The 57128-nt window shown below is 63.3% G+C and carries 49 protein-coding genes (1 of these 49 running past the window's edge); 22 read left to right on the forward strand and 27 right to left on the reverse strand.

Annotation, left to right across the window (positions count from 1 at the left end; translation table 11 throughout):
* Positions 1 to 754: serine hydrolase (locus AX703_RS12345; protein WP_156452036.1), on the reverse strand; the 754-nt coding region annotated here is incomplete at its 3' end.
* A gap of 61 nt (positions 755 to 815) precedes the next feature.
* Positions 816 to 1565, reverse strand: a complete 750-nt coding sequence (locus AX703_RS12350; RefSeq protein WP_062344404.1) for an NYN domain-containing protein — start codon at positions 1563 to 1565, stop codon at positions 816 to 818.
* 225 nt (positions 1566 to 1790) lie between these two features.
* Between AX703_RS12350 and moaC the strand changes: the two genes are divergently transcribed.
* The 4 genes from moaC (at position 1791) to AX703_RS12370 (ending at position 5223) form a co-directional block, all read left to right on the forward strand.
* Positions 1791 to 2264: a cyclic pyranopterin monophosphate synthase MoaC gene (gene moaC / locus AX703_RS12355; protein ID WP_062344406.1), complete on the forward strand. Its 474-nt coding sequence runs from the start codon at positions 1791 to 1793 to the stop codon at positions 2262 to 2264.
* Complete coding sequence (locus AX703_RS12360) at positions 2261 to 3466, forward strand: molybdopterin molybdotransferase MoeA (RefSeq protein ID WP_062344408.1); 1206 nt, start codon at positions 2261 to 2263, stop codon at positions 3464 to 3466. Before moaC ends, AX703_RS12360 begins: the two co-directional genes overlap by 4 nt.
* Before the next feature lie 119 nt (positions 3467 to 3585).
* Positions 3586 to 4305, forward strand: a complete 720-nt coding sequence (lexA, locus tag AX703_RS12365) for a transcriptional repressor LexA (RefSeq protein ID WP_062344410.1) — start codon at positions 3586 to 3588, stop codon at positions 4303 to 4305.
* Between the two features lie 249 nt (positions 4306 to 4554).
* Positions 4555 to 5223: an energy transducer TonB gene (locus AX703_RS12370; protein WP_062344412.1), complete on the forward strand. Its 669-nt coding sequence runs from the start codon at positions 4555 to 4557 to the stop codon at positions 5221 to 5223.
* Positions 5224 to 5332: 109 nt separating this feature from the next.
* Here AX703_RS12370 and AX703_RS12375 read toward each other — a convergent pair whose 3' ends face one another.
* Entirely contained in the window at positions 5333 to 7633 is a 2301-nt protein-coding gene (locus AX703_RS12375; RefSeq protein ID WP_082734559.1) for a ComEC/Rec2 family competence protein, read from the reverse strand.
* A 29-nt stretch (positions 7634 to 7662) separates the two neighbouring features.
* Between AX703_RS12375 and gltX the strand changes: the two genes are divergently transcribed.
* The 3 genes from gltX (at position 7663) to AX703_RS12390 (ending at position 10794) form a co-directional block, all read left to right on the forward strand.
* Positions 7663 to 9126: a glutamate--tRNA ligase gene (gene gltX / locus AX703_RS12380; RefSeq protein ID WP_062344417.1), complete on the forward strand. Its 1464-nt coding sequence runs from the start codon at positions 7663 to 7665 to the stop codon at positions 9124 to 9126.
* Between the two features lie 46 nt (positions 9127 to 9172).
* The gene (locus AX703_RS12385; RefSeq protein ID WP_039331048.1) at positions 9173 to 10459 is read left to right on the forward strand and encodes a citrate synthase; all 1287 of its coding nucleotides are present in this window, start codon (positions 9173 to 9175) and stop codon (positions 10457 to 10459) included.
* A gap of 143 nt (positions 10460 to 10602) precedes the next feature.
* Positions 10603 to 10794, forward strand: coding sequence for a hypothetical protein (locus AX703_RS12390; protein WP_062344419.1), 192 nt, complete (start codon positions 10603 to 10605; stop codon positions 10792 to 10794).
* A 3-nt stretch (positions 10795 to 10797) separates the two neighbouring features.
* Here the strand turns inward: AX703_RS12390 and AX703_RS12395 are convergent, their stop codons facing one another.
* The 4 genes from AX703_RS12395 to AX703_RS12410 all read right to left on the reverse strand — a co-directional run bounded on the left by AX703_RS12395 (position 10798) and on the right by AX703_RS12410 (position 14851).
* Entirely contained in the window at positions 10798 to 12177 is a 1380-nt protein-coding gene (locus AX703_RS12395; protein ID WP_062344421.1) for a sensor histidine kinase KdpD, read from the reverse strand.
* 24 nt (positions 12178 to 12201) lie between these two features.
* Positions 12202 to 13176, reverse strand: coding sequence for a hypothetical protein (locus AX703_RS12400; RefSeq protein ID WP_062344423.1), 975 nt, complete (start codon positions 13174 to 13176; stop codon positions 12202 to 12204).
* 9 nt (positions 13177 to 13185) lie between these two features.
* Positions 13186 to 14472 carry a hypothetical protein gene (locus tag AX703_RS12405; RefSeq protein ID WP_062344425.1) on the reverse strand — a complete coding sequence of 429 codons (1287 nt, stop codon included), beginning with the start codon at positions 14470 to 14472 and terminating at the stop codon, positions 13186 to 13188.
* A 73-nt stretch (positions 14473 to 14545) separates the two neighbouring features.
* Positions 14546 to 14851: a hypothetical protein gene (locus AX703_RS12410; protein ID WP_039331057.1), complete on the reverse strand. Its 306-nt coding sequence runs from the start codon at positions 14849 to 14851 to the stop codon at positions 14546 to 14548.
* Between the two features lie 257 nt (positions 14852 to 15108).
* Here AX703_RS12410 and AX703_RS12415 point away from each other — a divergent pair, with 257 nt between their 5' ends.
* Positions 15109 to 17478 carry a hypothetical protein gene (locus AX703_RS12415; protein ID WP_062344427.1) on the forward strand — a complete coding sequence of 790 codons (2370 nt, stop codon included), beginning with the start codon at positions 15109 to 15111 and terminating at the stop codon, positions 17476 to 17478.
* A 10-nt stretch (positions 17479 to 17488) separates the two neighbouring features.
* Here the strand turns inward: AX703_RS12415 and AX703_RS12420 are convergent, their stop codons facing one another.
* From AX703_RS12420 to AX703_RS12430, 3 genes are read right to left on the reverse strand one after another with little or no spacing between them, the layout of a single operon-like run.
* Positions 17489 to 20905 carry an error-prone DNA polymerase gene (locus AX703_RS12420; protein WP_062344429.1) on the reverse strand — a complete coding sequence of 1139 codons (3417 nt, stop codon included), beginning with the start codon at positions 20903 to 20905 and terminating at the stop codon, positions 17489 to 17491.
* Between the two features lie 3 nt (positions 20906 to 20908).
* Positions 20909 to 22342 (reverse strand): UdgX family uracil-DNA binding protein, encoded by a 1434-nt coding sequence (locus tag AX703_RS12425; RefSeq protein WP_197423704.1) that lies wholly within the window; start codon positions 22340 to 22342, stop codon positions 20909 to 20911.
* Positions 22339 to 23586 carry a putative DNA modification/repair radical SAM protein gene (locus tag AX703_RS12430; protein ID WP_062344431.1) on the reverse strand — a complete coding sequence of 416 codons (1248 nt, stop codon included), beginning with the start codon at positions 23584 to 23586 and terminating at the stop codon, positions 22339 to 22341. Before AX703_RS12430 ends, AX703_RS12425 begins: the two co-directional genes overlap by 4 nt.
* 124 nt (positions 23587 to 23710) lie before the next feature.
* Here AX703_RS12430 and AX703_RS12435 point away from each other — a divergent pair, with 124 nt between their 5' ends.
* The gene (locus tag AX703_RS12435; RefSeq protein ID WP_062344433.1) at positions 23711 to 24607 is read left to right on the forward strand and encodes an alpha/beta fold hydrolase; all 897 of its coding nucleotides are present in this window, start codon (positions 23711 to 23713) and stop codon (positions 24605 to 24607) included.
* A gap of 4 nt (positions 24608 to 24611) precedes the next feature.
* Here the strand turns inward: AX703_RS12435 and AX703_RS12440 are convergent, their stop codons facing one another.
* Together AX703_RS12440 and AX703_RS26645 are read right to left on the reverse strand one after the other, a co-directional pair.
* A complete protein-coding gene (locus AX703_RS12440) occupies positions 24612 to 26189 on the reverse strand; it encodes a DUF6504 family protein (protein WP_062344435.1) in 1578 nt (525 codons plus the stop codon).
* Positions 26098 to 26853: a hypothetical protein gene (locus tag AX703_RS26645; protein ID WP_082734561.1), complete on the reverse strand. Its 756-nt coding sequence runs from the start codon at positions 26851 to 26853 to the stop codon at positions 26098 to 26100. The genes AX703_RS12440 and AX703_RS26645 overlap by 92 nt, the downstream gene beginning before the upstream one ends.
* 161 nt (positions 26854 to 27014) lie before the next feature.
* On the opposite strand from AX703_RS26645, the gene AX703_RS12450 reads away from it, so the two are divergent.
* Positions 27015 to 27497 (forward strand): pyridoxamine 5'-phosphate oxidase family protein, encoded by a 483-nt coding sequence (locus tag AX703_RS12450; protein ID WP_039331070.1) that lies wholly within the window; start codon positions 27015 to 27017, stop codon positions 27495 to 27497.
* A 70-nt stretch (positions 27498 to 27567) separates the two neighbouring features.
* Here the strand turns inward: AX703_RS12450 and AX703_RS12455 are convergent, their stop codons facing one another.
* Positions 27568 to 29106, reverse strand: coding sequence for an amino acid permease (locus AX703_RS12455; protein ID WP_062344437.1), 1539 nt, complete (start codon positions 29104 to 29106; stop codon positions 27568 to 27570).
* Between the two features lie 205 nt (positions 29107 to 29311).
* Between AX703_RS12455 and panB the strand changes: the two genes are divergently transcribed.
* Entirely contained in the window at positions 29312 to 30181 is an 870-nt protein-coding gene (gene panB, locus AX703_RS12460; protein ID WP_039331074.1) for a 3-methyl-2-oxobutanoate hydroxymethyltransferase, read from the forward strand.
* A 32-nt stretch (positions 30182 to 30213) separates the two neighbouring features.
* Positions 30214 to 31281, forward strand: a complete 1068-nt coding sequence (locus AX703_RS12465) for a DUF475 domain-containing protein (protein WP_062344439.1) — start codon at positions 30214 to 30216, stop codon at positions 31279 to 31281.
* A 4-nt stretch (positions 31282 to 31285) separates the two neighbouring features.
* Here AX703_RS12465 and AX703_RS12470 read toward each other — a convergent pair whose 3' ends face one another.
* The 6 genes from AX703_RS12470 to AX703_RS12495 all read right to left on the reverse strand — a co-directional run bounded on the left by AX703_RS12470 (position 31286) and on the right by AX703_RS12495 (position 39365).
* Entirely contained in the window at positions 31286 to 32347 is a 1062-nt protein-coding gene (locus AX703_RS12470; RefSeq protein WP_062344441.1) for a CaiB/BaiF CoA-transferase family protein, read from the reverse strand.
* A gap of 73 nt (positions 32348 to 32420) precedes the next feature.
* Positions 32421 to 34016 (reverse strand): tetratricopeptide repeat protein, encoded by a 1596-nt coding sequence (locus AX703_RS12475; RefSeq protein WP_062344442.1) that lies wholly within the window; start codon positions 34014 to 34016, stop codon positions 32421 to 32423.
* Entirely contained in the window at positions 33982 to 35358 is a 1377-nt protein-coding gene (prsR, locus tag AX703_RS12480; protein WP_062344444.1) for a PEP-CTERM-box response regulator transcription factor, read from the reverse strand. The genes AX703_RS12475 and prsR overlap by 35 nt, the downstream gene beginning before the upstream one ends.
* A complete protein-coding gene (prsK, locus tag AX703_RS12485) occupies positions 35358 to 37493 on the reverse strand; it encodes an XrtA/PEP-CTERM system histidine kinase PrsK (protein ID WP_062344446.1) in 2136 nt (711 codons plus the stop codon). The genes prsR and prsK overlap by 1 nt, the downstream gene beginning before the upstream one ends.
* A 12-nt stretch (positions 37494 to 37505) precedes the next feature.
* Positions 37506 to 38891 carry a TIGR03013 family XrtA/PEP-CTERM system glycosyltransferase gene (locus AX703_RS12490; protein ID WP_039331082.1) on the reverse strand — a complete coding sequence of 462 codons (1386 nt, stop codon included), beginning with the start codon at positions 38889 to 38891 and terminating at the stop codon, positions 37506 to 37508.
* A 201-nt stretch (positions 38892 to 39092) separates the two neighbouring features.
* On the reverse strand, positions 39093 to 39365 hold the full coding sequence (locus AX703_RS12495; RefSeq protein ID WP_062344448.1) for a hypothetical protein: 273 nt from the start codon (positions 39363 to 39365) through the stop codon (positions 39093 to 39095).
* A 128-nt stretch (positions 39366 to 39493) separates the two neighbouring features.
* Between AX703_RS12495 and AX703_RS12500 the strand changes: the two genes are divergently transcribed.
* A complete protein-coding gene (locus tag AX703_RS12500) occupies positions 39494 to 41803 on the forward strand; it encodes a patatin-like protein (RefSeq protein ID WP_062344451.1) in 2310 nt (769 codons plus the stop codon).
* A 98-nt stretch (positions 41804 to 41901) separates the two neighbouring features.
* On the opposite strand, the gene dnaJ is transcribed toward AX703_RS12500, so the two are convergent.
* Positions 41902 to 43008, reverse strand: a complete 1107-nt coding sequence (gene dnaJ / locus AX703_RS12505; protein WP_062344453.1) for a molecular chaperone DnaJ — start codon at positions 43006 to 43008, stop codon at positions 41902 to 41904.
* Between the two features lie 70 nt (positions 43009 to 43078).
* Positions 43079 to 44986 carry a molecular chaperone DnaK gene (dnaK, locus tag AX703_RS12510; RefSeq protein ID WP_062344477.1) on the reverse strand — a complete coding sequence of 636 codons (1908 nt, stop codon included), beginning with the start codon at positions 44984 to 44986 and terminating at the stop codon, positions 43079 to 43081.
* Positions 44987 to 45154: 168 nt separating this feature from the next.
* Between dnaK and AX703_RS12515 the strand changes: the two genes are divergently transcribed.
* Both AX703_RS12515 and AX703_RS12520 read left to right on the forward strand, forming a co-directional pair.
* The gene (locus tag AX703_RS12515; protein WP_062344455.1) at positions 45155 to 45706 is read left to right on the forward strand and encodes a copper chaperone PCu(A)C; all 552 of its coding nucleotides are present in this window, start codon (positions 45155 to 45157) and stop codon (positions 45704 to 45706) included.
* The gene (locus AX703_RS12520; RefSeq protein ID WP_062344458.1) at positions 45703 to 46197 is read left to right on the forward strand and encodes a hypothetical protein; all 495 of its coding nucleotides are present in this window, start codon (positions 45703 to 45705) and stop codon (positions 46195 to 46197) included. Before AX703_RS12515 ends, AX703_RS12520 begins: the two co-directional genes overlap by 4 nt.
* Here AX703_RS12520 and AX703_RS12525 read toward each other — a convergent pair whose 3' ends face one another.
* Complete coding sequence (locus AX703_RS12525; protein ID WP_039331092.1) at positions 46198 to 46458, reverse strand: YMGG-like glycine zipper-containing protein; 261 nt, start codon at positions 46456 to 46458, stop codon at positions 46198 to 46200.
* A gap of 165 nt (positions 46459 to 46623) precedes the next feature.
* On the opposite strand from AX703_RS12525, the gene AX703_RS12530 reads away from it, so the two are divergent.
* Positions 46624 to 47301: a cysteine hydrolase family protein gene (locus AX703_RS12530; RefSeq protein WP_062344460.1), complete on the forward strand. Its 678-nt coding sequence runs from the start codon at positions 46624 to 46626 to the stop codon at positions 47299 to 47301.
* 108 nt (positions 47302 to 47409) lie between these two features.
* Here AX703_RS12530 and grpE read toward each other — a convergent pair whose 3' ends face one another.
* Both grpE and hrcA read right to left on the reverse strand, forming a co-directional pair.
* Positions 47410 to 47985: a nucleotide exchange factor GrpE gene (gene grpE, locus AX703_RS12535; RefSeq protein WP_062344462.1), complete on the reverse strand. Its 576-nt coding sequence runs from the start codon at positions 47983 to 47985 to the stop codon at positions 47410 to 47412.
* Complete coding sequence (gene hrcA / locus AX703_RS12540) at positions 47982 to 49046, reverse strand: heat-inducible transcriptional repressor HrcA (protein ID WP_062344465.1); 1065 nt, start codon at positions 49044 to 49046, stop codon at positions 47982 to 47984. The genes grpE and hrcA overlap by 4 nt, the downstream gene beginning before the upstream one ends.
* Positions 49047 to 49123: 77 nt before the next feature.
* Between hrcA and rph the strand changes: the two genes are divergently transcribed.
* Genes rph through AX703_RS12560 form a run of 4 tightly spaced genes read left to right on the forward strand, consistent with a single transcriptional unit; the run spans position 49124 to position 52566 of the window.
* Positions 49124 to 49840 (forward strand): ribonuclease PH, encoded by a 717-nt coding sequence (gene rph, locus AX703_RS12545; protein WP_039331100.1) that lies wholly within the window; start codon positions 49124 to 49126, stop codon positions 49838 to 49840.
* Positions 49840 to 50514, forward strand: a complete 675-nt coding sequence (gene rdgB / locus AX703_RS12550) for an RdgB/HAM1 family non-canonical purine NTP pyrophosphatase (RefSeq protein ID WP_039331102.1) — start codon at positions 49840 to 49842, stop codon at positions 50512 to 50514. Before rph ends, rdgB begins: the two co-directional genes overlap by 1 nt.
* 10 nt (positions 50515 to 50524) lie before the next feature.
* Positions 50525 to 51676 (forward strand): radical SAM family heme chaperone HemW, encoded by a 1152-nt coding sequence (gene hemW, locus AX703_RS12555; protein WP_062344467.1) that lies wholly within the window; start codon positions 50525 to 50527, stop codon positions 51674 to 51676.
* Positions 51673 to 52566: a tyrosine recombinase XerC gene (locus AX703_RS12560; RefSeq protein ID WP_062344469.1), complete on the forward strand. Its 894-nt coding sequence runs from the start codon at positions 51673 to 51675 to the stop codon at positions 52564 to 52566. The genes hemW and AX703_RS12560 overlap by 4 nt, the downstream gene beginning before the upstream one ends.
* On the opposite strand, the gene AX703_RS12565 is transcribed toward AX703_RS12560, so the two are convergent.
* The 3 genes from AX703_RS12565 to AX703_RS12575 all read right to left on the reverse strand — a co-directional run bounded on the left by AX703_RS12565 (position 52567) and on the right by AX703_RS12575 (position 55067).
* The gene (locus AX703_RS12565) at positions 52567 to 53895 is read right to left on the reverse strand and encodes a sensor histidine kinase KdpD (protein ID WP_231735515.1); all 1329 of its coding nucleotides are present in this window, start codon (positions 53893 to 53895) and stop codon (positions 52567 to 52569) included.
* An 82-nt stretch (positions 53896 to 53977) separates the two neighbouring features.
* Positions 53978 to 54655, reverse strand: a complete 678-nt coding sequence (locus tag AX703_RS12570) for a response regulator transcription factor (RefSeq protein ID WP_039331476.1) — start codon at positions 54653 to 54655, stop codon at positions 53978 to 53980.
* Positions 54656 to 54770: 115 nt separating this feature from the next.
* Positions 54771 to 55067, reverse strand: coding sequence for a PepSY domain-containing protein (locus tag AX703_RS12575; RefSeq protein ID WP_062344478.1), 297 nt, complete (start codon positions 55065 to 55067; stop codon positions 54771 to 54773).
* A gap of 111 nt (positions 55068 to 55178) precedes the next feature.
* Between AX703_RS12575 and AX703_RS12580 the strand changes: the two genes are divergently transcribed.
* Together AX703_RS12580 and AX703_RS12585 are read left to right on the forward strand one after the other, a co-directional pair.
* The gene (locus AX703_RS12580; RefSeq protein ID WP_062344480.1) at positions 55179 to 56975 is read left to right on the forward strand and encodes an ABC-F family ATP-binding cassette domain-containing protein; all 1797 of its coding nucleotides are present in this window, start codon (positions 55179 to 55181) and stop codon (positions 56973 to 56975) included.
* A 97-nt stretch (positions 56976 to 57072) separates the two neighbouring features.
* Positions 57073 to 57128, forward strand: the 5' portion of a protein-coding gene (locus AX703_RS12585; protein ID WP_062344473.1) for a helix-turn-helix domain-containing protein. 517 nt of this gene lie beyond the right edge of the window; only the first 56 of its 573 coding nucleotides appear in the window; its start codon is at positions 57073 to 57075; the stop codon falls past the right edge of the window.

Raw genomic sequence — 57128 nt, forward strand, 5'->3', positions numbered from 1 at the left:
AACTATGATGGCCGCAATGCCTACGGAAGCAGCGTGCTACGAAATGCGCGCTTACGATCAGGTTGGTCTCGCCAGTGTTGTAATGCCACACCTCCCCGGGCGGATGGGCGCGCGGCAGCTTGCGCATATAGCTGACGGTGGCATCGAGGCCGTCCTCCGGCTGGGCCCGATTGAACTCGGCAACATCCGACTTCGGGTCTTCGTAATCCTCGTTCCAGCGTACGCCTGATGACATGGTCAGCAGCTGTCGCACGCTCACGTCATCGTAAGCGCTGCCCTTGAGGCCAGGAATATACTGGCTGACCTTGTCGTCCAGGCTCCTGATAGCGCCATCCTGCAAGGCTGCGCCGACAAGGGTCGAGGTGAATGACTTCGCCACCGAAAAGCTGGTCCAACGACCCTTGGCGTCGAAGTCCAGACCGTAGCGCTCCAATCGCACTTTGCCATCCTGCACGATCACCAACCCCGCCGTGCGCTGGCTTGCCATATATTCGTCCAGTCCCGGCACGGTCAGCGGCTTGCCTGCTGGAAGAGGCAAAGGTTCGGCCGCAGGCGCAATCCTGTTGGCCTTGGCCAGAAACGGCAACGTGTCCATCGCCCGGAAAGCCGCATCACGCTGCCCTTCCCGCCAAGACAGCACGTCGGCATTGGTCGGTAGCGCAAGAAGAATTCCCCGCGTTTCCTTGTCAAGCGAGGCAAACCCGGCACCTCCGGCCAGCACGACCGCTCCTAACAAAACCCACCGCTTCCGCATCCACCGCTCCCGTTATTGACACTTGGTGCAATAGCGAGCGCTGGCAGGGCGGCAAGTGACGTCAGGCCACCAACCGCACCTGCGATTGGGTGGAACCCGCAATCTTTTCAACGGCGAAGCGGCCGTCCTTCTTGAACACTTGCAGCCAGCTCCTTGATCCGAACGAGGCGGGTTGGAGCTTCGCCTTGCTCAGGACGGTAGCGAGCTCCGGCAATGCCACCCATTCCCGCTGGTTGGCCAACTCGTTCAAAGCTTCCCTGACTTTGGCCCAGTTGGCGGCTTCCGATTTGGACGGCTCTTGCGGGGGCTTGGCTTTGGTCGCAGCTGCCGTTGGTTTCTCGACTTTCTCAGAGGATGTTGCGGCAGCCTTCCTCGTGTTCAGAACGATATGGTATTTCGAGCAACTGTTTCGGAGTTTCAGGTCAGCGGCATCACCGCCGAAACCATGCACTTCGGCGCCCTCCCTGCGCAGAAATTCGACAAGTGGCTGAAAGTCACGGTCATTCGATGCAATGCAGACGCAATCAAACCCCTTGCGCAGGACGATTTCGACTGTCTCGACAGCCAAGGCGATGTCGGTGGTGTTCTTCTTGTTCTTTGAAGGTGTAACCTGTCTCACATCGAGCGGATGGTCTTTGGAATGGTCTATCCATTCGCCATTCGCCCCGTTTGCAAAGTTTCCATAGACACGGCGCAACTGCACGTCCCCCAACGACGTTGCGATCGCTTCAATCTTTGACATCGTGCTTGCGGGCACGTTCTCGCCATCAATCATGATGGCAACACGCTTCTTGTTCTGCACAGTATTCATCAATGTACTTATTGCGGCAGAAGGCTAACGAAATCCCAATATGTAGTCACTTCGGATTGGAAACGCTTTCCTACAGGGCAGGTTTTTGCCATGGTGCCGACTGTCAGCGAAGCACCTTGAAAGCCCCGGAAATCCGCGCCAAAACTGCGTTCCAACTCCCGTTCCGCAGTTCTCTCTGGACAGTGTAAACCCCGTAAACCCCCATTCAGCATTCCAGGGACAACGATGAACGACCTCACCCATCTCGATTCGACCGGCACCGCTCGCATGGTCGACGTCGGCGGCAAGACCGAGACGCACCGCGTCGCGATTGCACGTGGTATGATTCGCATGTCTGACGCCACGCTCGAGGCGATCAGGTCCGGCAATGCTCCGAAAGGCGATGTGCTTGGCCCAGCGCGGATTGCCGGGATCATGGCGGCGAAAAGGACAGGCGACCTCATCCCGCTCTGCCATCCGCTGGTGCTCGATGCGGTCAACGTCGATTTCGCCTTCGTCGCCGACGGCATCGAATGCACTGCCACCGCTTCGTTGACCGGTCGCACGGGCGTAGAGATGGAAGCGTTGACGGCGGTGAGCCTCGCCCTGCTGACGATCTACGACATGGCCAAGGCTCTCGACAAAGGCATGGTGATCGAAAGTGTCCGTCTGATCGAGAAGCGGGGCGGCAAGTCCGGAACCTGGCGCGCTCCGGAATGAAAGCGCCGCCCCTACCCCTTGCCGATGCGCAGAGCCGGTTGCTCGCGCTCGCGCCTTCGCTGCCCGTCGAGCATCGCTCGGTTGCCGAATGCCTTGGCCATTACCTCGCCGAGGACCTCCTTGCCCGGCGCACGCAGCCAGCTGCAGCCCTTTCGGCGATGGACGGCTATGCCATGCGCAGTGCCGATCTTCCGGGCCCGTGGCGCGTGATCGGTGAAAGCGCGGCCGGTCACCCCTTCGGCGGCGAGGTCGGCCCCGATGAAGCCACCCGCATCAGCACTGGCGCCATCCTGCCCAAAGGCGCGGACATGGTGCTGCTTCAGGAGGACAGCGCGCGCAACGGCAACGAGCTGAGCTTGACCGGCGAGCCACCGCAGCCCGCTTCGCGCCACGTTCGACCCGCAGGCATGGATTTCAGCTCTCGCGAAACGCTGATCTCTGCGGGTAGCCGCATTAGCCCTGCGCAAATCGCGCTCGCCATCGCCGGTGGCCACAGCCATCTCCCCGTGCGCCGGCGTGTCAGCCTGGCCGTCATCGACAGCGGCGACGAACTGGTTCCTCCCGGCCACCTGCCCGACCTGCACCAGCTTCCCGCCAGCAACGGGCCGATGCTCTGTGCGATGGCCGCCTCCCTGCCGGTCGATATCCGCCATGCCGGTCCTGTGGCGGACGAACTCGCAGAATTGGTCCGCGCGCTGGACGCGGCAAACAGCTCGGACATCATAGTCACAAGCGGCGGGGCGTCAGTCGGGGATCACGATCTCGTTCGCCCGGCGCTCGAGGCCGTTGGCGCCTCGATCGACTTCTGGCGCATCGGCATCAAGCCGGGCAAGCCGCTGCTGGTGGCAACGCGTGGATCCCAGATCATTCTCGGCCTGCCCGGCAATCCCGCCTCGGCCTTCGTCACGGCCTACCTGTTCATGCTCCCCCTGTTGAGAGCGATGCTCGGCGCGAGTGCGCCTTTGCCAAAAGCCATCCCAGCCCGGCTTGCAGAGCCACTGGCGCAGGGCGGGAGCCGAATGGAGTTCCTGCGCGCGATATGGGACGGAGCGTCGGTAAGGCTCGACCCGCTCCAGGATTCCGGAGCGCTCTCTCCACTTTCAAGGGCCAACGCGTTGGCCGTGCGGGAAGCAGGGGCCGAGGCCAAACCGGCCGGAACGGATGTTCCTATCTACCTCCTCGAAAATGGCGGAATTGCTTGACGAGTCGCAACAGGTTGCTTATCCGTTCCGCATTCGTTCGCCGGGATGGAACATTTACTCCCGGTCCATGAAAGACCAGCGGCTTTGCCTCGAAGCCGCGCATTGCGGAGTGGCCGCCGATGTTGACGCGCAAGCAGCACGAACTGCTCACCTTCATTCAGGTCCGGCTTGAAGAGTCGGGCATCTCCCCCTCGTTCGAGGAGATGAAGGAAGCGCTCGATCTGAAGTCCAAGTCGGGCGTCCACCGGCTGATCTCGGCGCTTGAAGAGCGTGGCTTCATCCGCCGCCTCCCCAACCGCGCACGGGCACTCGAAGTCCTCCGCCAGCCAGACAGCGCGGTGGGCAAGCAGAGCGCCGTTCGGCAGATTGCCAATGCAGATGGTGGAGCAACGGGCGGAAGCGTCACGGCGCTTCGTCCTGCACCAAAAGCGCCTCCCGTGCCTGTGGCGGCAAACGACGTGATCGAGCTGCCGCTGCACGGCAAGATTGCAGCCGGTGTGCCAATCGAAGCGCTTGAGACGACGGCGACCCTGCCGGTTCCTGCCGCGCTACTGGGCGCAGGAGAGCATTACGCACTCGAAGTGTCCGGTGACTCGATGGTTGAAGCCGGGATCTTCGATGGCGATTACGCGCTTGTCCGCAAGACAGATATGGCGCGCGATGGCGAGATCGTGGTTGCACTTGTGCGTGGGGAAGAGGCCACGCTCAAGTATCTCCATCACGAAAAGGGCATGGTTCGGCTGGATCCTGCCAATGCTGCCTATGATCCGCAGTTCTATCGCCCCGACGAGGTGACCGTGCAGGGCAAGCTTGCAGGCTTGCTCCGGCGTTACCACTGACGTTTGTTGCAACATAGCGCCCGGCCTTGGGCGTGCCTGATGGCAAAGGCCGCTGCGCAGGAAATGCGCGGCGGCTTTTTTTGCATCAGCATGTTATGGCAAATATCAATCGATTTGGTTGAGATTCTTCTGGATGTGATCCAGTGTGAAGTATAGTATCCACTGTTACCGAATGCCCCGCCATGGGGCGCCCCATTCCGGGACGGCCCGCCAGAACTTGGGGCGTCGGCAACGGAAGAGGTGTTGCCAATGGCTTATGCAATCGAGAATACGAGACGCAGGCAGACACAGACCTTCATCGCGGTCGGGCTGCTTCATGGAGTGGCGATCTGGGCGATCGCTTCAGGGTTCGCCAACAGCATGGTCACGATCCTGACGGACCGACTTCCTGCCAAGCAGTGGGAGGACGAGGAGGTGAAGGTAACGCCTGTCGTGCCGCCGCCGGACGTGAAACCTTCCCCACAGCCTGACAGCCGCTCGCTGGTGGCCCCCCGCCCCGACATCGCGATTACGCCGGTGGATCCTTCAAGCACAGTCCGGGATATCGACGTCACCCCGATCACACCAGTCGACCCTATCCCGAACGTCCTGCCCGACCCCCGCGCCTCTCCCTCGCCGAGCTTTGCCGTTCGCACAGCATCGCCGAAGGGATCGCCGGGCTCATGGGTCTCGGACCGCGACTATCCCTCGGCCGCAATCAGAGAAGAAAGAGAAGGGCTAACCCGCTTTCGCCTCTCGATAGGCGTGGATGGCCGCGTCACGGGATGCGAGATTACCGGATCGAGCGGGTCTCCTGACCTTGATGCAGCGACATGCACGAAAGTCAGCGCGCGGGCGCGGTTCACTCCTGCACTTGGCAGCGACGGTATGCCGACTGCGGGGAGCTATGTCGGTTCGGTGCGCTGGGTCCTTCCCTGATGAATTGGTCCGGGCGAACGTCAGGTTCGCCCGGCAAGCCTGGCGGAAGAGAGCGCTGCTTCGAGATCATCGCCCGCCGGACAAGGGAATGGACCGCCCTGGGTCGCATTCATCGCTTGGTGGCCACTGGCGCCGTTACCGGCACGGTTGCATCAGGCGCATCCGTCGCTCCAACTCCGACGTCGTTGAGTTGCGTCAGGCTGGGCGTCGGGCGGGGTTCCGGCCAGCGATACCAACCATGCTGGCCCTGCGTTTCCGCTACGGTGCGAATCCGGCCAGAGGCAAGATCGATGGATATGCCTCCCGTATTGGCGAGATAGGGTCGGTCTGCCTTCAGCATGCGCGGGCGGCACGATGCCGGAAGGCGTCGATCGGCGATGACGATGTCGGCCCGCTCGCAGGCCGCCACAAGCGCCATGTCGTCAATGTAGTTTCGGCTGCGGGCCATCAGGAGCGTAAAACGCCGTTCGCATCTGAGCACGATTGCAACGCAGAAGTCTTCATTGCAGCGAGCACCCGGCCATTCATCGAGGCGACGAAGGCTGCCTTCCATTCCGGCAAGTTCGAGCAAGTTGTCCCGCATGTAATCGCCCCTTCCCATGCGCAGGACGATCAGGTCCGATCCTTCGCCGGCTATGCCGGCATGATGGCCATCACCGGTGACGAGCACATCAGGCCGCGGCGTCAGGACCATGGCGGTGATGGCAAGACCGGCGGGTATGGTGCCAAGAAGGCGCACCTTGCCCACCCAGAGTGCCAGCCACAACATGCCGACGAGGAACAGCACGTAGCTCCATGTTTCGAAGGGCGGCATTGCAGTTACTGAGCCGGGTTGTGATGCCACGAGGTGTGCCAGCGCCAGCAGCAGATCGAGGGACTTGCCAACCAGCCACCAAACCGGTGCGCCAAGGCCTGCGAGATCAAACACCAGGGCCAAGCCGATCAGCGGCATGGTCACGAAAGTGGTCAGCGGAATGGCAATGACGTTTGCCAGCGAGCCATAAACGCCAGCGCGATGAAAATGGAACAGGCCGATTGGCATCAGTGCGAGTTCAATGACCATGCCGGTGGCCAGCAACATTACGAAGCTTCGCCCAGCCCGGACCAGGAGCCCATGGTGTTCACCGGTGAGGAACGAGCGGACCGGGCCCGCCGAGTGAAAGGCGATGATCGCAATCACGGCGGCGAAGCTCATCTGGAAGCTGGGGCCAAGGACGGCATCGGGCCAGAACAGCATGACGACAAAGCCGCCAACCGCGACCATTCGCATCGATAGTGGATCGCGTCCCAAGGCCAGCGCACCAAGGACAAGCAATGCCCCGATGCACGACCGGATGGTGGGCACTTCCGCTCCGGTCAGCAAGGTATAGCCAAATCCTGCCAGGGCGCCTGCCAGCGCAGCTGCAAGAGGCACGCGGATCCTGAGCGCAACCCAGGGAAAGAGCGCGAGCAAGCGCGCAACCAGCCAATAGACGGCCCCCACCAGCGCGCTGACATGCAAGCCGCTGATCGACAGGAGGTGGGTCAGTCCCGCATCGCGCATGGCGTCTTCATCGCTGGCAGCAATCGCCCCGCGATCCCCGCTGGCAAATGCGGCCGCAATTGTCCCCGCCGATCCGGTCAACCGTGAGCGGACATGCTCGGCCAGCGACTTCTGCAAGCTGCGAAGCGTGGTATCACGATCTGATCTTCCGACCACTCGCACATCGCCCAGCACCGTTCCCGTCGCTGCAAGGCCATCGAACCAGGCCCTGCGAGCAAAATCGTACGCGCCCGGAAGCACGGGAGCGGCCGGTGGCATGAGCCGGGCGCGCAGGGCGACCCGGGCACCTTCAGCCACGTCGCCCGGATCCTTGTCGTAAGGCAGGTTGACCCGCACGCGGACAGGACCGGCCATGCCATCCAGCATCACCCGCAATACGAGGCGCGCGCGCGCCTTTGCCGGCTCCTCCCGTCGTTCAAGAACTTCACCAGCAAGACCCGAAACCTGCGGCCTAGCTATGCCTGGTTGCCCCACCAGCGCGGAGCGCGTCCAGATGGTGACCTCGCCGGCAGCCACCATGATCGCCAGTCCTGCCACGGCGAGGCGCAGGTGAGGCCGCTTCTCGGCATTGATCGCCAGCAGGCCAAGGATGGCGATGGCCCCAAGCGCAAACAGTGCGGCAATCCAGTCGGCGCGGGAGGGAAGCGCCACCCACAGGACAATGCCTGCGGCAAAGGCCACCACCAGCCAGAGCCCCCGTTCGAACGGGTGTGCATCCAGGAAGCGTTCTGCAGCGTCGATCCGACCATCAAGCATGCTGGACAATCGCGCGCGGATGTCCCAATGCCGCGCGCGTTCGCCCGGTTCAGGGACCGGTTCGGCGGCGGGGTAGTCTGCCGCTGGCCGATCTGCAGCCGGAGACGCCATGACATTCAAAGCAAAGGAAAGCGCGGCCGATGGCAAGCGCCACTGACACCGTTTCTGCAGGATCGCCCGGCAATGCCCCGGTCGTCACCCGTTTCGCCCCTTCGCCCACTGGCTTCCTGCACATTGGCGGCGCGCGTACGGCGCTGTTCAACTGGCTCTATGCTCGCCACAACAGCGGCAAGTATCTGCTGCGCATCGAGGATACCGATCGTGCTCGCTCGACCGATGCAGCCATCGAAGCGATCTTCGACGGGCTGAACTGGCTGGGTCTGAGCGGAGACGAGGAGCCTGTGTTCCAGTTCGCCCGCTCGGAACGGCACGCTCATGTCGCGCACCAGATGCTGGAGGCCGGACACGCCTATCGCTGCTACCTGACGCAGGAAGAGCTCGCCGCTCGTCGCGAGAAAGCCCAGGCCGAGCGCAGACCCTTCCGCATCGATAGCGAGTGGCGCGATGCGACGCCAGATCAGTGGCCGACCGACCAGTCCTACGTGGTGCGCATGAAGGCGCCGCGCGACGGCGAAACGACGATTCCCGATCGCGTTCAGGGTTCCATCACGGTCCAGAACAGCGAGCTTGACGACTTCATCGTGCTGCGCTCGGACGGCACGCCGACATACATGCTCGCTGTCGTGGTCGACGATCATGACATGGGCGTCACCCATGTGATCCGCGGCGACGATCACATCAACAATGCGTTCCGTCAGCTGGTGATCGTCCGTGCGATGAACGAGATCGAAGGTGGTTGGCCCGATCCGATCTACGCGCACATCCCGCTGATCCACGGTGCTGATGGCGCCAAGCTTTCAAAGCGTCACGGTGCGCTGGGCGTCGACGCCTATCGCGACGAGATGGGGCTGCTGCCCGAAGCGGTGTTCAACTACCTGCTGCGCCTCGGCTGGGGCCATGGTGACGAGGAAATCATCAGCCGCGATCAGGCGGTTGAATGGTTCGATATCGCCAACGTCAACAAGGGCGCATCGCGCTTTGATCTCAAGAAGCTGCTGAACCTCAATGGCCACTACATTCGCGAGGCTGATGATGCCCGGCTTGCCGGGCTGGTCGCCCCGCGTCTGGCTGTGCTGGAGCCTGGCTTCGACGCCAAAGCGGGCATGGATCTGCTGACCAGAGCGATGCCGGTGCTGAAGGTGCGCGCTGCCGATCTCAACGAACTGGCGACCTCGTCGGTGTTCCTGTTCGCGCAGCGCCCCCTGCCCATGGCGGAAAAGGCGGCCGCACTGCTGACCGACGATTCGCGCGCGATACTGGCCAAAGTGGTGGCTGCGCTCGAGGCGGAAAACGGCTGGACAATCGAAGGGCTGGAGGCCACTTTGAAACAAATGGCCGAGGAGCTTGGGATAGGCTTGGGCAAAATTGCCCAACCGTTGCGCGCGAGCCTGACGGGACAGACTACCTCGCCGGGAATATTCGACGTATTGGCACTGCTCGGCAAGGACGAGTCGCTGGCGCGCATCCGCGATCAGTTGGCTTGAACCCGGGCATAAACTGTAAAGACAGAAGAAACAGGAGGGCTTAGGCGTGAGCGAAAACCAGGCTTCTTTGACCGCTGGCGGCAACAGCGTGGACATGCCGATCAAGAGCGGCACCATCGGGCCGGACGTCATCGACATCCGCAAGCTCTATGGCCAGACGGGCATGTTCACCTATGACCCGGGCTTCACTTCGACGGCAAGCTGCGACAGCGCACTGACCTACATCGACGGTGATGAGGGCGTGCTTCTGCACCGCGGTTACCCGATCGGCCAGTTGGCCGAGCATTCGTCGTTCATGGAAGTGAGCTACCTGCTGCTTAACGGCGAACTGCCGAGCCAGCAGGAACTTGCGGACTTCAGCCGCACGATCACCCGCCACACGATGCTGCACGAGCAGCTTGCCACATTCTATCGCGGCTTCCGTCGCGACGCGCACCCGATGGCGATCATGTGCGGCGTCGTCGGCGCGCTCTCGGCGTTCTACCACGACAGCACCGACATTGCTGACCCGACGCATCGCAAGATCAGCTCGCACCGCCTGATCGCCAAGATGCCGACGATCGCGGCGATGGCCTACAAGTATTCGGTCGGCCAGCCCTTTGTCTATCCGGACAACAAGCTGTCCTATACCGGCAACTTCCTGAAGATGACCTTCGGCGTTCCGGCCGAAGAGTACGAAGTGATCCCCGCTGTCGAGAAGGCAATGGATCGCATCTTCATCCTTCATGCCGATCACGAGCAGAACGCTTCGACCTCGACCGTCCGTCTGGCCGGTTCCTCGGGCGCCAATCCGTTTGCCTGCATCGCGGCAGGCATCGCCTGTCTGTGGGGCCCGGCGCACGGCGGCGCGAACGAAGCCGCGCTCAACATGCTCAAGGAGATCGGCACCCCCGATCGCATCCAGCACTACATCGACCGCGCCAAGGACAAGAACGATCCGTTCCGCCTGATGGGCTTCGGTCACCGCGTCTACAAGAACTACGATCCGCGTGCGACCGTTATGCAGCAGACCGTGCGCGAAGTGTTCGACGCGCTGAAGGTCAACGATCCGCTGTTCGAGACCGCCCTGCGCCTCGAGGAAATCGCGCTCAGCGATCCGTACTTCGCGGAGAAGAAGCTGTTCCCGAACGTGGACTTCTACTCGGGCATCATCCTTTCGGCGATTGGCTTCCCGACGACGATGTTCACCGTGCTCTTCGCCCTCGCCCGTACCGTGGGCTGGGTCGCACAGTGGAACGAAATGATCAGCGATCCTGGCCAGAAGATCGGGCGTCCGCGCCAGCTCTACACCGGCCCGACGCAGCGCGACTACGTGCCGCTGAGCGAACGCTGAGGCGTGAGAGGCGCGGCCGCACTTTTCGTGCCGGTTTCTCGAGAGAAACCGGATGGCCGCGCCGGCTCTACACTGGCCCGACGCAGCGCGACTGCGTGCCGCTGAGCGAACGCTGATCGATTGAGAAACAGGAAAGGGCGACGATGGCGACAGTACTCAGGATTTTCGGCATCGTCGCCCTTCTCATGGGCGGCTTGTGGATGGGGCAAGGGCTGGGCCTGATCATGTGGCCGGCATCGAGCTTCATGCTCGCCCAGACGCAATGGGCTTATATCGGCGCAGGCTTGATGCTGATCGGCGCGCTTGCAATCTGGCGCGCATCGCGGCGTCGCTGAGCGTCAACCCGCTGCGGTTGCCTGCGCGGCAGTGTCAGCCGGCAACAACAGCACGAATTTCGCGCCGCCATCTGGCGCCTGCTGAACAGTGAGATCGCCACCCATCGCGCGTGCCAGTCTGCGCGAGATATAGAGGCCCAGTCCGCTGCCGCCATCGCCACTGCGACCAAGGCGCTCAAATTTCTCGAAAACCTTTTCGGCGTGCTCCTGAGCAATGCCCTGCCCTTGGTCCTGTACGGTGATCCAGGCGAACTCCCCATCGATGCCGCAATCGACCTCGACCCGGGTATGTTCAGGCGAGTACCTCACGGCGTTGCCGATGAGATTGAGGAGAATTTGCAGCACGCGGCGGAATTCCGCGATGGCTGGCGCTGCCACATCGAGCGCGGGGAGCACGAACGCAATGCCCCGTTCCTGCGCCCGCACGCCGAGGATGCCTGCTGCGCGCCGTGCACAATCTACAAGATCGATGTGATCGGGTGCAGGCGCAAAGCCTTCATCTTCCACCGTCTCAAGATCGGCAAGGTCTTCGACCAGAGACAGCAGGTGCCGCCCCGCCTCTGCAATATCGCCGGCGTACCCTACGTACTGTTCTGCCAATGGACCGGCGAGGCGTGTCCGAATGGTTTCGGCATTGGCCACGATCCGGTTGATTGGCAAACGCAGTGCCGGCGCCAGCTTGCGCCCCAGCAATCCCTTCCAGTCTGGCTGTGGGAGGGGTTCGGGCGCAGCAGCGACAGCCTTGGCCGGGACACTGATCAACACAGTCTCTGCTACGAGGAGCAGTTCGAAACCCCCGGCGCGCAAGGGAAGAATGCGCGTCTTCCACACACGGGACGAGCCGGGGACGGCCACCCGGGCTTCGTCAAGCAATCGCCAGTGCAGCGGTTGGCGGTGTGCATTGCCTTCAAGCGTTACGAAATCGGTCCAGTATTTGCCAAAGCCTTGCTGCAGGCCCGATGCGAGGTCGGCAAGATCGCCCGCCGTTACAGAACCCGATACGATGCGCTGCTCAGCGTCCAGAACAATGTGCGCCTCGGCCAATTGGCGGACCAGTGCTTCATCGGCGGATGCGGCTTCATCGCCCTGCCAGGCGTCCGAGGCGACCTTCCAGTCGCTGATCTCGATTCTTGTGCCCGCCCCATCGGGGATGGCGCGCGCCGAAAACGAAAGCGGTTGCCCTTCGTCCGTCACAGTCATGGCGGCACCCAGGGTCGCTCCCGCCATTCGCGCACGACGAACCAGCGACAGGAGACCGGGCAGCGCAATCACTCCGGGGTAACCCCCGCCCAGCCGAACCTGCAGCGCCGCAAGGATCTCGTCGGACTCGACCAGACGGTCCGCACTGTCGCAGCGGGCGCTGATTAGACCTGCGGTGGTCACGGGGACACCTTCATCTGCTGATCGCTATCCGAACGCTTCGCGACGCATCAGGGAAGACGCCAGCATCGCCGCAGCTGCATCAGGTACGATCTGATCGATGCCATCGGGCAAGCTGGTCTGCGGATGAAGCGCGGCGAAAGTGGTCACCAGATTCGTGCGGTCAGCTCCTGCAGCCGACAGTGCAAGAGCCATTCGCGCCATCTGACTTTCGGTCGTGCACATGATCGCCATCTCGCGCGACATGCCCGCTCCCGATGCAAGGGTCGATAGAAAGAGCGCAATGCCCGCAGTATCAATTTTCAGACCGCGGCCTGAATCTCCGGCCAATTGGCCAATGACGTGATCGAGAAGTTCAAGACGCGATGCCGCAGTCATCCGTTGCTGGCGCAGCGTGCTTTCTGCCGCCCCGGCAGCAGCCAGTCCGGATGGGTCCTCGGCAACATAGGCCTGCATCGTCATCAATGCGATATGATGAAGGTCGCCCGGAAGTTCCGAAAGCGGAATCTGCATGCGTCGCATCAATTGCCCGAATCGCGCCTGCGCCGCGAGCAGGTTCATTCCGCGCGCGGCAAGATCGGGATCGCGCGAAGCGATGATGTCTTGAAGCAGGGGGGTAAGCACAGGATCCAGTCCGAGCCTGCCCTGCATCTTCTCGGTGAGTTGCCACTCCACGGCCAGCATGTGCAGATGATTCAACAGGGCCTGGTTGCCGGCGAGCATATCCGCCAGGCCATCGCTCGCCTCCCGCGCCCAAGCGGCAGAATTGTCGTGACCCGCAGCCTCGCCGACCGCTTGCACAAGCTGCCGGGCAAGATCGGACAGCATGCCCCGGACCCGGGCAATGATCTCGTCGCTGAAGATCGAGTTATCGTCGTTCCGGAGAAGATGCTGAAGGATCGGCCCCATGTGAATCATGACCTGATCGGCATGAGCGAGGTCATCGCGCAGAAGCGCCTCTATCGCGCCGGGATCGGGGGTGAAAGGTACGGTCAGTGCCATAAGTCGCTCTTACGGCCGACTGGTTAACTGCGAGTTAGGCGATCTCTCGGTTGCTGGCGATCTTCCGAGCTGAAGCAACAGTAGGCAGGTGCCGAGCAGCGCCAGAACGGCAAGTCCGATCGTCGCATCGAATGGCAGCGCCACGCTGACGATGGCGAGCAACAAGCCAAACACCAATCGATCTTCCAGCCAGGCGGAACGGGGGAAACGCGGCAAGGCAAGGCGCACAAGGCGCGCTCCGCCGACAAGCAGGATCGGGGTGAACCAGTTGAGTCCAAATGGAATCGCGCTGGTGTAGGGCAACTCGCTGCGCCACGCGGCCAACGTCACCAGTCCAGCGTCGACAATGAGATGGAACAGGGCCACGGCCTTGCGTTCAAGACCCGACGCCAGGAGCGAATCACGCTCCACCTGCCCCATGAGGCTGGCCACGCGCTCCACCAGCCAGGATAACCCGACAAGCAGGAACCCGGTGGCGGCGTTGCCGAGCCAGCCAAGGCCCAGACCGAGCAGCCCCAGTATCCCGGCAGCAAGTCCGGTCAACGCAGGCCGGGTTCCTGCATGAAGCATGGCTGGACCGAACCTGCGGACGAAGGCCATGGCCAGCAGCACCCCCGGAGACCCCTCCGCCGCGTCACCGGTAGCCGTATGCAGCCGCAGCCACTGGCGTTCTGCGGCATGGGCTTCTGGCTCGCTGCGGACCATGGTCCAGCGGCCATCTCCCAGCATGGCGGCAGATACACCGCGCAAAGGCAAGCGGGCCTGAACGGCGAGGCGCAGCAGCGCCGATTGCGCGTTCCATTCGGGCGGCAGGTCCGCGAGGCCTGCAGCGATCCGTCCCGGAAAGCGCATTGCTCCGGCAAATGCGTGGTTGATGTCGATGCGCTCGAACCCGAGCGGCAAGGCGCTTTCCGCTGGAAGAGTGAGGACACCCGGCCCTGCCTCGATCAGATCCCGAAACACATCGGGCATGGCGATCAATCCATCACCCACGACGATCACGTCGTCTTCGGGCGCGAGCAATGGCACGAGTGCGCGTGCGGTCGCTACGACATGAAACTGCGCTCCGCCTGCCTCGACAACATGCTGAAGCGCAACCAGCTCGCCACTGATCCCCTCGGCCATGACCACAAGGCGTTTGGCGCCCAGCGAGAGGGCCAGTCCGATCTGGTGGCGTAATAGCGAGCGTCCGCCTATTGGCAGATACCCGCGCAGCCCCGAAGGCGTCGTCGCCGACGCACCCGCAGCCTGCGCCGGATGGGAAGTTTCAATCAGGGAAAGAACCGCGACCCGCAACAATTGCCTCCTGTCGCACCATCGTAGGGACTGGCGACGGTCGTGCCAAGGCGGACCGCAGTCGTGTCGGGGATTAAGGTTCTATCGCCAAGTCGGCCAGCATCTGGCGAAGGCGACGAAGAATCGCCGGATCGCCGGGGGCGCCGTCCAGCGCCTCCTCCGCAAGGTCGATCAGGCCTTCGGCGTGGAAGCTTGCCGCAAGGCCTTTCAAACGCAAGGCAGCAACGTGCCAGTTGCCATCGCAGCGGGCCCGACCAAGCAGATCTACCTGCCGCTCGGCACTTTCGATGAATGCCGCGCGCAATTCGCGCACGAGTTCGGGATCGTGCCCGGCAGCAGCGGCGAGGTTTGCGTCAAGGGAGGCGCCTTCGTAGGCCATGTGAAAGCGCTACGGGCCGAAGCGTTAAGGCGGGGTTTATGGATGGGTCGAAATCGTGATATGACAGCGTCATGAACGGGGGAAGACGGATCATTCCGATCGATGGTGTCAATGAGGACGCCGGTGAGGCAACCATGGCCGGGCCAACTGCGCCCGACGATCCCGGTCTGGCATATGTGCCTCCAGCTTTTCTTGAAAAAGCGTCTGCAAGTGATTGGGATAATTCTGAATTATCTCCGCCTGATAAGGCTTGGCCGGTGCTCCTGCTGGCCGGTGGGGTGATCGCGGGTTGGACGGCGTTCTTCGTGTGGGCAGTGATCCTTGCGCAGCCAACGCCCGCGTCCGCACAGCAATGGGCATGGTGGTCAACGCAGTGGAGCGTGCCTGTCCTGCTTGTGCTCGTCCTACTCCTGGTGGTCATGCGTACAAGCCGGCGGGAAGCGGCCCGCTTCGCCGATGCGGCGCGTCTGCTTTCGAACGAATCAGCCGACCTTGAAAGACGCCTCGTCTCGATTAACACCGAACTCGCGCTGGCCCGCGACTTCATGGCCGCGCAAGGCCGCGACCTCGATTCGCTGGGACGGATTGCGGTCGATCGCCTTTCAGGCAGCGCCTCACAGCTTGATGGGCTGATCAGCAGGAACGGTGCGCAGATCGACAGGATCGCCGAAGTTTCAGCAGCCGCTCTCGACAACATGGAGAAGCTGCGTGGACAGCTGCCGGTCATTGCCAATGCCGCCAAGGACGTAACCAACAACATCGGCAATGCCGGACGCACCGCGCATCTGCAGCTTGAAGAACTGGTCTCGGGATTTCAGCGCCTCAACGAGTTCGGCCTTGCGAGCGAACGGCAGGTCATGTCGTTTCGCGACCGGGTCGACAGTGCTCTTGAAGGCTTTGCCAAGGCGTCCGAAGACCTCGGCCTTCTTGCCGAGAATCGCTTCGACGCGCTGACGCAGCGCAGCGCCGATCAGGCAGCCTTGGCAGCCGATGCGGAGCAGGCTGCCCTTGCGGCTTGGCGGGAGCGCAGCGATGCGCATGCGGCATCCCTCAAGGAAACTCTCGCCCAACTCGGCGAGGCGCACGAGGGACTCATCGCGGACTCGGCCGGACGTCTGGCACGCTTTGAGGAGGCGGCGCGTTCGCTCACCGCAATGCTCGAAATCCAGGGCCGCGACCTTGACGAACAGCTGGCGCGCAGGCGGGCATCTGCCGAAGCTGGCGCTGCGGAACAGCGCGTGGATCTCGAAAAGCGTCTGGCGGAAATTGACGAAGCCGTTGCCGAGCGCCGCTCTGCGATGGAGCGAGCCGCCGCTTCTGCTGCCGAAGCTTTGGCGTCCAAGCTGGCCGAGCTTGACCAAGCGATCGAGGCACAGCGCAGGACCCAACTTGTCGAGGCGGAGAATCTCGCCTCCAGATGCGAGGAAATCGGAAGCAAGGTCAGTGCTTTCTCCGAAGTACTTCGCAACTCTGGTGAACAAGGCGCGCAGACAGCGTCCCAGGTCGACCAGGCAATGGCTGACCTTAATGCGCGGTTGGGTGAAATGCGCCACGCGCTTTCGGGCACGGACCTGCAGATCGGCGAATTGACCGACTCCGCCGTACGGCTTCTCGAACTGATCCAGGCCGGTGGCGACCACACGCGCACCCAGATTCCGGAAGCCCTGCGCAGCACCGAGGCCGGGCTCAAGGGGCTGGAGGACCGCGTGTTCACTTTGCGAGATACCTTGCGCGAAGCAGGCGACGGTGGGCGCAGCCTGGCCGAAACCGTTGGGTCTGCTCGCAATGAAGTTTCCAGCACGATCAAGGAATTGCAGAGGGCGCAGAAGACACTGTCCGAGCAAGCGGCCGAGCGCGAGAAGCAACTCGATGCGTTGCGAGAGGTGCTGGCGGGGGTGCGCGCGGAAAGCGATGCGCTTTCGCGGGACATCGAGAGCCGGCTTTCGGGAGCAATTGGCAGCTTGAACGAGGCTGCGGCCAAGGCTGGCGAAGACCTGCGTGCCGGCACTGCGGGTGAAATCGAAGGCTTGGCCGAAAGGCTTGGCGAACAGAGCAGCGCTGCCATTGCGCGCGTGCTTCAGGGGCGCGCGGCCGAACTTGTCGGTCGCCTGGAGGAAGCCATCGATGCTGCCGCGGCAGCAAGTCGCGACACCGCAATCCAGATGCGTGACCAGTTGGCCAAGGTTGATGAACTGGCCGGCAATCTGGAGGCGCGGGTCGATCGGGTTCGCGAAAAGGCAGAGGAAAAGGTCGATAACGACTTTGCCCGTCGTGCCGCCTTGATCACGGAATCGCTGAATTCGTCAGCCATCGACATCGCCAAGGCGCTTTCGACGGATGTCTCGGAAACCGCTTGGGCATCGTACCTGCGCGGGGACCGCGGCATCTTTACGCGCCGCGCCGTTTCGCTGCTGGAGAGTGCCGAAGCAAAGGCGGTTCAGGCGCATTATGAAGCCGAAAGCGAATTCCGCGAACACGTGAACCGCTACATCCACGACTTCGAATCCATGTTGCGCCAGTTGCTTTCCACGCGTGACGGTAACGCTCTGGGCGTTACGTTGCTCTCGTCCGACATGGGCAAGCTCTATGTCGCACTGGCGCAGGGGATTGAGCGCCTGCGTACCTGAGCTTGCGCCTCTAATGAAAATCGCGTGACTTGGGGATGATCCTCACGTCACGCGGGTGCGTGCGGGCACCGGGTCCGGCTCTTTCAGGGATCGGCCTGTTGCACTCGTCCGCGCGCGCAATCGGCGGCAGCAGCCTGTCGGCATCTGACAGCGCATCCAGGCTGGCGCTGGCGTCGGTCAGGTGCATGGCGATGACATGGATGACCTCGTCGTCGTACTCTACCCGCCCACGCACTTCCATCAGCCGTGCCCCCATGATGACCTTGCGCTGCTTCTCCATAAGGTCAGGCCAGATCACCAGATTGACCACGCCGGTCTCGTCCTCGAGCGTGATGAAGCAGACGCCCTTGGCGCTGCCGGGGCGCTGGCGCACCAGAACTACGCCGGCCACCAGCACCGTGGCGCGATACTTGTGGCTCCTGAGGTCTGCCGCCCGCACGAAGCCACGCTCGCCCAGCATCGGTCTCAGGAAAGCCAGTGGGTGCGCCTTCAGCGACAGGCGATGCGTCTGGTAATCAGCCACGACCTCTTCCGACAGCGGCATCATCGGCAGCACGGCGCGGGTACGCTCTTCGCCTTCCGAACGTGACGTCATGGCGGCAAACAGCGGCAGTTCCTTGGGCGCGACAAGGCTGCGGGCATCCCACAGCGCCTGCCTGCGCGACAGGCCAAGCGAGCCCAGCGCATCGGCTGCGGCAAGCCGCTCAACCACTGCCGGAGACAGCCCGGCCCGTTCCTTGAGGCTGGCCGCATCGGTGAAGGCCCCGCCCACGCCCCTCGCCGCGACGAGCATGGCAGCCGCATGTTCGGGAAAGCCATCGATCTGCCTGAAGCCAAGGCGGAGCGCGCCTCCCCCCTGCTCCAGCGTACAGTCCCAGTCCGAGTGGTTCACATCGACCGGCAGCACCGGCACGCCATGCCGGGCCGCATCGCCCACGATCTGTGCGGGCGCGTAGAAACCCATCGGCTGCGAATTGAGCAGGGCACAGGCAAAGGCCGCCGGATAGTGGCACTTGAGCCATGACGAAACGTAGACGAGGTGGGCGAAGCTGGCGGCGTGGCTTTCGGGAAAGCCGTACTCGCCGAAGCCCTTGATCTGGTTGAAACAGCGTTCGGCAAAATCGGGATCATAGCCGCGCTCAACCATGCGGCCGACCATCATGTCCTCAAGTTCGTGCACCATCCCTCGCGAACGGAACGTGGCCATGGCCTTACGCAGGCGATTGGCTTCAAGGCTCGAGAACTTCGCTGCATCGAGCGCAATCTTCATGGCCTGCTCCTGGAAGATCGGGACGCCTAGGGTGCGGTTGAGAATCGAACTCAGTTCATCTGCAGGGCCATGTTCTGGGCCGGGCGCAGGTATCTCCACCTTCTCCTCGCCCCGCCTGCGTTTGAGATAGGGGTGGACCATGTCGCCCTGGATCGGCCCCGGGCGGACAATGGCGACCTGGATCACGAGATCGTAGAACTGCCGCGGCCGCAAGCGCGGCAGCATGTTCATCTGCGCACGGCTTTCCACCTGGAACACGCCAAGGGAGTCCCCCTTGCACAACATGTCGTAGACGGCCGGATCCTCGCGCGGGACTGTGGCCAGCGTCAGATCACGGCCGTGGTGCGCACCCAGCAGATCGAGGCACTTGCGAATGCAGGTGAGCATGCCGAGCGCGAGCACATCGACCTTGAGGATGCCAAGCGCGTCGATGTCATCCTTGTCCCATTCGATGAAGCTGCGATCGGCCATCGCGCCATTACCGATCGGCACTGTTTCCGTCAGTGGCCCTTGTGTCAGGATGAAGCCGCCAACATGCTGGGAAAGATGGCGCGGCATTCCAATCATTTGCTGGGCTATGCTGATCACGCGCCTGAGGTAGGGATCGGTGCCGTCCAACCCGCTTTCGTTGACGTTCTTCTCGCCCACTTCGGTACCCCAGCTGCCCCAGACAGTGCGAGCGAGCGCGCCGGTCACGTCTTCGGAAAGGCCCATGGCCTTGCCCACCTCGCGGATCGCCATGCGCGGCCGGTAGTGAATGACCGTGGCGCAGAGGCCTGCTCGGGTGCGACCGAAACGGCGGTAGATATACTGGATGACCTCTTCGCGTCGCTCATGCTCGAAATCGACGTCGATGTCGGGCGGCTCCTTGCGCTCTTCGGAGATGAAGCGATCGAACAGCAACGCGTGTTTGGCGGGATCGACTGCGGTGATGCCGAGGCAGTAGCAGACCGCGGAATTGGCAGCTGAACCACGTCCCTGGCACAGGATCGGCGGATCACAATTACGCGCAAAATCAACGATATCCTTGATGGTTAGAAAGTAGGTTGCAAGGTTCAGCTTGCCGATGAGGTCAAGTTCGCGACGCAAGGTTTCACCCACGCCATCGGGCACGCCTTCGGGATAGCGTCCGCGTGCCCCTTCCCAGGTTTGCATCTCCAGCCAGGATTGCGGATCGTGGCCCTCCGGGCAGATCTCCTCGGGGTATTCGTAGCGCAACTCCCTGAGATTGAACTGGCAGGAGTCCGCCAGATTGCGCGTCGCTGCGATCGCATCGGGCCAGCGTTCGAACAGGCGCACCATATCCTGCGGAGATTTCAGGTGCCGTTCGGCATTGGGTTGGAGCAAGTGCCCGGCCTTGGCAACGGTGGTCTTGTGGCGGATTGCCGTCATCACGTCTTGAAGCGGACGGCGGTTTGGTGTCGCGTAGAGCACTTCGTTGGTAGCCAGCAGGCCGAGGCCATTGCTCCGTGCCAGACCGTTCAACCTTTCGATCCGGGCGATGTCGTCGCCGACGTAAAGGTAGCTTGCAGCCAGATGGCGCATGGTCGGCAAGCTGTGGACAAGCCGGGGGAGAAAGTCGGGAAAAGGCAGGGAAAGGCTGTTCCTGACCTGTGGAAGAGCTGGGGACTCTGCTCCCGGAAAAGCATAGACATTGCTTTCGCTTTCCACCGTAAACATCTGATCCAGATCAGCAGGCGGCACGAGGATCAGGTGGATGCCCTCGGCATGGGCTGCCAGCATGGGCAGATCGATCTCGCAGGTGCCTTTCGCCTGCCACTCTCCGGTGAGCGTGCGCATTCGCCCTTCGGAGATGAGCCGACACAGCCGACCGTACGCGGCGCGGTCCTGCGGATAGGCCAGAAAGACAAGGTCTTCGACGGTTTCGATCCGGCAACCAATAACCGGACGTAGCCGCGCAGCCTCGGCCTCGGTATGCAGGCGCACCACGCCAGCCATGGTATTGGCGTCGGCAATGCCAAGAGCATCGTATCCCAAGGCACGGGCCGTGGTGACGAGATCGATCGCGTCCGACGCGCCACGCAGGAACGAGAAGCAGGTCGCCAGGCCCAGTTCCACGAACGGTGCCGGCGGCAGGTCGCCCTCGTCCACCGGTTCGACATGGCGGCGGCGCGGTGTCAGCGGCTGTTCGGGCATGATTTATGCCGATAGTTCCGAAAGCCTCTGCGCTACCTTGCGCAAGTCTTTGGCAAACTTTGCCTCTTCCTCGGCACGACCGTGATCGTGCAGACGCAGCAGATAGCTGGGGTGCGTGGTGATCCACAGCTCGCTGCCATCTGCGAGCGCCTGAGGTTCGCCTCGCACTTTTTGCACGCTGACTGTTTTGCCGAGAAGGCTGCGTGCCGCGCTTGCGCCCAAGGCGAGAATGAGCCGGGGCTGGACCAGCGCGCGCTCGCCATCAAGCCACCAGCGGCAGATGTCGATTTCCTTGGCGGTGGGATTCTGGTGGAGGCGGCGTTTGCCGCGGGGGACAAACTTGAAGTGTTTGACCGCGTTGGTGACGTAAGTGCGTTCGTCCGAAATGCCTGCTTCTTCGAGATGCGAACGCAGCAGGCGGCCGGCCGGACCGATGAACGGACGGCCCTGCTCCTCTTCGGTATCGCCCGGCTGCTCGCCCACGATCATGAGTGCGGCGGATGAGGGCCCTTCGCCCATGACTGCCCGGGTGCCGTTGCAGCCGATCTCGCAGCGGCGGCAGCCGAGGATCGCTTCGCCAATCGCGCCAAGGCTTTGCGGCCGTTCGCCGAAGTCCTGTTCGCCCGCCTTCACCATCTGTGCCTCGCGTGCCTGCGCCCCGGCGATCAGCTCGGGGATGAGCGCCGCCTCCGGCATGTTCTTCCAGTACTTGCGGGGCATTTCCTTGAGCATGGCCCCGACCTTCAAACGCGCAGGATTGAAGATCGACGCATAATACTTCCGCCACAGGGCCTCGACCGGATCGCCAGAGGGAGCATCGGCCCGGGTAGCCGGCGGGCCTTCCTGCAGCGCCTCGCCATCCCAGTGCAGGGTCCCGCGCGGGGTGAGGATCGACCAGCGCATGGTAGTGAAGCGGCGCACGAAGAACCCGGCGTTGGCGCGCAGGATATGATGCTCGGGCTCGAACCAGGCGACGTAGTGCTCGCCTTCTTCGTTCTCCACGCTGCGAAAGCGGACGAAAGCGCGCATCTTGTGAATGTCCCGCCGGACCTGCCGCGCCAGATCCTCCATCGAGCGAACGTCAGGATCGGCCTTGTCTTCCATAAGGCGCGGGCGGGACTGCAGGCGCCATAGCACGCGATAGAGCAGGGAAAAACGCGTGGAATCAGAATGAAGGATCACGCTTTGGGCAAGCTGCAGGAAGTCTCGTGAAACGCGCGGTTGCGGGGCATCGGCAGGGGGCGACGGCAGGCGACGGTCCCCTTGGGCGAACAGGTCCGCTCCCGGATCGGCCGGCGATTCCCAAGTGATCCGGTCTGGCGGCACATCGGCGCGGACCATGCGACGGGCAGCATCACGCCAGCCTTCGAAATCATCGGGCGCGGCAAGCTGGATGCGGAACGCTTCGGCCAGGCGCATGTCGCGGAACGGCTTCATGCGAAGAGTTCCATCTGGGCAGGCTTGGTCGCGGGTACCAGAAGGCTGTGCAGATCTGCCCGGTCGGTCAGCATGACCGGTCGCCAATCCTCGGTGACGATGAACGGACGCACTTTGGCAATGGAGACGGTAAGCTTGCCGACATCGGCGAGGCGCAGGCGGCGTTGGCGGCGCGCGGCGACGAGCGCGTTGACGGCTTTCACGCCCAAGCCCGGCACGCGCAGCAGCTTCTCGCGAGGGGCACGGTTGACGTCGACCGGGAAATCTCCGCGAAAGCGCAAGGCCCAGGCGAGCTTGGGGTCGATGTCGAGCGGAAGCATGCCATCGTTGCCGGCGGCCTGCTGCACCTCGTGCGGGGCAAAGCCGTAGAAGCGCATTAGCCAGTCGGACTGATAGAGCCGATGTTCGCGCATCAAGGGCGGACGCTTCAGCGGCAGGACTGCGCTGGCGTCGGGGATCGGGCTGAAGGCTGAGTAATAGACGCGGCGCAGGCGGAAGCGATCATAAAGCGTGCTGGCGCGGCCGACGATATCGGCATCGGTCGCGGCATCGGCACCGACGATCATCTGGGTGGACTGGCCGGCGGGGGCGAATTTCGGCGCATGGCGGAAGCGCTTGCGGGCGTCCTTGGCCTCGACAATCGCTTCCTTCAGCGACCCCATGGCCCCTTCGATCTGCGGTGCGGACTTGTCGGGCGCGAGGCGGGTCAGGCCGGCTACCGTTGGCAACTCGACGTTGATCGAGACGCGATCTGCATAGAGCCCGGCCTGGGCGACCAGCTCGAGATCGGCTTCGGGAATCGTCTTGAGGTGGATATAACCCCGAAAATCGTGTTCTTCGCGAAGGATACGGGCGACTTCTATCAACTGCTCCATGGTGTGGCTGGAGCTTTTGACGATGCCGGAGGAGAGAAACAGGCCTTCGATATAGTTGCGGCGGTAGAACGACAGGGTCAGGTCCACCACCTCCTGCGGGGTAAAGCGCGCGCGGCGGGTGTTCGAACTCTTGCGGTTCACGCAGTAATGGCAATCGAACACGCAGTGATTTGTCAGCAGGATCTTGAGCAGCGAGATGCAGCGACCATCGGGCGCATAGGCGTGGCAGATGCCCATGCCCTCGGTCGACCCGATGCCTTTTCCGCCCTTGCTGTTGCGCTTGGTGGTGCCCGACGAGGCGCAGGAGGCATCGTACTTTGCGGCATCGGCCAGGATTTCGAGGCGTTCGAGAACGGTAAGCTGCGACATTCGTTCTTTATATGTTCTTTCAGCCTCCAGTGCCAGCCCGTACCTGTGGGCAGACGGGAACCGGAACGCGAAACGGGACGAGCCGTTCAGGCACCACACGGGCGGGGCCTGAGGAGACAGTTTGATGCCGATGATCGAGACCCGGGATGGGACCCGCCTTTATGCCAAGTCGTGGGGCGATGGGCCGCCGGTGGTGCTGATCCATGGCTGGCCACTCTCTGGCGACAGCTGGGACCCGGTGAGCAACGCACTGGCCGATGAAGGCTTCCGTGCGATTGCCTATGACCGGCGCGGGTTCGGACGGTCGGACCAGCCTTCGGATGGCTATGACTACGATACCTTTGCCGACGATCTGGCTGACGTCATGGCGGCAATGAATGCCAATAACGGCGCGGCTCTGGTCGGATTCTCGATGGGCGGTGGCGAGATCGCGCGCTACATGTCGCGCTATGGCGGGCAGGGCGTTTCGCGCGTGGCGCTGGTGTCATCGGTCGTGCCCTACATGCTCCAGACCGACGACAATCCCGAGGGCGTGCCGCAATCGACGTTCGATGAGATGACCGAAGGCATGCTGGAGGACCGTGCGAAATTCTTCACCGGCTTCTTCCGCGATTTCTATGGCGTGGGCATGCTGAGCAAGCCGGTCAGCGACGAGACGCTGAAGCTGTCCTGGGCGACCGCCATGCAGGCAGGCCTGAGGCCCACGCTGCTTTCGGCGAAGGCTTTTGCCACCACCGATTTCCGGGGTGACCTGCCCTCGTTCAGCGTGCCGACGCTGGTGATCCACGGGACTTCGGACGCCACTGTACCGATCGAGGCAACCGGACGCGCCGTGGCCAGGGCCGTACCACACGCGACGCTGATCGAGTACGACGGCGAGCCGCATGGCGTCTTTGCAACGCAGACCGAGCGTCTGACCAAGGACCTGCTCGATTTTGTTTCCGGTCGTCCGGCAGAGACCATGCCGCAGGAAGTGATCGATACGCTGACGGCACAGACCATCGTGGCACCATCGATCTGATACTTCAGGCAAAGAGCCCCTGGATGAACCATTCGGGGGCTCCGCCGCGGCCATCGCCGATCACGCCGTGGCGATAGATCCAGTAACGGCGGCCGGCTTCGTCCTCGATCCGGTAGTAATCGCGCAAGCGCACGGTAGAGCGTTCGCGCCACCATTCGGGGGCAATGCGTTCAGGCCCCTCGGCGCGGACGACCTTGTGCAGCTGGCCGCGCCATTGGAACTGGCGGGGTAGACCGTCCGGAGTTTCATAAATAACCGAAACTGATTCCGGTTTATCCAATATTTTCAGTGGCCTGTGATGAAAACGCAATTCTTCCTGTGAAGATGACATATCTGCCAGTGGAGGCTGCCAGCGCTGGGCGCGTTCAGGCACATGGCTGCCATGAACGACCGGGCGGCGCACCGCTTCTGGCCCGAGCCGTACGGTCAGGCGATCGATACAGGCGGCAAGGCTGGTACCATGGCGCTCAGCCGCGGCATCGAGATCGGCCTGGGACAGATTCAGGGGTTCGGCCCATGGCACGCGCAGGCGCACGAGTTCTATCCCGAATCCGGCATCGAGATCATCGAGCCGCGCGGCAAACAGGCGGCAGATATGGGCCGGATCGCGCAAGGCGGCGGCCATCTCGAGCCGCCGCACCATGACCTCGCCATCGACCTTCCACATTCCGAGCTCGAGGCGACGTGCGCCCTGCCCCAGTCCTTCGAGCAAGCGCGCCAAGTCGGCAGCGAGGTCCTCGACCACGCGATCGAGCAGAGTGCGGTGGCGGATCGGTTCCATCAGACGGCGCTGAACCATCGGGGCGGGCACGCCCACGACAGGCAGCAGCGGTTCGGGCCGCAAACCGAAGATCTGATCAAGCCGCAACAGCGGGTTCGCTGCAGCCGATCGGTGGTTGCGGAAGCGACGGGCGAGGTTCTCACGCGTCAGGCCTTCGATCTGACCCAATCGCTTGAGGCCGAGCCGGCGCAGCAGCAGGATCACATCGGCATCAAGACGCAAGGCGGCTACAGGCAGATCGGCAAGGAATGTGCGTGGGTCTGCCTCTGGGGGCTGGATTGCAGCCACAGGTCCGTGCCTCGCAAGCGCCCAAGCCGCGCCTGCAGTGGGGGCGAGCGCAGCACGGGCCGTCAAACCACGCTTGTTCAGCAGGGCCAACGTGTCAGCGATCAGGGCTTGCTCGCCGCCGAACAGGTGAGCCACGCCGCTGGTGTCGACGAGCAGGCCATCGGGGGGATCAAGCGCGCTCCATGGCCCCCAGCGTTGCGCCCACAGGGCAAGGTTTTCAAGAAAGGCGAGGTCGCCCGCAGCATCAGCGGGGCGCACGGCGAGCGCGGGACAGAGCGTACGCGCATCGGTGAGGCGCATTGACGGCACAGCCCCCGCGGCATGGGCAGCAGCGTTGGCGGCAGCAATGCGCGGGCCGTGGGCGGTATCTTCGATGAGAGCGAGCGGGGTGGCGTCGAGCCCTTCTCCGTGAGCCAGCCCCTCAACCAGTCGCCAGCGATCGATCGCCAGATTCGTGCACCAGATCGCCATGATCCGGCGTGAAGGGTTCGGCGACGAGGAGAGCGTCGTCATCGCACAAGATCCATTGTCCGGGGTGGAAGGTGTGGGCACGAAACAGATCGGCCCGCCATGTGGCGATGCCCGGCGCATGGGCATTCCAGCGCGGGCGTGGCGAAGGCGCGGGCGCAATCTCCCAGCGCATTCGCGCTGCGCCGAGATCGCGCCTGGCATCGAGCCGGACCAGCCATAACGGCACGCCATGCTTTTCCGCCGCGAGGCTGAGGCGGCGCGACGCGGTGAAATCGAGGGCGCGAGGATTGCCTGCAATCTCGCCAATCACGAAAGCCATATCGTGGCAGCGCAAGCCCTCTTCCAGCGCGAAGAGGGCATCTTCGGGCGTGGCGGCGGCAACGTGGACAAGGCGATGGCGCAAGTCGGCCGCCAGACCGGGCAGGTAAGGCCTGCCGGAAAGACGCAGCGCCGCCTTGTCCTGCACCCACAGGAAGGGGCGGCGATCGTGCAGCTCTGCGGCGCGCTGCTGGCGCAAGGCATCGCGGGCCAGTGCCAGCGCCATTCCTGCCCCGCAGGCATCGCGGGCCCGCGCGAACAGTTCGACATGGGGGCAATCGAGGGCCAACCCCGGTGTCCAACGATGCGTCCGGTCGGACGCGCCGATACCGCGCACAAGACCGGGGGCCAAGGCGACAGGATCGCGGATAGGGGCGTGTTCGATCATGCGATTCGTTCCTTTGCTCTTATTATGTTCTATTTTGAGGAACGCGCAATCCATGCATCCTTTCCCTTTTGTGCACAGCCTTGGGGAAAAACCTGGGGGGAACCTCACCCGCCTCGTCCCGTTCATCAGGCAACTGCCGACAAGCAAAGGACATTCCAGCGATGAAGTACGATCAGGGCAATCCCGAAGAGCTGCGCGAAAAATTCTGGAAGGCGATGTCGTCGTCGCCATACGTCATGCTCCAGCTCGACAACGATCCGGATTCGGCCGCGCCCATGACCGCGCAGCTCGACAAGGACGCCAACAGTGCGATCTGGTTCTTCACGAGCCGTGACAATCGCTTCGCCAAGATGGGCGGCGCCACCGCCACGTTCTCTTCAAAGGGACACGACGTGTTCGCCCGCTTCCACGGCATGCTGGTAGAGGAAACCGATCGCGCCGTACTGGAGAAGCACTGGAACAACTTCGTCGAGGCCTGGTTTCCCGGCGGGCCGGATTCGCCCAACCTGCTGTTCATGCGCATGAACCTGGGAGATGCATCGATCTGGGCTGGCGAAATGGGCCTGATCGGAACCGCAAAGATGGCGCTGGGCATGGACGTCACCAACGACGTCAAGGGCGGCTACACCGACACCCAACTCTAAGTCGCTCCATCGACAAAACGAAAAGGGCCGCCCCGGAAGGAGCGGCCCTTGTTCTTGCCGTTGCGGCGGATCAGTTGATCGGGGGCACCGGCTGCGGTGGTGCGTCGGCATCCTTCTCGTGCACTTCCACCAGGCCACGACCGACATGGCTGCGGCCACGGCTATAGCCGAAGTAGATCAGCAGGCCGAGCGCACCCCAGACCGGCAGCACCATCTTCGCGTCGAACGGCAGCAGCAGGTAGAGTGCAAAAGTGCCGACGATGGCGAGCGGTGCCGTCACCCAGATCAGCGGGGTGCGGAACGGACGGTGACGGTTGGGCTCGGTCCGGCGCAGCACCAGCACCGCGATGGCGACCATGAAGAACGCGAACAGCGTGCCCGAATTCGAGATGTCGGCAAGCTTGCCCACCGGCAGGAACGCCGCAGCAGCCGCGACGAACACGCCGGTAATTCCCGTGACGATGTGCGGCGTCTTCCACTTGGGGTGAATCGTGGCGAGCTTTTCAGGCAGCAAGCCATCGCGTGCCATCACGAAGAAGATGCGGGTCTGGCCGAACAGCATCATCAGGATGACCGACGGCAGAGCAAGACCGGCCGCCAGGCCGATCACGCCACCCAGCTTGGTCCAGCCGATTTCCTTGAGGACGTGCGCCAGAGCCTCCTTGGAGCAGGCCAACGGCTCACGGCCCAGCGCGGCCAGCGAGGCGCACTGGTCAGCGAGAGCCTTGGAGCCGGGAGCCAGCACTTCACCGGCAGGACCGGTGACGGGCTGCGCACCGATTGCACCGATCGCGCCACCAGCCACGAGGATGTAGAACACGGTGCAGATCGCAAGGCTGCCGATCAGGCCGATCGGCACGTTGCGCTGCGGGTTCTTGGTTTCCTCGGCCGCAGTCGACACCGCATCGAAGCCGACATAGGCAAAGAAGATCGAGGCAGCCGCGCCGCCAACGCCGATGATACCCCAGCCATTAGGGGTAAATGGCGTGAAGTTGGGGCCGTTGTTCAGGTACTTGAACGTGGCGAAGACGAACAGCGTCAGTGCGCCGACCTTGATCGCAACAAGCACCGCGTTGACCTTGGCACTTTCGGACGTTCCGATCATCAGCAACCAGGTGACGAGCAGGCCGATCACCAGCGCCGGCAGGTTGACCACGCCACCTGCGAACGGGCCGTTGGCCAGCGTCGCCGGAATCTCCAATCCTATGTAATCTCGCAAAAGTCCGACGAAATAGCCTGACCAGCCGACGCAGACGGCAGATGCCGCCACCGCGTATTCGAGGATCAACGCCCAACCAACCATCCAGGCCAGCAGTTCGCCCATCACGGCATAGGTGTAGGTATAGGCCGAACCCGAAACCGGCACCATGGAGGCAAGCTCAGAATAGCAAAGTGCCGCCACCGCGCAGACGAAGCCGGCGATGATGAAGCTCCAGATCATGCCGGGACCGGCCTTCTGCGCGGCTTCCGCCGTCAGCACAAAGATACCGGTGCCGATGATGGCGCCCACGCCGAGCAGGGTGAGCTGGACCGGGCCCAGCGAGCGATGCAACGATTTCTTTTCAGCAGTTGCTAGAATGGCGTCGAGCGGTTTGACGCGACCGAACATGAAATTCTCCCGCCTTGGTCCGGCACCTGAAACCAAAACGGTTGCGCCGGAAACCAGGTTATGGCGCGCAACGCTAGCGGGAACGTCCTTTCGCGCAAGCCATTTTTCCCCAGACTTGCATCAAAGATGTGCCACACATCGGGCCACCTTGCGGGTTTTCGACAAGCAAGTAGAAGCATCTGCCCGCTTCAGAGGATGCGCAACGATGTCCACGACCTTCCAGCTCGACACCGCCACCAGCCGCGCGAACCCTACGCCCGCACCGATGAAACGGCTGACGATCCCGGCGATCCGCCAGCGCAAGAAGGATGGCGTGACGAAGGAACCGGTCGTCATGCTCACCGCCTATACCGCGCGGCAGGCGCAGCTGCTCGACGCTCATTGCGACCTGCTGCTGGTGGGGGATTCGCTGGGCCAGGTGATCTATGGCTTGCCCTCCTCGGTGCCGGTCACGCTCGACATGATGGCCGCCCACGGCGCAGCGGTGGTGCGCGGATCCTACCATGCCGCTGTCGTGGTCGACATGCCGTTCGGTTCCTACGAAGCCTCGCCGCAGCAGGCATTCGAAAGCGCCTCAAGGCTCCTCAAGGAGACCGGTTGTGCCGCGGTCAAGCTCGAGGGCGGGGAAGCCATGGCCGAAACCGTCGCCTTCCTGACCAGACGCGGCATCCCGGTGATGGGTCACGTTGGCCTGACCCCGCAGGCGGTCAACGTGCTCGGCGGCTACAACGCGCGTGGTCGCAGCGAAGCCGAAGCCGCCAAGATCGTCGGCGATGCGCAGGCGCTGGCCGAAGCCGGCGCCTTTGCCATCGTGATCGAGGGTGTGGTCGAACCCATCGCCATCGCCATCACGCAGGCCGTGCCCTGCCCCACCATCGGCATCGGCGCATCGGCGCAGTGTGACGGACAGGTGCTGGTGACCGAGGACATGCTCGGCATGTTCGAGCGGGTGCCGCGCTTCGTGAAGATCTACGAGAATATCGCCGAGACCATCTCCGGCGCAGCAGCCCGCTATGCTGCCGAAGTGCGCTCTCGCGCGTTCCCCGGTATTGAACAGACCTATCAGCCGAAGTAACGCGCCGCGACACGCCAACAAGGGAATTCCGCTTGCTCCGCTTCTACAAGGGTTCGATCCTTTTCACGCTGGTCTGCCTGGCATTGGCCGTCGCCTATGGCTGGATGCAGACCGGCACCGCCAGTGGCACCATGTCCCTGCTATGGATCGTGTTCGTCCTTTCCATCCTCGAAATCTCGCTGTCGTTCGACAACGCAGTGGTCAACGCGGCCGTGCTCGAGGAAATGGACGAAATCTGGCAGAAGCGCTTCCTGACCTGGGGCATGATCATCGCCGTGTTCGGCATGCGCATCGTATTTCCGCTGGCCATCGTGGCGATTGCAGCGGGATTGGGGCCGGTAGAGGCATTGAACCTCTCCCTGAACGATCCCAAGCGCTATGAAGAGATCGTCAGCAGCGCGCACGTCGGCATTGCCGGTTTTGGCGGCGCGTTCCTTGCAATGGTTGGCCTGAGCTTCTTCTTCGATGGCGAAAAGGAAGTGCACTGGATCCGCTGGGTCGAGGAAAAGCTCGCCGTCGTCTCCAACGTCAAGGCTGCCGAGATCGCGCTGCTGCTGCTCGGAATTTATGGCATCTCCCTGATGCTGCCTGAAGCCGAAGCCCTGACATTCATCGTCTCGGGCGTGCTTGGCCTGGTGACTTTCATCGCCGTCGAGGCGCTGGGCACCATCCTCGAGATGCGCGACGAGGCACAAAAGGCCGCAGGCGTGGTGGTGCGCTCGGGCCTTGGCGGTTTCCTCTACCTCAACGTGCTTGACGCATCATTCAGTTTCGACGGCGTGATCGGCGCATTCGCCCTGTCCAACAACATGGTCATCATCGCGCTCGGCCTGTCGATCGGCGCAATGTTCGTCCGTTCGATGACGATCATGCTGGTAAAGAAGGGCACCCTCTCGGAATACCGCTACCTCGAGCATGGCGCGTTCTGGGCGATCATCGCGCTCGGAGCGATCATGCTGCTGTCCGCGAAGTTCCATATTCCCGAAACGATCACCGGCCTGATCGGCGCAGCCCTTATCGGACTGTCGCTGTGGTGGTCGGTCCGCCACAAGCGCAAGTACCCGGACAGCGAGATCGACGCCGCCATCCGGGCAGACTGACCTCTCAGCCCCGCCCGGCCAGTGAGGGCTTGGGCGCGGGCGTACCGAGGAAACGCGGCGCCGGCGCAGGCATGACCATCCCCTCGTCTTCGACGAACGTCTCGCGCGCGGTGTTGTGGGGATGCTTTGGAGCCTCGCGCAAGCTGAGAACCGGAGCGAAGCAGATGTCGGTGCCATCCATGATCGCGCACCATTCGTCTCGCGTCTTGGTCAGGAACAACGCGGCAAGTCGCGCCTTCAGGTCCGGCCAGACGCGCGGGTCCATCTGCGGGGCAAAAGCGGGATCGTCCTTCAGGCCGGTCTTTTCCAGCAGCAGGGCATAGAACTGTGGCTCGATCGAACCGATCGAGATCCACTTGCCGTCGCTCGTTTCATAGGTGTCATAAAAGTGCGCGCCGCCATCCAGCAGGTTGACGCCGCGCTCGTCTTTCCAGCGGCCAAGCCCGAGGAATGTGTAGGTCATGGCCGAAAGGATCGCCGCGCCATCCACCATGGCGCAATCCACCACTTGCCCCTTGCCAGTGCGCTGCGCCGAGAACACGGCGGCCATCACACCGAACGCCATCAGCATGCCACCCCCGCCGAAGTCTCCGACAAGGTTGACGGGGAACTGCGGCTTTCCGCCCGCCTGACCGAAGCTGTGAAGTGCGCCGGCCAGCGCGATATAATTGATGTCATGCCCGGCAAGCGGAGCCATCGGCCCGTCCTGCCCCCACCCGGTCATGCGCCCGTAGACCAGCCTGGGATTGTCGGTGAGCAACACATCCGGTCCCAAGCCAAGCCGCTCCATCACGCCGGGGCGATAGCCTTCGACTATGGCATCGGCGTCCTTCGCCATTTCGCGGATCCGGGCGATCGCGACGGGGTCCTTGAGGTCAAGCTCGATCCGTTCGCGATTGCGGTTCAGGATATCGCGGTTGCCGCTGTCCCCAACACGGTCGCCCTTTGCGGGTCGGTCGATGCGGATGACGCGCGCACCATGGTCCGCCAGCATCATGCAGGCAAACGGTCCGGGACCGATCCCTGCGAATTCGAGTACCGTCAGCCCTTCGAGCGCGCCTGCCATGATCCGTCTCCGCATTTAATCGTTCGATTGAATTCGGATTAAGGTCATGGCGCTCCTCTGTCGAGGACAGAGTTCATGACGGATTGCGCAATGCTCGCTGCTGCAGGATGCCCTCGATCGCGTCCTGCCCGGAATTGTCACCCAATGCAGCGCGTCCCGCAGACAACAGCTTCAGGGCCTGCGGACTGCCAGGGTTCTGCCGCAAGTAGCGGGCGAGAACGCCGTTTGCTTCCACGGGCTTACCAATGGCACGCAAGGCGTAGTCTATTCTCTGCAGTGTCGGCAGGTTGAAGCGAATGACCGCTGCCCGACCGTACTGGTCAAGCGCCCCGGCTTGATCCCCAGCCATGAGCCGGGCATCGCCTGCCAGCAGCCACGCCTCAGCTGCGCCGGGATTGGCAAGCCGGAGACGGTCCGCAACCGACACAGCCTGACCAGCATTGCCGCTCGCGATCAGTCCGCGGATGTAGGGCACGGCGTTCGCCGCAAAGTTTGGCGCATCGCCATACGCCAACGCGAGCACAGGCAATGGCTGATCTGCGGAAATAACCGTCGCAGTGCGTTGGCCAGTTGCTTTCGATCGTTCCCGGTAGGACGCGCCGGCGAGCTTGTTCCCAAGACCCGCCTCGGCATCGCCGGCGAGCACCAGCAGATAAGGCGTGGCAAAGTCCTGCTTCGCCCAGGCAGACGCAATCTCGCTCGCCTGCTGATGAAGGCCCTGTCGTTCCAGAGCCCGCACCAACAGCATTCGCGCCTGCAGGTTATCGGGCTGCACGCGCAGCAGCCGGTCGAAATGGCCGACGGCAAGGTTGGCGTTGCCGGCGCGATATTCGAGAATGCCGTTGAGCAGCATAGCCGCAGGCATGTCGCGCAAGGCAGTGCCAGTCTGCAGCAGGATCTTGCGGGCCAGATCGGTCTGCCCTGCCCTAGCCGCCAGGACCGCCTGAAGATAGAGCGCGCGGACGTTGCCGGGATCGACCTTGGCCAGCTTGCGGCAGACGACCAGCATGGCTCGGTATTGCCCCATGTCGCCAAGCGTTGCAGCATATTCGCCCAGCAGCCCCACGTCATTGGGCGCAGCGCGAAGCCCTGCCTCGAACCAGGGTAATGCAGCCTGCAGGCCAAACTGTTCGCGTATCAGCAACCCCCGCAATTCAAGCGCGCGTGGGTCTTGGGGCGCCAACTCTACCGCACGCTCTGCCGCCTCGATCGCCTGGGCCTGCTCGCCGCCGCTGAAACGCAGCCGTGCAATGTCGACCCACAACGAAGCATTGTCCGGCGAGAGGCGATAGGACTGGTCCAGCGCCTGCCCGGCCGCTGCCAGCCGGCCGTCCATTAGCTCGATGCGTCCGCGCAGTTGCCAGCCATGCGCAGCGCTTTCGGCCCGGAAGTCACCGCCGTAAAGCACCTTGCGCGCCTCGCGCCGGTCCCCTTGCAGGAGCAGTGCCTCGCCGAGTTCCGCCCGCACGTCGTCGGCCGACGCTCCCTGCCGCATCGCCGCCCGCAACGGCGCCTCGGCTGCGATGCCGTCGCGCTTCGCGATGGCATCGCGCGCCTTGGCGAGCAGGTCCGCTGGCACGTCGCCCCGCACCGGTCCGCCAAGGACCAGTGCAATCAGCGCGGCTGCGGTGAACCTAGTTATGGAGATCGTATTGCTTGAGCAGGTCATAAAGCGTGGGCCTGCTGATCCCCAGAAGGCGCGCCGTGCTGGAGATGTTGCCCTCGCTTCGCGCAAGGGCATGGCGAATGACCTTGCGATCGGTCACTTCACGCGCAGTCTTGAGATTGAGAGGCGAGGCTTCCTGCGACTCGCCGGTCGGCAGATCGAGGTCGGCTGCAGAGACCAACTTACCGTCGGCCATGATGACAGCGCGCTTCACCCGGTTCTCAAGCTCGCGCACGTTGCCCGGCCAGTTCCACCCGTCGATGGCGGCCAGCGCATCGGGCGCGAAGCCCTTGACCGAAGGATTCATCTCCTTTGCAAAGCGCAGCAGGAATGACTTGGCGAGAAGCGTCGCATCGCCCGGACGCTCGGCCAGCCCCGGAATGCGCACGACGATCTCGGCCAGGCGATAGTAAAGGTCCTCGCGGAAGCGGCCGTCAGCTATCATTGCCTCGAGGTTCTGGTGCGTTGCGCAGACGATGCGCGTGTCGACCTCGATCGACCGTCGCCCACCGATCCGCTCGATGGTTCGCTCCTGCAGGAAGCGAAGCAGCTTCACCTGCAACTGCAGCGGGATGTCGCCGACCTCGTCGAGGAACAGCGTGCCGCCGCTCGCCAGTTCGATCTTGCCCTCGGTCGTCTTTACCGCGCCGGTGAACGCACCCTTTTCATGCCCGAACAGTTCGCTTTCCAGCAGGTTTTCGGGGATGGCCGCGCAATTGATCGCGACGAATGCGCCCTGTGCCCGGCCCGAACAATCGTGCAGTCCGCGCGCCAGAAGCTCCTTGCCGGTACCGCTGGCTCCCAGCAGCATGACCGAGACATTGGTGTTGGCCACGCGCTCGATCGTACGCGCCACCTTGATCATCTCCGGTGCAGCCGTGATCATGCGGCCAAGCACCTTGTTGTCCGACGAGGCCCGCGTCGCCAGGACACGGTTTTCCGCTTCGATCTGGGACAAATGCAGCGCGCGCCGCACGATCAGGCCCAGCGCGTCGATGTCCACTGGCTTCTGGTAGAAATCGTAGGCGCCCTTCTCGATTGCCTTCAGGGCCGATTCCCGCGCACCGTGCCCGCTGGCGACAATCACCTTGGTCTGGGGACGTAGCGCCATGATGTCGTCGAGCACGGCAAACCCCTCGGTCGTTCCATCCGGATCGGGCGGAAGGCCGAGATCGAGGGTCACGACAGCGGGCTCTTCCGACCTAAGCAGCGTCAACGCCGTTGCCCGGTCGCCCGCGATGACGACCTCGAAGTCCTCGTAGGCCCATTTGAGCTGAGCCTGCAGACCCGGATCGTCCTCGACGATCAGCAGCACCGGCCGCTGTCCGGACTTTGCGTCACCCATCATGCCACCTTTTTCCCATGGGGGGTGCTTTCCCCCTCTATCGAACTGATCAACCCTTGCGCTGCCGCCAGCGGCAGGCGCACCGTAAAGCGGCTGCCCAGCCCTTCGCGGCTTTCAACCTCAAGCTTGCCGCGCATTGCCCGCACCATCTCGCGCGCTTCGTAGGCTCCGATGCCGAACCCGCCTTGCTTGGTCGATACGAATGGCCGGAACAGCCGATTGCGGATGAATTCAGCGCTCATTCCGCAACCGGTGTCGATGACTTCTATCGTGCCGTAGAGCCCGTCGACGTTGCATTGCAGGAAAACTGCCATGCCCTCGGCGCTGGCGTCGATCGCGTTCTGCACCAGATGCAGGACCACCTGCTCGAGAACTTCACGGTTGGCCAGGACACGGCACGGCGCATCATGCGTGACGTGGACCTGCAACTGCCCCGGCGCATTGTAGCGATTGGCCACTGCGCGGATCACTTCGCTCGCATCGATGTCTTCGACGCGCTCTGCAGCATTGCCACCATAGCGCGAAAGCCTGGCCAGGAGAGCGTTGAGCTTGTCAGCGGAATTGCGCAGCGTAATCAGCATGTCCGCCCGGAATGTCGGATTTTCGGCGTGCTTCTCGGCATTGCGCGATAGCAGGCTCAACTGGCTGGCAAGGTTCTTGATGTCATGCATGACAAACGCCATGCGACGGTTGAATTCCTCAAACCTGCTCGCCTCGAGCAGTGCCGACTGGCCCGCATGCTCGGCGAGGTAGCTGGCCAGCTGCATGCCGACGACGCGCAGCAGGTCGAAATCCTCCCAATCAAGCTTTCGCGCCACTTGCGGGCGCCCGAGCACCACCAGACCGACGAGACGATCAAAGTGAAGCAGCGGCACCAGAGCCCAGGCGGAATGCTCTTCCACCAGCCACTGGGGCACGGCAGCATCCTCGCCCTGATGGTTCACGCCGGCACGCAGTTCGTCGAGGTCGACAATGAACCCACGTTTCTCGAAAAAGGCGACCCGGTCGATCGACAGCGCCTCGGCAGGAACGTCGGCAGTCGGCCATTGCCAGCGCGCGGAAAGCACCATCTCGCCATTCTCGCCCTGGCACAGAAGCAGGCCCGCTGAACTGTCGGTGATGTCGGCGACCGCCTGGACCACGCGCTCATGCAATGACGGCGCATGCGTGCCACCGCGGCCGATCGTTCGGGTGAAGCGCAGCCACTCCGAGCGATAGTCGTAGCGGTGCTGGAAGAAGTGCTTGGCGAGCATGACCTTCATCCAGCCACGCAGGCGCCCCGAGGGCAGAATGGCCAGCACGAGCACGCTGGTCACGAACACGAAGCCCAGCTGCGCAAGCTGCCCGGCGTCGCCGCCGAGCCAGGTCAGCGATTGGGCTGCGCCAACCATCAGGATCATGTAGGCGCCGATCACCAGCAGCGAGAGCGACTGGAACGCCACCGCGCGCGACGGTGAGAAGCGCAGCGCCGACCGTCCTCGCACCGCACCAATGGCAAGCAACAGGGCGACGCCGATCTGCGCCACGCCGCGCATGGCTTCGAGTTCGACCGGCAAGGTCCGCGCGAGATAAGCAATCGTGTAAAGGTTGAGGTCGTATCCCCAAACCGTTGCCATCGCGATGCAGCTCCAGCGCAGCGCCACGCGCTGTTGCGCCATGGCCCCGGCATAGAGGTTATGCACCAGCACCAGCGCGCCCGTTGCAACCAGCAGCCGGAACAGCATCGAGATCTGGAAGATCATTGCCTGCGCCGCAGCGTTGCCGCCATAACGCACGTTCAGCATGAGCAGGATGAACTGCAGTGTTTCGACGAAGATCAGCGCCGCCATGACCGGCCTGATCGGCGCCACGCTCGTATGGCGCCCATCGCGGGAAAACAGTACGAACGCGAGGCTGAGCCAGGCGAAAGTGCGGAAGCTTTCGAATACCTGCGCGACCAGCGTCGCATATCCGGTCCCTGCGACCACAAGCGCCCAGGCACCACTCACGATAAAGGCACCAAGCTCGGCCCGGGCAGACCCCTCCTGCGCGTTACGCCGGCGCTCCCAGCGCCAGCCTGTCAGCATCAGGAAGCAGAACGCGGCAATGAGAAATGCCCATTGCCCGAAGCCCTGCCATGACAAGGGGGTCTGCATCACGGCGCCTCCTTACCTAGCGCCCTCGTGCCAGAGCACGACGCGCAGAGTCTGAAGAAGGATCAGCAGGTCCAGGAAAGGGGTGTAGTTCTTGGCGTAGTAAAGGTCGTACTCGAGCTTGTGCCGCGAATCCTCGATCGATGCACCATAGGGATAATTGATCTGCGCCCAGCCCGTGATGCCGGGCTTCACCATATGTCGCTCGGCGTAATACGGCAGCTTTTCCTCAAGATCCGATACGAACTCGGGCCTCTCGGGACGGGGGCCGACAAAGCTCATCTCGCCTTTCAATACCGACCATGTCTGTGGCAGTTCATCGATACGGACCTTGCGAATGAAGCGGCCGATCCGGGTCACGCGGGGGTCGTTCTCCTGCGCAAACTGCGCGCCGTTCACCTCGGCATCGGTACGCATCGAGCGCAGTTTGATCACATCGAACGGCTCGCCATAGAGGCCGACGCGGCGTTGGCGGAAGAACGCCGGCCCCTTGCTGTCGATCTTCACCAACAACGCAAACAGCACGATCACCGGCAGGGTCAAGACCAGCAGCAGCAAGCTCGCCGTGATATCGAAGATACGCTTTGCCGCACTCGACAGCGCGCGGCCCGACGAAAACCCGTCCGAGAAGATCAGCCAGCTGGGGTTGACCGTGTCGAGATCGACCCTGCCCGTCTCGCGTTCCATGAACGTCGAGAAATCGTTGACGTGCACCCCCGTGGTCTTGATCCGCAGCAGATCCTTCAGCGGCAGCGCATTTCGGCGCTCTTCCAGCGCCAGCACGACTTCGCTTACACCCAGATTCTCCACATAGCGCGTGAGGTTGTTGATCGCGTCGCGGTGTATCGCTTCCTCGACAACCGGTGCGGCACTGCTCATGCCGATGTACCCGACAATGGCGAAGCCTGCCTCGGGCCGCTCGCCCAGCTTGCGCAGGCGATCCGCTCGCGCTCCGGCGCCCAGCACCAGCACGCGCCGACGGAATGCCGATGTCCCGAGAAGTCCTCCCAGCAGCAGACGGATCAGGACCAGGAAGGCCATGGCGATGAACATTGCGTAGAACAGGTTCGATCGCCACAGCGTGCGCCCCGGCAGCATGAAGTAGACGACGGAAAGGGCTATGATCCCGAGGCTCACCGCCACCAGCAGGCGGGCCGTAGCGTAGCGCATCGAACGCAGCGCGTCCGAGCCATAGACACCGACTGCGATCATCGCGGTCTGCACCAGCACCGCAAACAGCAGCAATGGCGTCAACCGCATGGGCACCATGCCCGGGTCGATGCCGATCTGGTGCGCGCGAAGTTGCCACCCCAGTTCGCCGGCGCCGATCAACAGGACAAAGTCCAGCAAGCCCAGCAGCAGGACGGAATGCGGTATGTAATGCTTGAACAGGCGGATCATTTGCCCGGCACTCGTCACCCCACTCGGGCACGGAATGGCCCAGTGGGGCGGTCTTACACCGCAAAGGGTAAAGCGTCGGTTACTCTGACACCGGCAAGCTCATAATCCGGAGTTCACATCTATCTGAAATATATAGAGAAAACTCCGCCCACAAAAACAATCTGTCGGCGGAGTTTACATTCTTGGCTGATCCGAGCGGATCTATTTGCCGTCGGCAACGTCCTTCGCCGCGTCTCCAATGTCCTTGGCCGCGCTCCCTACGTTATCGGCGGCACGCTCGATCGCAGTGTCGCGGCTCGCGCGACTGTCCGCCATCTGCATGATGAAATAGCCACCCACGACCAGCGCGATCAAAAGGATAATGGCAACCAGCCAGCCACTGCCGCCGCTGCGCGGGCGTTCGTCATAGACTGTCGTATGCGTGTGTGCGGTCCCGTCAGGTTCACGCACTTCTACCGTACGTTGCTCGACCATGGTTTCGTCCCTTCTGATGAAGCTTTTCCGTCCAACGCGCAGGCAAACATGACGTTCCTTTCATCCACATCCGCGCCTTCTCGCCAAAGCCTCTGGTTCGCGACGCGCTGGCGTGCCAATGTGCCTCAATGCGGCAGAAGGAACTGCGTCTCGCCCTCATCTGCTACGGCGGCATCAGCCTTGCCGTGTACATGCATGGAGTAACGAAGGAACTCTGGCACGCCACGCGCGCAAGCCGGGCATTCCACTGCCCGCATGAACCGAGCCCCGGTGGTGTCGAGGCGGTTTACCTGAGATTGTTCGAAGAGATTGCCCTGACCCGTGATCTGCGGCTGCGTCTTCTGCCCGATATCGTCTCCGGGGCCAGTGCCGGCGGGATAAACGGCGTGTTTCTCGCGCAGGCCATTGCCACGGGGCAAAGCCTGGAGCCTCTCACGGCAATGTGGCTTGAACGCGCCGATATCGACGTCCTGCTCGATCCCGACGCAAAGCCGTGGAGCCGGTTCGCCAAGTTCTGGGCGCAACCTCTTGTCTGGTTCGTGCTGAAGCGGCCGGGAAATGTCGTCAGCAGTACTGTCGCGCCCGAAACGCGCTCCGAAGTGCGCCGCAAGGTCTCACGCCTGATCCGTGCGCGCTGGTTCGCTCCGCCTTTCAGTGGCATCGGCTTTTCCCGAATGATCGCCGATGCGCTCGACGCCATGGCAGCCACGCCGATGGGCGATCCGCTTTTGCCCGAAGGCCATCCCATGGACCTGCTGGTAACGGCGACCGACTTCAACGGCCATCTCGAAGAACTGCGCCTAAACAGCCCCGAAACGGTGGTCGAGAGCGAGCACCGCCTCTCGATAGGTTTCCGTCGATCGACCAGCAGGCATGGCAATCGGGACCTCGCACCATGCCCCGAACTGGTGCTTGCCGCCCGATCGACAGCCAGTTTCCCTGGTGCATTTCCGCCCCTAGTCATCGATGAGATCGATCAGCTCGTCGCCGAACGTGGCGCCACTTGGCCGGGACGCTCGCAGTTTCTCCAGCGCATCATGCCCAGCCATTGGAAGCGTGGCGACCTTGGCAGCGTGGCGCTCGTCGATGGCGCGGTGCTCGTCAATCGTCCCTTCGCGCAAGCCATCGGCGTCCTTCGTGACAGACCCGCGCGTCGTGAGGTCGATCGACGCTTCGTCTATGTCGACCCCAGTCCCGATCACATGCGCATCGCGCCGAAGGGCGGGCGCACGATCGGCTTCTTTTCGGCCATCTTCGGCTCGCTATCCTCGATCCCGCGCGAACAGCCGATCCGCGACAACCTGGAATCGCTCGAGCGGCAATCACGACAACGGCAACGCCTTAGAACCATCGTCGATGCCCTTCGCCCCGAGATCGAGGAGACCGTTGAAGGGCTATTCGGCCGAACCCTGTTTTTCGATCACCCCAACCAGCGACGGCTCACCGCATGGCGCAACAAGGCCCAGCAAGCTGCTGCCGAGCGTGCGGGATATGCCTTCCACGGCTATGCGCAAACCAAGCTGGCCGGAATCGTCACCGATCTTGCGGCGCTGATCCACGAAGCCGCGCCAGCTGCAGCCTCGCTTGACAAGGTCGAGGCGGCCTTGTGGGATCACCTTGCCAGTACGGGGCTCGACCGCCTGTCGGCCTTGCGGGGGGGCGCAACCGACAAGGCCATTGTCTTCTTCCGCACCCACGATCTTTCTTTTCGTATCCGCCGCCTCAAGCTGCTCGCCCGCCGCCTGACGCACGATTGGGAGGAAGGTGAGAACGTCAGCATTACCGACCGCGAGGCCGCGCGAGATGCTGTCTACCGTGCCCAGGCGCTCTACCAGGGTCGAGAGACTTTCGAGGGTCTCGGCCCGGGCTTTGCCGAAACAGCTGCCTTGGCCACGGTCGATCCCGGCGCGGTTCTCAACGCAATCGCCACGCGGCGCGATCTCGTCGGGCTGGACCTGCAGGTCGATTCCATGCTCGTGGCCGCACTTGAAAAGATGGACAAGTCGCTGCGCCGCCGCTTCCTCCACGCCTATCTGGGCTTTCCGTTCTACGACACCGCCACTCTGCCCCTGCTGCAGGGTGAGGGGATGGGCGAGTTCGATCCGGTAAAGGTCGATCGCATTTCACCAGATGATGCCACGTCCATCCGCAAGGGCGGCACGTTCGCGTGTCTGCGCGGGGTCGAATTCTTCAACTTTGGCGCGTTCTTCAGCCGCGCCTACCGCGAGAACGACTATCTGTGGGGCCGCCTCCACGGCGCCGAGCGCGTGATCGACCTGATCTGCTCCACGGTGGAGAACCCGCTACCAGGCGAAGTGATCGCAGCCTTCAAGCGCGACGCCTTCCTGGCGATTCTGGAGGAGGAGCAGGGGCGGTTGATGGCCGAGCCGGGACTGGTGGACCGTGTCCGCACCGAAGTCGTTGCCGCATTTCAGTGAGCTGAACTGCGGCCCCGCGCAGGCGGGGGCCTCATTCGGTTCAAGCAGCCGGTCAGTAACACCACCCAGGTCCCCGCCTGCGCGGGGACGCGGCAAGCTTACTCCGTCAGATCCGTCCAGGCATCCTTGATGCGCTCGAAGAAGCCCTTCGATTGCGGGCATTCCTCACCGGTCTCGGTCGCCTGGAACTCGCGGAGAATTTCCTTCTGGCGCGCCGAAAGCTTGGTCGGGGTCTCGACGTGGATCTCGACGACAAGATCGCCGATGCCGCGGCCCTGCAGCACGGGCATCCCGCCGCCACGTTTGCGCAACTGCTTGCCCGACTGGATGCCGGCCGGAATTTCAATCGTGTGGACCTTGCCGTCGAGGCCCGGAATCTCGATCTCGCCGCCCAGCGCCGCGGTCGTGAAGCTGATCGGGCAGCGCGTCAGCAGCGTCGTGCCCTCGCGCTCGAACACTTTGTGGCGCTGGATATGCAGGAACAGGTAGAGGTCGCCCGGAGGCGCGCCGAACGGCCCGGCCTCGCCCTTGCCAGCGAGCCTGATCCGCGTGCCAGTGTCGACACCCGCCGGGATGTTGACCTGCAGCCGCTGCTCGGCATCGACGCGGCCTTCGCCACGACAGGCCTTGCACGGACTTTCGATCACTTCGCCCCGGCCGTGGCAGTTCGGGCAGGCCCGCTCGACCATGAAGAAGCCCTGCTGCGCCCGCACCTTGCCGTGTCCGCCACACAGGTTGCAGCGCCGCGCCGAAGTCCCCGGCGTCGCGCCCGAACCGCTGCAAGGCTCGCACTTCTGCGAAACCTCCACCGCGATTTCGGTTTCCTTACCGTGGAACGCGTCCTCGAGGCTGATCTCAAGATCATAGCGCAAGTCAGCCCCGCGCCGCGCCTGCTGGCGGCCTCCGCCACCGAATGCCCCCCCGAAGATCGTCTCGAAGATATCGCCGATATCGCCGAAGTCACCACCGCCGCCCTGCTGGAACGCGGCATGGCCATAGCGATCATATGCCGCCCGCTTCTGCGGGTCGGACAGGCAGGCGTAGGCTTCGTTGATCTGCTTGAACTTGGCCTCGCTCTCGGCACAGCCCGGATTCTTGTCCGGGTGGAACTTCATGGCGAGTTTTCGGTATGCAGACTTGAGGACCTTCTCGTCCGCAGTCCGCTCAACTTCGAGCAATTCGTAGAAATCGATCTCGGCCGACATTGCGCTTCCCTAACGCGAAGACCCGCCGCCAGCGCATTCGCGCGAGCGGCGGGCCGGTTTCATCGCAACATCACTTGTTGTCGTCGACTTCCGAGAACTCGGCGTCGACCGCGTCGTCATCAGCCTTCGGAGCCTCGGCGCCCGGAGAAGCCGCAGCAGCCTGCTCCTTCTCGTAGATCGCCTGGCCCATCTTCATGGCCTTTTCAGTGAGCGCCTGGGTCTTGGCGGTCATCTCTTCCGAGTTACCACTTTCGACAGCCGTCTTGGCCTCGGCGATGGCGGCTTCGATCTCTGCCTTCAGCGATGCGTCGATCTTGTCGCCGTTCTCTTCAAGCTGGCGCTCGGTCGCGTGGATGAGGCTTTCGGCGTTGTTCTTGGCTTCCGCCTCGGCACGACGCTTCTTGTCCTCTTCGGCGAACTTCTCGGCATCGCGGACCATCTGGTCGATGTCCGCATCCGACAGACCACCAGACGCCTGAATGCGGATCTGCTGCTCCTTGCCGGTGCCCTTGTCCTTCGCGCTCACGTTCACGATGCCGTTGGCGTCGATGTCGAACGTCACCTCGATCTGCGGCACGCCGCGCCGGGCTGGCGGAATGCCGACGAGGTCGAACTGGCCGAGGAGCTTGTTGTCCTGCGCCATTTCCCGCTCGCCCTGGAAGACCCGGATCGTCACCGCCTGCTGATTGTCCTCGGCAGTCGAATAGACCTGGCTCTTCTTGGTCGGGATCGTGGTGTTGCGGTCGATCATCTTGGTCATGATGCCGCCCAGCGTCTCGATACCCAGCGAAAGCGGGGTCACGTCGAGCAGCAGCACGTCCTTGACGTCACCCTGCAGAACGCCAGCCTGGATTGCGGCACCCATGGCGACGACTTCGTCCGGGTTCACGCCGGTGTGCGGATCCTTGCCGAAGAAGTCCTTCACCACTTCGCGGACCTTGGGCATGCGGGTCATGCCGCCGACGAGAACGACGTCATCGATGTCCTTGGCCGAAAGACCGGCGTCAGCCAGAGCCTTCTTGCAGGGGTCGAGCGTGCGCTGGATCAGGCCTGCGACCAGCTTTTCAAGATCGGCGCGGGTGATCGTCTCCACCAGATGGAGCGGGGTGGTGCTGCCACCTTCCATGCGGGCGGTGATGAACGGCAGGTTGATTTCGGTCGTCTGGGCAGACGACAGCTCGATCTTGGCCTTTTCCGCGGCTTCCTTCAGGCGCTGCAGGGCAAGCTTGTCGCCGCGCAGGTCCATGTTTTCCTTCGACTTGAACTTGTCGGCAAGAAATTCCACCAGCGCCGTATCGAAGTCCTCACCACCCAGGAAGGTGTCGCCATTGGTCGACTTCACTTCGAACACGCCATCGCCGATCTCGAGGATCGAGATGTCGAAGGTGCCGCCACCGAGGTCATAGACCGCGATCGTCTTGCCGTCCTGCTTGTCGAGGCCATAGGCCAGCGCCGCAGCCGTCGGCTCGTTGATGATGCGCAGCACTTCGAGACCCGCAATCTGCCCGGCGTCCTTAGTCGCCTGGCGCTGCGCATCGTTGAAGTAAGCCGGCACGGTGATCACCGCCTGCGTCACGGTCTCGCCGAGATAGGCCTCGGCGGTTTCCTTCATCTTCTGCAGGGTGAAGGCCGAGATCTGCGACGGGCTGTAGTCCTGGCCACCGGCCTTGACCCAGGCATCGCCGTTCTTGCCCTTGGTGATGGTGTAGGGGACGAGTTCCGTGTCCTTCTGGGTCAGCGGATCGTCAAAGCGGCGGCCGATCAGGCGCTTCACCGCGAAAATCGTGTTGTCGGGGTTGGTCACCGCCTGGCGCTTGGCCGGCTGGCCGATCAGGCGCTCGCCATCCTTGGTGAATGCGACGATCGACGGCGTGGTGCGCGCACCTTCCGAGTTTTCAATGACCTTGGGCGTGCCCCCGTCCATAACAGCAACGCAGCTGTTGGTCGTGCCAAGGTCGATGCCGATAACTTTAGCCATGAGTTCCCCAGTTCCTTCCATTCAAGACACCGCGTGGGAAAGCGATCCCCCTGCCGGGCAGACCGCCATGTGCGGCTCGATTGTCCGCGATATAGGTGCGCTTCTTCTTGGCACAAGGCCCCCACGCGCTTACCTCGGGACACATATTGGCAACAGGAGTCGCCCTTCATGCGCAAGCTTGCAATCATTGGACTTTCCGCCCTCGCCCTGTCGCTCGGCGCCTGCGGCCAGAAGGCAGAAGATCCGACGGATCAGGCCAGCAGCAGCGCCGCAGCCGGTCCCGAAAGCGCACCCGGCGTCACGGTGACCGACGCGATGGTCCGCCTGCCCGCAGTGCCGGGCACGCCGGGCGCTGCCTACTTCACCGTCTCGCAGGGCAGTGGACCCCCGCGCAAGATCGCCTCGGTCTATGTCGAAGGCGCGCAGCGCGCCGAGATGCACGAAACCGTCACGAAGAACGGCATCTCCTCAATGCAGCAGGTCAAGGACGTGCCGATCGAAGCGGGCAAGAGCGCGGAGTTCAAGCCGGGCGGTCTCCACGTAATGCTGTTTGACGTGGCTGACACGCTCAAGGCCGGAACCACCACGGAACTCACGATCACGCTCGACAATGGCGACAAGGTGAGCGTTCCCGCCAGGGTCGAAGCGCTCGGCGGTGGCAGCGACGCCGACGCGATGGAAGGCATGGACCATTCCGGCCACGACATGAGCAAGATGTGAGAAAAGCCGACGCTCCCTGCCCGCCTGGCGGGGAGCGCCGCCTCACGCCAGGCGAATGCGCGCTGGTTTTCGAAGTGTTTGGCGCCGCCGTAGACACCCGACCCGTCCGCATCCGCCGCCGCCGCTGGTTTCCCTTCCAGCCGAAAGCCACGGTCATGGCCCCGATGGGGCACCTCCACTTCGCTGCCGCCAGCCCGCACTACGAGCACGACTTCGCAGATGCACCGCTTCCGGCCCAAGGGCTGTTCATCCATGAAATGGTCCACGTCTGGCAGGCCCAGACACGCGGCCGATGGTGGCTCCCGCTGATGCGCCACCCGTTCTGTCGCTACAGCTACACCTATGATCCCGGCCGACCGTTCGACCGCTACGGCATCGAACAGCAGGCTGAGCTTGTCCGCCACTGGTTCATGGCAAGACGGGGCGCACCGTCACCGGCCGCCCCGCCATTGCAAGCGCTCGACGCGCTTGTTCCGTTCAATCCAGCCTGATCAGCAGCGCACTTCGTATTCCCGGCCATAGCGATCGACCTGATAGCAGCGATTGTCACGCTTGCGGATCTGCGAACCGCCAACCGCGCCAACCGCGCCACCGATGGCCGCACCCTGCACAACGTCGCCGCCAGTCGCTGCGCCGATTCCTGCACCAACCGCGGCGCCCACAGCAGCACCCTCGCCTGCATAGTTCCTCGCGCAGCCGCCCAAAGTGACGGCCGAACCCATGATAAGCGAAGCAATGATGATCTTGCGCATAATATATCTCCGTTTCCCGGAGACGACGCGCCGACCTTCTTCGCGTTCCATGCCTTGCGATGAAGCGTTTTATCCAGCGTTTCTCCTGCCGAAACCGCGAAAGCCTGTTGAGGACAGTCGGCATGCGAACAGGCAAGATGGCCGGCAGCAGGAGATCTGACCGCCATGCCTCATGCCGTTGACCATCGCGCCATCCTTGCCCGCTTCGCCCCCACGCGCGGTGGTGATGGCAAAATCTTCCAAGATATCGAACCCGCGCGGCTCGCCCATATCGTGGTCGACATGCAGAACGGCTTCATGGAGGAAGGCGCGCCGGTAGAAGTGCCGATGGCCCGCACCATCGTCGACAATATCAACCGCATCAGCGCCGCAATTCGTGCCAGCGGCGGCCACAACGTGTTTCTCCGCTACACCACACCGCCCGATGACGGCCCGAGCTGGTCGAATTTCATGGTTCGCATGGGGAGCAAGGCGCAAGGGCATCAGGAGGCCTTCACCCCCGGCGCGCATCACTGGCAGCTCTGGCCAGCGCTCGAAGTAGCCGCGAACGATACGGTGATCGACAAGCACCGCTTCAGCGGTTTCACGCCCGGAACCTGCATGCTCCACGCCGTCCTGCAGGATCGCGGCATAGATACGGTGCTGATTACGGGCACCCTCACCAACTGCTGCTGCGAAAGCACTGCCCGCGATGCGATGCAGCACAACTACCGCGTGCTGATGGCGGGCGATGCCATGGCCGCACTGTCAGACGAGGAACACGCTGCGACGCTCCACAACATGGCCTTCGTATTCGCCGATCTCTATTCGACGGATGAAATTGTCGGATTGCTCGGAGGGTAAAAAGCTCTGCGCTCCCACGAAGGCGGGGGCCTCGGTGGTTTCACGAACCATCAAAGCAAACCAGCTGAGGTCCCCGTCTCCGCGGGGACGCATCAGCGTGTGATAAAATCAGTCCGGCTTCTTGGCCACTGCCACCATTGCCGGTCGCAGCAGACGGTCCTTGATCATGTAGCCTGCCTGCAGCTCCGAGATCACCGTGCCCGGTTCGGCATCGGCCGAGGGCATTTCGATCATCGCCTGGTGCTGGTGTGGATCGAGCGGGAGGCCCATTGCGGCGATGCGGGTGATGCCGTGGCTGCCGAACACCTTCTCGATCTCGCGCCCCGTGGCTTCAAGCCCGGCGACGAGGTTCTTGAACTTCTCGTCCTCGCGCAGGTCAGCCGGGATCGATTCCAGGGCGCGCGCCAGATTGTCCGCTACCGAAAGGATATCGCGGGCAAAGCCGGTCGCGGCATAGGCGCGGGCGTCGGCGATGTCCTTCTCCATGCGACGGCGCACGTTCTGCGTTTCGGCCTTGGCATAGAGCACGTCCTGCTTGGCCGCCTCAAGCTCCTCGCGCAGCCTGGCCGCTTCATCGCCTGATGAGGAATCCTTGGCGGAAGACTGGTCGATCATGTCCTCGGGCACACCCTCCAGTTCCGCCTCGACTTCAGCGTCAGTGGGGCGCGTCTCGTTATCGCTCATTTTCTCGAAAATCCGTCTTGTCCGATGAATCTGCCCAGCGTCTGGGCGGTGAAATCAACCATGGGGACGACGCGCGCATAATTCAACCGCGTTGGGCCGATCACGCCGACCACGCCGACCACCCGCCCCTCGCTGTCGCGCCATGGTGAGGCAATGACCGACGACCCCGAAAGCGAGAACAGGCGGTTCTCGCTCCCGATGAAAATCCGCGTCGCCTGCGCCTCGCGCGCGGCATCCAGCACCCGCGCGATCGCCTCGGCGCTCTCCAGTTCCTCAAGTAGCTGGCGGACGCGTTCGATATCGCTCAGCGCCGCTTCGTCGAGCAGGTTGGCCTGCCCGCGCACGACCATCACCGGTCGCGCCGCGGCATCCTGCGTCCACACCACCAGCCCGCGCTGCACCAGATCGGCACTGGCCGCATCCAGCGCCGAACGTCCCCCATCGATCTCCGCTCGCACCACGCCAGACGCTTCGCCAAGCGTGCGACCCTGCAACCGGCTCGTCAGATAATTGCCAGCCTGCTCAAGCACCGCAGCACCCACCGGCTCGGGCAAGTCTATCACCCGGTTCTCGATCCCGCCGTCCTCGCTGACCAGCACGGCGAGCGCCCGCACGGGCGAGAGCGGCACGAACGAAATCTGCACCAGCCGGGGCTCGCGCTTGGGCACCATCACCACCGCCGCCCCCGCTGACAGTTCGGACAGCGCCGAGCTGGCCGCTGCCAGTGCATTCTCGATGGTTCCGCCATGAGCGAGCCCGCGCTCGATCTGCGCCCGCTCGGCCACGGTGGGCTCGGCCACCTGCATGATGCCGTCGACGAAGAGCCTCAGGCCCACCTCCGTCGGCATCCGTCCTGCACTGGTATGCGGCGCAGCAAGAAGCCCGGCGTCCTGCAGTTCCTGCAATACAGAGCGGATCGAAGCGGGCGACAAGTTCACGCCCCCCGGCCCCGCCAGGGCCTTGGAGCCCATCGGCTGTCCACTGGCGATATAACCCTCCACGACGAGACGGAAAATCTCGCGTGCGCGGTCGGTCAGATCGGAGAGCGTTGGGCCGTGCATGGTGACAATCTAATCCACGCTCTTGCAGGCTCAAGCCCGATGCGCCAGAGGCTGGCCAAACTTTTGAGGGAAAATCCATGCGACCTTCCGGCCGTGCGCCCGATGAAATGCGCCCCATCATCATTGAAACCGCCTTCACCAAGCACGCCGAAGGCTCGGTCCTGATCTGCTTCGGCGATACCAAGGTGCTCGTCACCGCCTCGGTGGAAGAGCGCGTGCCGCCATTCCTTCGCGGCAAGGGCGAAGGTTGGGTTACGGCGGAATACTCGATGCTTCCCCGCGCCACCCACACCCGCGGCAGCCGCGAAGCGGCCAAGGGCAAGCAGTCGGGCCGCACGCAGGAAATCCAGCGCCTGATCGGCCGGAGCTTGCGCGCCGTCACCGATCTCAAGAAGCTGGGCGAGCGCCAGATCACGCTCGACTGCGACGTGATCCAGGCCGACGGCGGCACCCGCACCGCCTCGATCTCCGGCGCTTGGGTCGCCCTGCGTCTCGCCGTACAGAAGCTGCTTGATAGCGGCGCGATCAAGGAAGACCCGCTGACCGAAAAGGTCGCCGCGATCTCCTGCGGCATCGTCAATGGCCAGCCGGTGCTCGACCTTGATTACATTGAAGATTCCTCGGCAGATGCCGACGCCAACTTCGTCCTGATCGAAGGCGGCAAGATCGCCGAGGCGCAGGCCACGGCCGAAGGCGCGACCTACGACGAAGAAGGCCTCCTGCGCCTCCTCCGCCTCGCCCGCATTGGCTGCAACGAGATCTTCGCGGCGCAGGAAAAGGCGGTTCGCGGCTGATGTCTTCGCCCCGTCTCGGCACCGGCAAGCTGGTCATCGCCACGCACAACGCCGGAAAGCTCAAGGAAATTCAGGCCCTTCTCGCGCCCTACGGGATCGAGTGCCTGTCCGCCGGCGCACTCGGCCTGCCGGAGCCTGCCGAGACGGGCACGACCTTCGTCGAGAACGCGCTGATCAAGGCGCGGGCAGCGGCGGAGGCTTCGCAGATCCCCGCCCTCGCCGACGACTCCGGCCTCTGCGTCGACGCCCTCGGAGGAGCACCGGGGGTCTACACCGCGGATTGGGCCGAGGCGGACGTGTTCGAGGGAGGGCCCGGTCGCGACTGGTACATGGCGATGGGCAAGGTTGAGGGAAAGCTCGCGGGAGTTGAGGCTGAGTTCGCGAGAGTTGCGGCAGAGTCCGGGGAGAGTGCCCCAGAGTTGGAAAGAGGCTGCCACTTTGCCTGCGTGCTCGCCATCGCGTGGCCAGACGGCTCCCACGCGGTCTACGAAGGCCGGGCGCATGGCACTCTCACCTGGCCTCCGCGCGGAACAATGGGCTTCGGCTATGACCCGGTGTTCGTGCCCGTGGGCGACACTCGCACCTTCGCAGAACTCGATCCGGCCGAAAAGCACGCGATCAGCCACCGCGCCGACGCCTTCGCCAAGCTGGTAGCGGACCAGTTTTCGGCCTAAGGCTCTGGCCATGGCCCTAGCGCTCTACATCCACTGGCCGTTCTGCCTCGCAAAGTGCCCCTATTGCGACTTCAACAGCCACGTCCGTGATCGGACGGACATGGCGGCTTGGGCCGAGGCGCTGCTGGCGGACATGCGCCATGAAGCGCAGTTGACGCCGGGCCGGAAGCTTACCTCGATCTTCTTCGGCGGGGGCACGCCTTCGCTCATGCCGCCAGCGCTGGTCGAAACGCTGCTGCGTGAGGCACAAGGCCTGTGGGGCTTTGCCCCCGGTATCGAGATCACGCTTGAGGCCAACCCGAGCTCGGTCGAGGCTGCCAATTTCGCTGCGCTGGCAAGCGCTGGGATCAACCGCGTTTCGCTCGGTCTGCAGGCGCTCGACGACAATACGCTGAAGTTTCTCGGCCGACTGCATGGCGTCACGGAGAGCCTTGCCGCGCTGGACCTGGCGCAGTCCCACTTCAGCCGCGTCAGCTTCGATCTGATCTATGCCCGCCCTGAACAGACGCCAGCGCAATGGCAGGCAGAGCTGCAGCGCGCGCTGGCCTTCGGAACCGGCCATCTCAGTCTCTACCAGCTGACCATCGAACCCGGCACCCGCTTCGCCACGCTGGTGCGCGAAGGTCAGCTTACACCACTTGACGACGATCAGGCCGCCGACTTGTTCACGCTCACCCGCGAACTGACCGCCGCTGCCGGCCTCCCCGCCTACGAAACCAGCAACCACGCCCGCACCGGCGAGGAAAGTCGCCATAACCTCACCTATTGGCGCTATCAGGATTATGTCGGCATCGGCCCCGGTGCACATGGGCGCAGGCTCGGCGCGGCGACTGTGCGGCATAAGAAGCCTGAGAACTTCCTGCGCGCGGTAAGCGAGCAGAAGCACGGCATTGCCGAGGAGCGGCATCTCATCCCGTCGGATCAGGCAATGGAAGCGGTGCTGATGGGACTGCGACTGGCCGAGGGTATCGAGCCGATGCCCCTCGCTGCGCGGTTCGGCTTCACTGCGAATGATCTTATCGACCCGGAAAAACGCGATTTCTACGTGCGGCTGGGCCATCTTGCCGAGGACCGCGGACGCCTGAGCGTGACCGAACAGGGCGCGCCGCTGCTTGAAGCCCTGCTCGCGGAACTCGTGCCGGCGGCGCTGGTCAGCGCATGACCACGGCGGACTTTCTCGAGGCTTGGCACAATCACCTGGCTCTCGGCCGCCGTCGCTCACCCCATACCGTGCGCGCCTATACCGCAACCGTCGCGCGTCTGCTTCATGCCTTGCCCGAAGGCCAAAGCTGGTCAACGCTCGCGCGGATCGACGCTACAACCTTGCGCAATCATCTGGCCGAGCGCCGCACCGATGGCCTTGGCAATGTTTCTGCGGCGCGCGAACTTTCGGCGCTCAAGTCCTTCATCGCCTTCGCCCGCGAGCAGGCTGGAGATGCTGACACCAGCCGCCCACGATTGCGCGGCCCGCGCGTAAAGAAGGGCTTGCCGCGCCCCGTCACGCCAGACGAAGCGGTCAATCTTGCCGAAATGGTCGCCGACGATGCGGGGGTACCATGGATCGCCGCGCGCGACCGTGCCGTCCTGCTTCTGCTTTATGGTGCCGGAATGCGCATTGCCGAAGCGCTGGCGCTGCCAGCCTCAACCTTGCCGCTGGGCGAAACTGTCGTGATTACCGGCAAGGGTGGCCGCCAACGCGTCGTTCCCCTGCTGCCGATCGTGCGCGAGGGTGTTTCCGACTATGTGGCGCAATGTCCTTGGCCGCTTGCCAAGGACGAACCGCTGTTTCGCGGCGCGAAGGGCGGTCCCTTGGCGCAGGGCATGGTGCAACGTGCTGTGGCAAGGGCGCGCACCGCGCTGGGTTTGCCGGCCACGGCGACACCGCACGCCCTGCGTCACTCCTTTGCCACGCACCTGCTAAGCGCCGGGGCTGACTTGCGCTCCCTGCAGGAACTGCTCGGCCACGCGAGCCTGTCGTCAACCCAGATCTATACCCGGGTCGATGCGGCAACGCTGCTGGACGTCTACCGGAATGCCCATCCGCGGGCGTGATCACTGTTTGGCAGTGACACTCCGTGGCAATCGCAGCACCGACAGCAACCCGCCGAGGTCTTCACTTTCCCTGAGTTCGACGCTGCCGCCGTAGATTTCTGCAACATCCCGCACGATAGCGAGGCCAAGGCCGGTTCCGGGCTTTCCGGTATCGAGCCTGGCGCCACGATCGAAGATACGCTCGCGGGCTTCTTCGGGAATGCCGATGCCATCGTCCTCGACCCAGATTTCGCAGAACTTCGGATCGGCGGGTGCAGCGTCGATGGTAATGAAGACCGATCCGCCGCCGTACTTGGCCGCATTCTCGATCAAGTTGCCAAGGATCTCGTCGAGGTCCTGACGCTCGATCGATACCTCGGCGGTGCGATTGCCGTCCATGTCGAAGCGCACGTTCGGGTAGAGGCGGACAACAGCCCGTTCCACTGCTTCGGCGCTTTCCCACACCTGGGCGCGTGACATGCCCACCGCGCGGCGACCGACTGCGCGCGCGCGCGCGAGGTGATGGTCGACTTGACGGCGCATGACCGCAGCTTCGCGGATCACCGTATCGGCAAGATCATCAGCCTTGGCGGTTGCCGCATTCATCACCACGGTGAGCGGGGTCTTGAGGGCGTGGGCAAGATTGCCTGCATGGGTGCGCGCCTCTTCGGCCTGGCGCTCGGAGTGTTCGAGCAGGGCGTTGAGTTCGACCACGAGTGGCTGGACTTCGAGGGGCAAGGGTTCGGTGACGCGGCTTGCCCCGCCCTCGCGCATGCGGGCTATCGCCAGCCTCACACGACGCAAGGGGCCAAGACCGTAGAACGTCTGCAGTCCCGCCATGGTGAACAGCCCGAGGCCGAGTGCGAGGAAAGACCAGATCAGGATCGAGCGGATGCGCCGGATCTGTGCGTCGATCTCGCCACGGCTGGCGGCGACCTGAAATTCCCACAGCGTGTTGGCACCCGGCAGGATCACAGAGCGCTTGATGATGCGCAGGCGCTCACCCTCGAACTGGTCGCTGTCGTCGATCTTCGGGTCGACATAGTTCTGATCGGGATCGGTGCGGAGCGAACGGTCCCACAGCGAGCGCGAAGGGAAGTCCTCGTGCCCTTGCCCGGAGATTTGCCAGTAAAGGCCGCTGTTGGGCTCAAGGAAGCGCTGGTCGCCGAGGGGGCGGTTGAAAAACACCTCGCCGTCAGGGCCGATCTCGGCCGAGGCGACCATTGCGGTCAACATGTAGCCAAGCTGCTCGTCGAAATTGCGGGTGACGAGACCGGTCAGCGTCTGGTCGAGCGCCAGACCACCGCCGAGCAGGAGGACACTGATCCAGCCTGCCGCGATGAGCAACATGCGCCGCGCCAGCGAACCGGTATGCGGCGCTGGCTGCGGCGTGTCGTTGCTACCCTTCTCCGGCACCTATTGCCTGCGCAGATTACCCACGTCCGGGTTCAGCCGGATCGTCGAGGCTGTAGCCAAGGCCGCGGATCGTGGTAATCACGTCGGGGCCGAGCTTCTTGCGGATGCGGGTGACGAAGACTTCGATCGTGTTTGAATCGCGGTCGAAATCCTGATCGTAGATGTGTTCGATCAGTTCGGTACGGCTGACGACCTTGCCCTTGTGATGCAGCAGGTAGGACAGGAGCTTGTACTCCTGCGCCGTCAGCTTGACCGGCTCACCGTTGAGCGTGACGCGGCCCGAACGCGTATCGAGACGCACGTCGCCCGCGGTGAGTTCAGACGAGGAATTGCCCGAGGCCCGGCGGATCAGCGCGCGCAGGCGGGCGATCAGTTCCTCGGTCTGGAAGGGCTTGGCCAGGTAGTCATCGGCACCGGCATCGAGGCCGGCGACCTTGTCGGACCAGCTGTCGCGGGCGGTGAGGACGAGGACTGGGAACTTGCGCCCCTCCTTGCGCCACATGCCGAGCACAGTCAGGCCGTCAATCTCGGGCAGGCCAAGGTCGAGGATGACCGCATCATACTCTTCGGTCGAGCCCATGAAGTGCCCGTCTTCGCCATCGACCGAAAGATCGACGGCATAGCCGTTCTGTTCGAGCGTGTTCTTGAGCTGCTTGCCGAGAGTGGGTTCGTCCTCGACGATCAGAATGCGCATCACTTGCCCCTTGCTGCGCGCTTTTGCGGCGCGGTAACCTGAACGGCTAGATGGGGCGTGAAACCTGAACGGTCAAGGAACTGGCGAGAAAGCCTGCGTTCACCCGCTGTTTCGATTAGCGGCTCTCGCCAAGCACCTGCCCTGTGCGGGCATCGACATCCACGAAGACAACGCGACCGTCGCGGATGAACTTCAGGCGATAGACCATCGCCGAAGGATCGTACTCCGGGCCGAGGTACTGCATACCCGGCTTGGTCGGCAGCACGCGGCGTTCGATGTCACGCAGCGAGCGGACGTTGCCGGCGCGAAGATCGCGGCGCGCCTCGTTCTGCTCGTCAGGCCGCTGCTGGGCGTGCGACGTTACGGGCAGGAGGGCCAGCGATGCGGCAAGGAGGGCAATGGCGCGGTTCATGATGTCCGCATGCATAAGCCGAGGGCATTGAACAAGCGGTGAATGCGAAGGCGCGTTATCGTTCAGCGTCGGGCGTTGCGCGAGGGCAACGGTGCGGCTAAGCGGCAGGCCATGGCGGCACCGATACTCAGCTGGGAAGGCCTCGGCCTTGTCCAGGGCAATGGCTGGCTCTTCCAGGATCTCGACATCCATATCCAGCAGCGCGACCGGCTTGCGCTGATCGGGCGCAACGGCGCGGGCAAGACGACGCTGCTCAAGCTGTTGGGCGGACAAGTCGATGCCGACAAGGGCACGCGCTCGATCCAGCCGGGGACGAAGATCGTCACGCTTGAGCAGGACCCGTTCTTCACCGGCTTCGATACGCTGATGGACTTTGCCCTTTCGGGTAAGGACGCCCCGCCCCGGCATGAAGTGGAGTCGATTGCCGGGCAGCTCGGGATCGACATGACCCGCAAGGCCGACAGCGCCAGCGGCGGTGAACGCCGTCGCGCTGCGCTGGCCCGCGCACTGGCGAGCGAGCCGGACCTCCTGCTACTCGACGAACCGACCAACCACCTTGATCTTGCCGCCATCGACTGGCTGGAAGACTGGCTGCAGCGCTATCGCGGGGCGTTCGTGGTCATAAGCCATGACCGCACCTTCCTTGAACGGCTGACCAAGGCGACGCTCTGGCTTGATCGTGGCTCGCTGCGCCGGAAGGATATCGGCTTCGGCGGATACGAGGCGTGGATGGAGCAGGTCTACGCCGAAGAAGCACGCGCCGCCGACAAGCTTGATGCCAAGCTGAAGATCGAGGCGCACTGGCTCGAGCGGGGGGTTACCGCGCGGCGCAAGCGCAACATGGGACGGCTGGAAAAGCTCTACGAGATGCGCGCGCAAAGAGCAGCCATGCTCTCTCCGCAGGGCACTGCGAAGCTGGCCATCGCCAGTGACGATGCCAAGAGCAAGGCAGTGATCGTTGCGGATCACGTCAACAAGTCGTTCGGCGATCGCCCCATCGTCAAGGACTTCACCCTGCGCATCACGCGCAAGGACCGCATCGGCGTGGTCGGCTCGAATGGCGCGGGCAAGACCACTTTGCTCAAGCTGCTGACCGGTGAACTCGAACCGGACAGCGGGACGATCACGCTGGCGAAGACGCTGCAGGGCATCATGATCGATCAGCAGCGCAGCCTGATGGCGCCCGACAAGCGCGTGCGCGACGTGCTGGCCGATGGCAGCGACTGGATCGACGTGCGCGGTGTCCGCAAGCATATCCAGGGCTATCTCAAGGATTTCCTGTTCGATCCGGGGCTCGTCGAAGCACGCATCGGCACGCTTTCTGGCGGTGAGCGTTCGCGCCTGCTGCTGGCACGCGAGTTTGCGCGCTTTTCAAACCTGCTGGTCCTCGACGAGCCGACCAATGACCTCGACCTCGAAACGCTCGATCTCTTGCAGGAAGTGATCTCGGACTACGACGGCACGGTACTGATCGTCAGCCATGATCGTGACTTCCTCGATCGCACAGTGACCATCACGCTGGGAATGGACGGCTCGGGCAAGGTCGACATCGTCGCGGGCGGGTACGCTGATTGGGAGAAGATCCGCAAGCAGAGGCAAGCAGGCAAGCCAGTTGCCCGGTCTGCAGGGGCGGACAAGCCAGAAGCGGCAGTGGCAGCGCCCGTCCAGCCTGCAAAAAAGGGCAAGCTTTCATACAAGGATCAGCGCGATTACGAATTGCTGCCCAAGCGGATCGAGGAACTCGACGCTGCGATTGCACGCGGCGAGGCTCAGCTGGCCGATCCCGATCTCTATGCCAAGGACCCCAGGAAGTTCGATGCTTTGATGGCTGCGCTGGAAAAGGTCCGGGCCGAAAAGGACGCCGCTGAAGAGCGTTGGCTGGAACTGGCGGAGATGGTCGAAGGCTGAGGTCCCGCCGCGCAAAGCCCTTGCTTCGGCCTGCAATTTGTAGGTAAGCAAAAAATCACCGTTACGGTTAAGACGGTCACGAACAGGGGTCGCGCGCATGATTAATCGAATCCGCGATATACGCCGCCAGAAGGGCATGACGCTGGCCGATGT

This window comes from Novosphingobium sp. CCH12-A3, from assembly GCF_001556015.1.
GTDB classification, from domain to species: domain Bacteria; phylum Pseudomonadota; class Alphaproteobacteria; order Sphingomonadales; family Sphingomonadaceae; genus Novosphingobium; species Novosphingobium subterraneum.

Bases quoted from the DNA above. Each gene is read 5' to 3' on its own strand.
- AX703_RS12350 (WP_062344404.1), bottom strand. From the start codon at position 1,565: ATGAATACTGTGCAGAACAAGAAGCGTGTTGCCATCATGATTGATGGC.
- moaC (WP_062344406.1), top strand. From the start codon at position 1,791: ATGAACGACCTCACCCATCTCGATTCGACCGGCACCGCTCGCATGGTC.
- AX703_RS12360 (WP_062344408.1), top strand. From the start codon at position 2,261: ATGAAAGCGCCGCCCCTACCCCTTGCCGATGCGCAGAGCCGGTTGCTC.
- lexA (WP_062344410.1), top strand. From the start codon at position 3,586: ATGTTGACGCGCAAGCAGCACGAACTGCTCACCTTCATTCAGGTCCGG.
- AX703_RS12370 (WP_062344412.1), top strand. From the start codon at position 4,555: ATGGCTTATGCAATCGAGAATACGAGACGCAGGCAGACACAGACCTTC.
- AX703_RS12375 (WP_082734559.1), bottom strand. From the start codon at position 7,633: ATGGCGTCTCCGGCTGCAGATCGGCCAGCGGCAGACTACCCCGCCGCC.
- gltX (WP_062344417.1), top strand. From the start codon at position 7,663: ATGGCAAGCGCCACTGACACCGTTTCTGCAGGATCGCCCGGCAATGCC.
- AX703_RS12390 (WP_062344419.1), top strand. From the start codon at position 10,603: ATGGCGACAGTACTCAGGATTTTCGGCATCGTCGCCCTTCTCATGGGC.
- AX703_RS12400 (WP_062344423.1), bottom strand. From the start codon at position 13,176: ATGGCACTGACCGTACCTTTCACCCCCGATCCCGGCGCGATAGAGGCG.
- AX703_RS12410 (WP_039331057.1), bottom strand. From the start codon at position 14,851: ATGGCCTACGAAGGCGCCTCCCTTGACGCAAACCTCGCCGCTGCTGCC.
- AX703_RS12420 (WP_062344429.1), bottom strand. From the start codon at position 20,905: ATGCCCGAACAGCCGCTGACACCGCGCCGCCGCCATGTCGAACCGGTG.
- AX703_RS12425 (WP_197423704.1), bottom strand. From the start codon at position 22,342: ATGAAGCCGTTCCGCGACATGCGCCTGGCCGAAGCGTTCCGCATCCAG.
- AX703_RS12430 (WP_062344431.1), bottom strand. From the start codon at position 23,586: ATGTCGCAGCTTACCGTTCTCGAACGCCTCGAAATCCTGGCCGATGCC.
- AX703_RS12435 (WP_062344433.1), top strand. From the start codon at position 23,711: ATGCCGATGATCGAGACCCGGGATGGGACCCGCCTTTATGCCAAGTCG.
- AX703_RS12440 (WP_062344435.1), bottom strand. From the start codon at position 26,189: ATGACGACGCTCTCCTCGTCGCCGAACCCTTCACGCCGGATCATGGCG.
- AX703_RS26645 (WP_082734561.1), bottom strand. From the start codon at position 26,853: ATGATCGAACACGCCCCTATCCGCGATCCTGTCGCCTTGGCCCCCGGT.
- AX703_RS12450 (WP_039331070.1), top strand. From the start codon at position 27,015: ATGAAGTACGATCAGGGCAATCCCGAAGAGCTGCGCGAAAAATTCTGG.
- AX703_RS12455 (WP_062344437.1), bottom strand. From the start codon at position 29,106: ATGTTCGGTCGCGTCAAACCGCTCGACGCCATTCTAGCAACTGCTGAA.
- panB (WP_039331074.1), top strand. From the start codon at position 29,312: ATGTCCACGACCTTCCAGCTCGACACCGCCACCAGCCGCGCGAACCCT.
- AX703_RS12470 (WP_062344441.1), bottom strand. From the start codon at position 32,347: ATGGCAGGCGCGCTCGAAGGGCTGACGGTACTCGAATTCGCAGGGATC.
- AX703_RS12475 (WP_062344442.1), bottom strand. From the start codon at position 34,016: ATGACCTGCTCAAGCAATACGATCTCCATAACTAGGTTCACCGCAGCC.
- prsR (WP_062344444.1), bottom strand. From the start codon at position 35,358: ATGGGTGACGCAAAGTCCGGACAGCGGCCGGTGCTGCTGATCGTCGAG.
- prsK (WP_062344446.1), bottom strand. From the start codon at position 37,493: ATGCAGACCCCCTTGTCATGGCAGGGCTTCGGGCAATGGGCATTTCTC.
- AX703_RS12490 (WP_039331082.1), bottom strand. From the start codon at position 38,891: ATGATCCGCCTGTTCAAGCATTACATACCGCATTCCGTCCTGCTGCTG.
- AX703_RS12495 (WP_062344448.1), bottom strand. From the start codon at position 39,365: ATGGTCGAGCAACGTACGGTAGAAGTGCGTGAACCTGACGGGACCGCA.
- AX703_RS12500 (WP_062344451.1), top strand. From the start codon at position 39,494: ATGCGGCAGAAGGAACTGCGTCTCGCCCTCATCTGCTACGGCGGCATC.
- dnaJ (WP_062344453.1), bottom strand. From the start codon at position 43,008: ATGTCGGCCGAGATCGATTTCTACGAATTGCTCGAAGTTGAGCGGACT.
- dnaK (WP_062344477.1), bottom strand. From the start codon at position 44,986: ATGGCTAAAGTTATCGGCATCGACCTTGGCACGACCAACAGCTGCGTT.
- AX703_RS12515 (WP_062344455.1), top strand. From the start codon at position 45,155: ATGCGCAAGCTTGCAATCATTGGACTTTCCGCCCTCGCCCTGTCGCTC.
- AX703_RS12525 (WP_039331092.1), bottom strand. From the start codon at position 46,458: ATGCGCAAGATCATCATTGCTTCGCTTATCATGGGTTCGGCCGTCACT.
- AX703_RS12530 (WP_062344460.1), top strand. From the start codon at position 46,624: ATGCCTCATGCCGTTGACCATCGCGCCATCCTTGCCCGCTTCGCCCCC.
- grpE (WP_062344462.1), bottom strand. From the start codon at position 47,985: ATGAGCGATAACGAGACGCGCCCCACTGACGCTGAAGTCGAGGCGGAA.
- hrcA (WP_062344465.1), bottom strand. From the start codon at position 49,046: ATGCACGGCCCAACGCTCTCCGATCTGACCGACCGCGCACGCGAGATT.
- rph (WP_039331100.1), top strand. From the start codon at position 49,124: ATGCGACCTTCCGGCCGTGCGCCCGATGAAATGCGCCCCATCATCATT.
- rdgB (WP_039331102.1), top strand. From the start codon at position 49,840: ATGTCTTCGCCCCGTCTCGGCACCGGCAAGCTGGTCATCGCCACGCAC.
- hemW (WP_062344467.1), top strand. From the start codon at position 50,525: ATGGCCCTAGCGCTCTACATCCACTGGCCGTTCTGCCTCGCAAAGTGC.
- AX703_RS12560 (WP_062344469.1), top strand. From the start codon at position 51,673: ATGACCACGGCGGACTTTCTCGAGGCTTGGCACAATCACCTGGCTCTC.
- AX703_RS12565 (WP_231735515.1), bottom strand. From the start codon at position 53,895: ATGTTGCTCATCGCGGCAGGCTGGATCAGTGTCCTCCTGCTCGGCGGT.
- AX703_RS12570 (WP_039331476.1), bottom strand. From the start codon at position 54,655: ATGCGCATTCTGATCGTCGAGGACGAACCCACTCTCGGCAAGCAGCTC.
- AX703_RS12575 (WP_062344478.1), bottom strand. From the start codon at position 55,067: ATGAACCGCGCCATTGCCCTCCTTGCCGCATCGCTGGCCCTCCTGCCC.
- AX703_RS12580 (WP_062344480.1), top strand. From the start codon at position 55,179: ATGGCGGCACCGATACTCAGCTGGGAAGGCCTCGGCCTTGTCCAGGGC.